This is a genomic window from Muricoccus roseus (assembly GCF_900141905.1).
GTDB lineage: Bacteria > Pseudomonadota > Alphaproteobacteria > Acetobacterales > Acetobacteraceae > Roseomonas > Roseomonas rosea.
On sequence record NZ_FQZF01000014.1, the window covers coordinates 56,736 to 113,664 of the forward strand.

The following is a 56,929-nucleotide window of genomic DNA, read 5'->3' on the forward strand; positions in this document are numbered from 1 at the left end:
ATCCGGACCTCCGCTGGGCCCGGCGGGACATCAAGAGCGTGAACCTGCTGCCCAACGTCCTGGCTCGCCAAGCGGCGCGGGAGGCCGGGGCAGGGGAGGCGATCCTCTTCGACCCGGCGACCCGCCAGGTCACGGAAGGCGCTGCCACCAGCTTCTGGGGCGTGGACGCGGAGGGCGTGATCCGCATCCCCGCGCTGAGCAACACCATCCTGCCCGGCTGCACCCGCGCGGCCCTTCTGGCCGAGATGGCGGAGCACGGCATCGCCTCCGAGGAGCGTCCGCTCTCCCTCGACGAGTTGCCCACCCTGCGGGAGGCCTTCATCACCTCCGCGGGCTCCTTCGTGAAGCCGGTGCTCTCCATCGACGGAAAGCCCGTCGCGGACGGTAAGCCCGGCCCTGTGACCCGCCGCCTGTTCGACATCTTCTTCCGCCATGTGAAGGGCGCCCCGCGCAACGCGGCGTGAGGCGCCCGCTTGCCATTGTCTGGGACTGGGACAACACCCTGGTCGATGGCTGGCCGGCCATCCGGGCCGGGCTGAACGCCGCCTTCCGCGATGCCGGCCTGCCCGAATGGAGCCTGGAGGAGGTGCGCGAGCGCGTCCGCCATTCCCTGCGGGACAGCTTCCCCATCCTCTTCGGGGATCGCTGGGAGCATGCGCGGGACATCTTCTACGCCGGCGTGCGCGCGACCCATCTGGAGGTCCTGCGCCCGATGCCGGACGCCGGCGCGCTGATCCGGGCGGCGGCGCGGGTGGCTCCCATGGCCGTCCTCTCCAACAAATCTGGCCCGCTGCTGCGGGCCGAGGCGGCGCATCTGGGCTGGGCACCCTTCTTCCGGGCGCTGGTCGGGGCAGGGGACAGCGTGGCCGACAAGCCTGATCCCCGTCCGATGCGCCTGGCCTGCGCGGCCTGCGGCGTGCCGGCTGGGGCCAATGTCTGGTATGTCGGGGACAATTCGCTCGACATGGACGCCGCCCGCCGGGCCGGCTGCGTGCCGGTGCTGCTGGGCGATGCGGCCCATGACGGCGGGCCGGCCGCCTCCCGTCCCACCCTGCATTTCCTGACCGCGGCGCAGATGACGGATGCGCTATCCGCCCTGGACAAGGCGGCTGCCGCTGGGTGAGTTTGTCGCCCCCGTGGGCGAGGGTGCGCGCCCCGGAACGGGGGGCGTCATCCGGGCGCCCCGCGAAGAACAACCGCCCCCGATCCGCCACGGCAAAGCCCGGGTGGAGAGCAAGAAGAAGGACATCAGCCAATGGCTGCCGACAAGTCCCAGAACGTGCAGGACGTGTTCCTGAATCATGTTCGCAAGAGCAAAACTCCCGTCACCGTCTTTCTGGTGAACGGCGTCAAGCTGCAGGGCATCATCACCTGGTTCGACAATTTCTCGGTCCTACTACGCCGTGACGGACACACCCAGCTCGTCTACAAGCATGCGATCAGCACCGTGATGCCGGGCGCACCGATCATGCTGTTCGATGCCGCCTCTGCCGGCGCGCAGCAGCCCACCCAGGCTGGCGCTCCCGTCCGGGAGACCACCATGACCCTCTCACCGCGCGAGCCAAGCCCTGTCGGACACCAAGACTGAGATCGGGGCCGGGGGCCCCACCCCCGCCGCGGTGATCCTGCCCTGGGAGAGACCCCAGGGCATTCCCGACGGACGAGGCGCCGCCCGCGCCGCCGAGGCACGGCTGGCGGAGGCGGTCGGGTTGGCGGCCTCCATCGGTGTCGCCGTCGTCCACACCGCCATCCACCCGCTGCGCACCCGCCGCCCCAGCACCCTCATGGGGGAGGGCCAGGTGGAAGCCGCCCGTGCCGCCATGGCCGAGCACGGCGTGCAGGTGGCCGTGGTGGATGCCGCGCTGACGCCCGTGCAGCAGCGCAACCTGGAGCGCGCCTGGGGCTGCAAGGTCATCGACCGGACCGGCCTGATCCTCGAGATCTTCGGCGAGCGCGCCCGCACGCGCGAGGGCTCCCTGCAGGTGGAGCTGGCGCATCTCTCCTACCAGCGCACCCGCCTCGTCCGGTCCTGGACCCATCTCGAGCGGCAGCGGGGCGGCTTCGGCTTCCTCGGCGGCCCCGGTGAGTCGCAGATCGAGATCGACCGTCGCCTGATCGACGAGCGGATCGTGAAGCTGAAGAAGGAGCTGGAACAGGTCCGGCGGACCCGCGGCCTGCATCGCAAGGCGCGGAGCAAGGTGCCGTACCCCGTCGTGGCCCTGGTCGGCTACACCAATGCCGGCAAGTCCACCCTCTTCAACGCCCTGACCGGCGCGGGCGTCTATGCCCAGGACCAGCTCTTCGCGACGCTGGATCCCACCATGCGCGCCATCCGCTTGCCGTCCGGCCGCACGGTCATCCTCTCGGACACGGTGGGCTTCATCTCGGAGCTGCCCACGCAGCTCGTCGAGGCCTTCCGCGCCACGCTGGAGGAGGTGGCCGCGGCCGACATCATCCTGCATGTGCGCGACGTCGCGCATCCGGACAGCGCGGCGCAGCGCGCCGATGTGCTGGGCGTGCTGGCCGAGATGGCCGAGGGCCCGGACGCGGCCCTGGACGAGGGCTGGGAGCAGCGTGTGGTCGAGGTGCTCAACAAGACCGACCTGCTGGAGGCGCCGCCGCCGGCGACCCCCGGCACCATCCCCGTCTCCGCCCTGAACGGGGAGGGGCTGGATGCGCTGCGCCAGCTGCTGGACGAGCGGCTGGCGGCCGGGCTGGTCACCGAGACCTTCATCCTCTCTCTCGAGGATGGCGCAGCCTTGGCCTGGCTCTACGAGCATGGCGAGGTGCTGGAACGCGCCGATACCGAACAGGCCATCCGCCTCGCCGTCCGGCTCTCCTCGGCCGACCTGGCCCGCTTCGCGCAGCGCGGCGCCGCGTGACCCGCTTCGACGCCGCGGCCCTCGCGGAGGTGGATTCCATCCTTCGCGCCGCCTCCGCCGCCGAAATCCTGCCGCGCTTCCGCCGGCTGGCGGCGACCGATATCCGCACCAAGTCCGGGCCGCTGGACATGGTGACCGATGCCGACGAAGGCGCGGAGCGACTCATCGCCGCCGCCCTGGCGGAACGCTTCCCCGGCTGCCTCGTGGTGGGGGAGGAGGGCTATGCGGCCGATCCGACTCTCGCCGATCGGCTCGGCACCGCGCCGCTGGCCTTCGTGGTGGACCCCGTGGACGGCACCGCGAACTTCGCCGCGGGCATGGCGATCTTCGGCTGCATGGCCGCCGCCTTCGTCCGCGGCGAGGTGGTGGCCGCCTGGATCCATGACCCCGTGGGGCAGGACAGCCTCATCTCGGCGGAGGGGCAGGGCGCCTGGATCGCCGGAGCCGACGGAGCGCGGGGCATCCCGCTCCGCGTCGCCGGCCCGGTGCCGGTCAACCGGATGGTCGGCTGTGTCTCCTACGGCTATCTGGTGGAGCCCCTGAAGAGCCATGTCGCGGCGCGGTTGCCGCGCCTGGCCAAGACTTGGCAGCTCGGCTGCGCGGCCCATGAATACCGGCTGCTGGCCGGCGGCCACACGCATCTCTCGCTCTACAATCGCCTGATGCCCTGGGACCATGCGCCGGGCTGGCTGATCCATCGCGAGGCCGGCGGCTACAGCGCCCATTTCGACGGAAGCTCGTACCGGGCCTCCACGGACCGGGCCGGCGGCCTGATCTGCGCCCCGGACCGCGCGAGCTGGGAAGCGGCCCGCGAGGCCCTGCTGGGCGACTAGGGCCGCTCGGTCCGCTTCACGGCCTGCCAGAGCGCCTCCATCTCCTCCAGCGAGGCATCGGAGGGGCCGCGGCCCTGGGCGGCCAGCGCGTCCTCCACGGCGCCGAAGCGCCGCTCGAACTTGGAATTCGCCCCGCGCAGGCAGGCTTCCGGGTCCAGGTCCAGCTTGCGCGCGAGGTTCGCGAGCACGAAGAGCATGTCGCCCAGCTCATCCGCGAGCCGGGCCGGATCGCCCCCCGGAAGCTCGGCCCGGAGTTCCGCCGTTTCCTCGTCCAGCTTCTCCAGCACGGAGCCTGCGTCCGGCCAGTCGAAGCCCACCCGCCCGGCGCGCCGGGTCAGCTTGGCGGCGCGGGTGAGGGCAGGGAGGTTCACCGCCACGCCGGACAGGGTGCCGGTCTCCGCCCGGGCTGCCCGCTCGGCCGCCTTCTGGGTCTCCCAAGCTTCTGTCTGGGCTGCCGCATCTCGCGCAGCATCCTCACCGAACACATGAGGGTGCCGCCGTATCATCTTGTCATTTACAGATTTCGCGACATCCCCAAAGGCGAAGTCGCCAGCCTCCTCAGCCATGCGCGCGTGGTAGACGACCTGCAGCAGCAGATCGCCCAACTCATCCTTCAAGGCAGGGCGGTCGCGCCGGCCGATGGCTTCGGCCACCTCGTAGCCTTCCTCGATCGTGTAGGGCGCGATCGAGGTGAAGTCCTGAACCTGGTCCCAGGGGCAGCCATCCGGCGCCCGCAGCCGGGCCATGATGTCGAGCAGGCGGGACAGCTCGGAGAGGGCCTCGGTATCGCTCACTTCCGTCCACCCTCAAGTCGCGTAATGTAGATTATGTAAAAATAGGAGCGCATGTCAGGCGGTCTCCAGCACCATGCCGTCGAAGGCTGGCTCCATCCCCATCGGCAGCGCGCCCCGCATCCAGGCCCAGTCCAGGTCCGGCCCCATATGAGTCAGCACGGTGCGCGCCGGACGCAGCCGGCCGGCCCAGTCGATCACCTTCTCCACATGGGCATGCACCGGATGCGGCTTCCGCTGGAAGCAACCCACCACCCAGTCCCGCACGCCCTCCAGTGCCTCGAACCCGGCTTCCGGCATCTCCACCACATCGGTCGAATAGCCGAAGCCGCCAATCCGGATCCCCAGCGTCTCCACCACCCGATGGTCCTGGGAGAACAGCCGCACCTCGAAGCCGGCGATCGTCACGGTCCCGCCCGGCTGTACCTCATGCGCCTCCAGCGCCGGCCGGAAGAAGCCCGGCGTGGCTGGCCGAAAGGCATAGTCGAAGCGCCGCTCCACATCCTCCAGGGTCGGAGCCGTGGCATAGAGCGGCAGCGCCCGCCCCATGATCCGGTTCATGATCCGGAGTTCGTCCAGCCCCATCACATGGTCCGCATGGGCATGGGTCAGCAGCACGGCATCGATCCGGCCAATGCCATGGGCCAGAAGCTGGGCCCGCAGATCCGGCCCGGCATCGACCAGAAGTGTCGTCCCGTCAGGTGCCTGGACCACGATGCTGGACCGGCTTCTCCGGTTGCGTGGCTCGGACGGGTCGCAGGCACCCCAGGCACCATGGTGATCCGCCCCACCAAGCAAGGGAACGCCGCCCGACCCCCCGCAACCAAGAACAGTGATCTTCAACAAGGACAGAGGCCTAGGCGCATCGGGTGAAAAGGCGCTCGAAGTTCCGCGTGGTGATTTCCACCGCCTTCGCCACCTCCCAGCCCCTCACTCGTGCCAGCATGGCAGCGGTATGGGCCACCAGCGCCGGTTCGTTTCGCTTCCCGCGCAGAGGGACGGGAGCGAGATAGGGGCTGTCGGTCTCCACCAGCAGCCGGTCTTCGGGCAGGTCGGCGGCGATGCTCCGCAGCTCCTCGCTTTTGGGGAAGGTCAGGATGCCGGAGAGAGACACATAGCCGCCATCCGCCACCACCCTCTCCGCCAGGGCGCGGGTGGAGGAAAAGCAGTGCAGCAGCGCCGGAAAAGCCCCCCCGGCCTCCCGCTCCTCCGAGAGGATGGAGGCGACGTCGTCATCCGCGTCCCGCGCATGGATGGCCAGCGGCAGGCCCGTGCGCTGGCAGGCGCGGATATGCCGCCGGAAGCCTTCCTGCTGCACCTCGCGGGGAGCCTTGTCGTAGAAATAATCCAGCCCCGACTCCCCGATCCCGATGATCCGGGGATGGTCGGCCAGGGCCACGAGCTCATCCACCGTCGGGAGAGGTCCCTCGCCCGCATTCTGCGGATGCACGCCGACCGTGCCCCAGACCTGCGGGAAGCGCTCGGCCAGCGCCTTCACCGTCGCGGCCTGCTCCACCCGAACGCCGATCGTGACCATCCGGCCCACCCCGGCCTCGGTCGCCCGGTGGATCACCGCCTCGATCTCGTCTTCCGAGTAGTAGTCGAGGTGGCAGTGGCTATCGACGAGCATCACGCCGCGTCCTCGATCTTTCGGAACAGCGGTGAGGGCGGCGGCAGGGCGGTGTCGTCGGCCAGCGGGGTGGCGAGGTCGGAAAGGGCGCGCGCCCCCTGCCCCACCCCGAGCTGATCCAGCATCGCCCCCATGGTGCCGGGCATGAAGGGCTGCAGCACGGTCGCCACGCCCCGCAGCGCCGTGTGCAGGCTGCGCAGCACCGCCGCCATCCGCTCCGGGTCCGTCTTCTTCAGGGACCAGGGCTTCTGCGCATCGATCCAGGAATTTCCCTGCCGCACCACCACCCAGACCCGCTCCAGCGCTTCGCCGAAGGCCTGGCGGGAGATGGCCTCGTCCACCTGCGCGGGCAGCGCCTCGACGGGCCCGAGCAGCTCCCGGTCCGCCTCGGTCGGCGCGGTGAGCGGCGGTAGCCGGCCCTCGCAATTCTTGCCAATCAGCGCGAGCACCCGGTTCGCCAGGTTCCCAAGGTCGTTCGCCAGCTCGCTGTTCAGCCGCCCGATCACGGCCCGGCGGGAGAAGTCGCCGTCATTGCCGAAGGGCACCTCCCGCAGCAGGTAGTAGCGCAGCGGGTCCAGCCCGAACTCCTCCGCGAGCTGGAGCGGATCCAGCCCGTTCCCGAGCGACTTGGACATCTTCTGCCCCTCGATCGTCAGCCAGCCATTGGCGAACACGCGCCTGGGCGGCTCGAGCCCGGCGGCCATCAGGAAGGCCGGCCAGTAGATGCAGTGGAAGCGCGTGATCTCCTTGCCGACCATGTGCACGTCGGCCGGCCAGAAGCCCCATTTCTCCGAGCCCGTATCCGGGTAGCCGAGCGCGGTGATGTAGTTCGTGAGCGCGTCCAGCCACACATACATGACATGGGCGTCGTCCCCCGGCACCGGCACGCCCCATTTGAAGGAGGTGCGGGAAATCGAGAGGTCCTGCAGCCCCGCCTTCACGAAGGCCGTCACCTCCCGCCGCGTGCTGGCCGGCGCCATGAAATCCGGATGCGCCTCGTAGAATTCGAGCAGCTTCCCGGTCCAGGCCGAGAGGCGGAAGAAGTAGGAGGGCTCGCGGGTCCACTCCACCGGCGCGCCGGAGGCGATGGCCACCTTCTTCCCGTCGCGCTCCTCGATCTCGTCCGGGCCGTAGAAGGCCTCGTCCCGCACGGCGTACCAGCCCTCGTAATGGCCGAGATAGATGTGGCCGGCGTCCTTCAGCCTCTCCCACAGCGCCTGGCAAGCGCGCTTGTGGCGCTCCTCCGTGGTGCGGATGAAGTCGTCGAAGGAGACGCCGATCTTCTCGGCCATGGAGCGGAAATCACCCGCCAGGCGGTCGGTGAAATCCTGCGGGGAAAGCCCGGCCGCGACCGCCGCCTGCTCCACCTTCTGCCCGTGCTCATCCGTGCCGGTGAGGAAGAAGACCTCGTTCCCGGCCAGCCGCTTCCAGCGTGCCAGAACGTCAGCCGCGATGGAGGTGTAGGCATGGCCGATATGGGGCTGGCCGTTCAGGTAGTAGATCGGCGTCGTCAGGAAGTACCGCTTCCCGCCGGCAACCCTGTTGGCCTCGCTCATCGTCCAGTCCCGCGCCCTTGTCCCGCCGGCGCGATCCGGCCCCCGCTAAACCGAGAGCCTGGAGAGACCGGTCAGCACCGCCTGCTTGCGGTCCAGGTTGAGCGTGTCGGTCTCGTCGGCCAGCCGGCCGAGCATGTCCCACAGCCCCGCCCACTCGGCAAGGCCGCGCCCCTCCATCCAGGGGGCCGCCCCCTGCCCTCGCCCGGCCTGCCTCAGGGCTCCCGCGATGGCGTCCCGCAGCAGCGCGAAGAAGGTGGCGAAGGCGCTCCCATCGCGCTTGGCGGCCAGCCGGTCGGCCAGGGCATGCAGCTCCCGCGGGTCCGGCCGGGGCAGGCGGGCGAGGAACCCCTCCACCTCGCGCGCCATGGCCAGGCCCTCGCCCTCGGCAAGCGTGAGGGCCCGGCCCGGGCTACCGGCGGCCATCCGCACCAGCGCGGCTCGGTCATCACCGGTCATGTCAGGCAGCCACCGGGCGAGGACGGAGCCCATCAGCCCTTCCTCGAGGGGGAAAAGGTCCAGCCGCCGCACCCGGCTGCGGATGGTGGGCAGCAGCCGGTCGGGCGCGGAGGCGGTCAGGACCAGCACGGCGCGCGGCGGGGGCTCCTCCAGCGTCTTGAGCAGGGCGTTCTGCGCCTGCTCGTTCATCGCCTCCAGCTCTTCGATCACCACCACGCGCCAGCCGCCCTCGGCCGGGGTCATGGCGAGGAAGCGGGTCAGCTCGCGCACATCCTCGACCCGGATGATGACCTTCTTGCCCTTCTCGCCGGTGCTCGGGACCAGGGCGCGCAGGTCGGCATGGGCGCCCGCCGCCACGCGGGCGAAGAGAGGATTGGAAGCGGGCACGAAGAGCGGTGACTCGCCGGGAGGAGTCGCCGCGGGCATCCCGGCCAGGACCCAGCGCGCATAGCGCCAGGCGAGCGTCGCCTTGCCCACCCCGAGCGGCCCGGTCAGCATCCAGCCATGATGCATCCGGCCGGAGAGTGCGGCGTCGCGCAGCGCGGCGGCGGCGTGGTCATGACCGAACAGGGCCGGATTGGCGCGGGGCTCCGGCGGAAGGCTCACAAGGGCGCCCCCAGCCTGTCCCGGAGTGTGCCCAGGGCGGCGGACAGCACCTCGCCGGCCGGGCGCACCGCGTCCAGCACGGCACAGCGCCCGGGCTCGCGTGCCGCGATGTCCAAGAAGGCCGCGCGCACACGGCCATGGAAATCGGCCCCCTGCATCTCGTAGCGGTTGGCATCCCCGCGTGAGAGCGCCCGGCCCATCCCGCGTTCCGTCGGCAGGTCCAGCACCAGGGTCAGGTCCGGCCGGAGCGCGCCGAGGGAAAGGTCACAGAGCTGCTCCCATACCTCGCGCGAAAGTCCCTGCCCCGCGCCCTGATAAGCCAGCGTGCTGTCCGCGAACCGGTCGCAGACCACCCAGATGCCGGCGGCCAGCGCCGGTTCCAGGCTGATCGCCACATGCTCCCGCCGCGCGGCGAAATGCAGCATGGCCTCGGCCACAGGGTCCCAGGGGCCCTGATGCAGTATCAGCGTGCGGACGGCCTCCGCCCCTGGCGCCCCGCCGGGTTCGCGCGTCCGCAGCACCGGCAGGCCTGCCCCGGCCAGCTCCGCCGCCAACGCGCGGGAGAGGGTGGTCTTCCCCGCCCCCTCCCCGCCCTCCAGCGTGATGAAGCGCCCGCGGCCGCGTGGCGCGTCAGGCGCCACCGACCATCCGCCCGATCACCGCGGGGATGCGCGGAATGAGGCCGAGCCGCGCCACATCGGCACCGGCCAGCAGCGGCACGGTCATCGGCGGCACGCCGGCGCCCGAGACCTCCAGCTTGCCCAGCTCCTGCCCCTTAGCGATGGGCGCGGGCACCGGGCTGTCATAGCGCAGCTTCACCTGCAGGTTGCGGCGCCACTGGCGCGGCAGGGTCAGCACCACGTCGCGCCCGCCCACCAGCGGCACCTTCAGCCGCTCCCCGAGATAGACCGGCGCCTCCTCGATCGTGTCGGAGGCGCGGAAGAGGGCGACGTTCTCGAACTCGCGGAAGCCCCATTCCATCAGCCGCTCGGTCTCCTCGCGGCGGGCGGACATGCTGGGCAGCCCGTTCACCACGAGGATCAGGCGCCGGTCCCCGCGCTTGGCGCTGCCGGTCAGGCCGTAGCCAGCCTCTTCCGTATGGCCGGTCTTCAACCCATCCGCGCCGGCCACACGACCCAGCAGCGGGTTGCGGTTCTCCTGGTTGATGTCGTGCCAGCGGAAGGTGCGCTCGCCATAAATCCTGTAGTGGTCCGGGTGGTCGTTGATGATGTGCCGCGCCAGCGTCGCCAGGTCGCGGCAGGTCATCCGGTGCTCGGGGTCGGGCCAGCCGGTGGCGTTGCGGAAGGTGCTGTTCTCCAGGCCAAGTCGGCGGCCGTAGTCGTTCATCAGCTCAGCGAACTGGGTCTCGCTGCCCGAGATGCCTTCGGCCAGGACGATGCAGGCATCGTTGCCGGACTGGATGATGACGCCACGGATCAGGTCCTCGACCTTGATGTTGTCGCCCAGCCCCACGAACATCTTGGAGCCGCCCATGCGCCAGGCGCGCTCGCTGACGGGCAGCTCCTGGTCCATGCGGAGCCGGCCCTGCTTCAGCAGGTCGAAGACGACATACATCGTCATCAGCTTCGACATGGAGGAGGGCGGCATCCGCTCGTCCGCGTTCTTCTCCAGTAGCACGGCGCCGGTGTCGGCATCGACGATCAGCGCCTGGCGCGCGATCGTGTCCACCGGCCCGAGCGGCGTGCTGGCCGGCGAGCCCGGCGGCGGCGCGGGCGCGCGCGAGCCGCGCTGCGCCCCGCGCGACTGCGCCTGTGCCTCACCCGCCACCAGCCCGCCCGAAAGCCCGATCGCGGCCATCGCCCCGATCATGTTCCGACGCTTCGGCATCCCCATGCCCCCCAGTTCCGTGACCGCGCCCGCCATTCAGCCATGGCGGGGCCGTCCTAATCCACGATGATCCGCGCTTCCGATACGCCCGCGCGCAGCGCGCCGTCGAGCGCCCTGTCCGCCTCGGCGGGCGTTCCGAAGGGTCCGAGCCGGACCCGCCACTCCTGCTGCCGCGCCGGGCCGAAGGCCTGCACACTGGCGCCGCCGAGCCGTGCGGCCTGCCGCTGGGCCGCTACGCGGTTCGTAAAGCTGCTGCCCTGCACGAACAGGCGCCCCGGCATGGCCGGCCCCTGCGAGACGCGTTCGGGTAGCAGCACGGGCGCCGCCGCGCGCTCCGGCCCGGCTGCCGCCGCCTGGACGACGGGACCGCGCCCCTCCCGAACCCGGTCCGCCTGCCGCGCCCCGGCGATGGGAGCCAGGGACTCCCGCTCGACGGTCCCGGTCGGCGCTGCCGCGATGATGGGGCGGCTGCCTTCCGGTGCCGGGAGGCCGCTGGCAAGGCTGCGGGACAGGTTGCCGTCCACGGCAAGCCGCACCTGGGCAGCACGGCCCGGCGCGACGCCCAGCAACTCCGCCGCCCGGCGGGAGAGTTCGACCACCCGGCCGGGATCCGCCGGGCCGCGGTCGTTCACACGCACGGCCAGCGAGCGCCCGTTTTCCAGGTTCGTCACGGTGACGATGGCGGGCAGCTGCAGGGTGCGGTGCGCGGCCATCAGCGCGGCGGGGTCATGCACCTCGCCATTCGGTGTCCGCCGGCCGGCGCGGGCATCCGCAGCCACGCTCGCCAGCCCTGTTTCCACCAGCCCGAAATCCTCGCGCGGATAGAACCAGAGATCACGGAGGCGGTAAGGCTCGCCCACGACGTAGCGCGGTTCCCCTGCCGGCACTGGCGGCTCCGGGGCCTTGCAGCCCGAGAGCAGCGCCAGGCTGAGCCCAAAAGCGAGCCCGGGCCCGAGAAGGGTGACAGGCCGCCTCACGCCACACGGTCGGAGAGCATGCCGACCGCCAGGGCGTAGAAATTGGAGGGGTTGTAGCGCCGGATGACATTGAAGTTCTGGTAGACCAGGAAGGCCTGAAGGCTGCCGGACGAGACGCCGGGGCAGATCACCGCGCCCGTCATGTCCAGCGCCGGCACCGGCGTGCCGTCAATGAAGGTGAAGCCCTGGCGTGCCCACTCACGCAGCGGGCGCACATTCTCCCGCGTCGCCTGATACGGGTCGAAACCGGAGGGGAGCACCACCTCCCGCCCCCAACGCTCATCCTCGCGCCAGCCGGAGCGGGCGAGGTAGTTCGCGATCGAGCCGAGCGCGTCCGTCCGGTTGTCCCAGATGTCCTTACGGCCGTCGCCATCGGCATCCACCGCCAGCCGTTCGAAGCTGCTGGGCATGAACTGCGGATGGCCCATGGCCCCCGCCCAGGAGCCGCGCATCCGCTCGGGCGTGACATGGCCGGCATCCAGGATCCGCAGCGCCGCCATCAGTTCGCCCCGGAAGAAGCTCGCGCGCCGGCCCTCCCAGGCGAGCGTCGCCAGGGCTTCGATCACGCCGAAGCCGCCGGTGTTCTGGCCGTAATTCGTCTCCATGCCCCAGATCGCCACCATGAAGCGGCCGGGCACGCGGAAGCGGCCCTCCAGCGACTGCAGCATGGCGCGGTTGTCCGCATAGGCGCGGCGGCCGTTGTCGATGCGGGTCTGGCTGACGATCCGGTCCCGGTACTGGTCCCAGGTCAGGGTGCTCTCGGCCTGGCGGCGGTCCAGCTCGATCACCCGGTCCACTGGCCGGATGCCGGACAGGGCGCGCTGCAGCGTGGCGTTCGAGACCCCCGCGCGGCGCGCATCCGCCCGTACGCCATCGAGGAAGGCCTCGAAGCTGCCCTGCTGCGCCAGCGCGGGCGTGGCCAGCAGCAGGGCGGGGAGGGAAAGGACGGACCGGCGGCTGAGGCGGCTCATGGGCGGAGAGGTGCCACTTCCCGGTCTCCGGGGCAACCGGGACGCTTTGCAACAAGCTGTTGCGCGCCCCGCCTGACTCCTCGCCTCATCCGGTCCGGCCGGGCGCGCTCCCCCCTCAGAACCGGAAGGAGGCGCTGAAGGAGCCGAAGGACTGCACGCCCTTCTGCCCGTAGAACTCCTCGCTCCGCAGCACATGGGTATAGGCGAAGCGCACCCCCCGCCACATCACGGCCGCCCCGACCTGCGCGTCGCCCACGACGATGCGCTTGTCCACGCGCGGCCCGTCCCGCCAGGTGTTGCCATCCAGGAAGATATCGCGCGCGGTGGCGCGCCCCTCCACGCCGGCGAAGACATACCAGCCGAAATCCTGGCGCGGCTGGAAGAAGCCCGAGCCGGCCAGGGCCGGGCGGATCCGCACCGGGCCCCAGTCGGCGTCCAGCCCATCCCCGATGCGGAAGATCGCGCCGGCGGAGGCATAGGTCTGCACATTGCCCACTGCGCCCGCTACCACGGGGATGGTCTCGGCCTGGAGGGATCCGATCTGCCCGGCCGGGATGCGCCAGCGGCGCTCCAGCAGCAGCGTCGCCGCCGGCTCGTCCTTCAGCTGCCGGTCCCAGCCCTCCGCGTTCTTGATGTTCAGGAGGTCATGGTAGTTGTTCTGCACGAACTCGCCGAGCGCCGAAGGGCCGACCACGCCGAGCTGGATCTCGGCCAGGGTCTGGCTCCGCTCCGTGGTGCGGGTCAGGCTCGCCGCGCCATAGAGATAGCCCGCATAGGGTCGGTCCCGCGGGTCCGGGTTTCGGCGGGACGTGTCCTGGGGCGTGTAGATGTTCTGGCCGAAGGACAGGCCCCAGCGGAGCTGCCCCGGCTCCACGGCATAGTCCAGCGCCCGGTCCATCCAGGCCAGCGGCCAGGGCAGGTTCTCGGAAGGCGAGCGCCAGGTCAGCAGCAGCCCGTTGGTGTAGTAGCGGTCCGACCCGCCGAAGAGGTCGTTCTCCACAGTCAGGCTCAGCGTGCCGCGCCAGTCCGGAGGCTCCTGCGCCATGGCCGGGGCGAAGGCCGGCGCGGCGGAAAGCAGCGCGGCGATGAGAAGGCGCGGTCTGCGCATCATGGTTCCCTTGGTCACGAAGCCGGTGTAACCCGGCCCCGCGCGCCTGTCGCGGCGCGATCGCCGGGGATGGGTGGCAGAGCGGTCGATTGCTCCGGTCTTGAAAACCGGCGTGGGCGCAAGCCCACCGTGGGTTCGAATCCCACCCCATCCGCCAGGGCGGCCTGTCCGGCCCGCCGCGGCACGGATGCCGCCGCGCGAAACGGAACGCAGCCCGGCCGGCGCCCCGGCGTTTGCTCACCATGTCGGCGCCGCAAGCCTCCGTCTCCGCCCCTGCCCGACCGGCTGCGCCGGACAAGCGCCCCTTCGACTATGACGAAGCGTTCCGCCGCCTCCGCGTGATGCTGGCGGACCGTCCGAAGGCCGCGATGTTCGAACTGCGCGACCGTGGCCATGGCACGCCCTTCGAGCAGCTCGTCGCCAGCCTTGTCTCCGCCCGCACGCGCGACGAGGTGACAACCCCGGTCTGCCTCCGCCTCTTCGCAGTGGCGCGCACCGTGGCAGAGATGGTCGCGCTGGACGAGCCGACCCTCGCCGGGCTCCTGCACGGGGCGACCTTCCCCGAACCCAAGGCGCGGGACATCCTCGCCCTCTCCCGTCGCATCCTGGATGAGCATGGCGGCGTGGTGCCGGAGACGATGGAGGGGCTGATGGCCTTCCGCGGGGTCGGCCCGAAGATCGCGGCCCTCACCTTGGGCGTCGCCTTCGGCCGCGCCGCCATCGCCGTGGACATCCATGTGCACCGCATCGCCAACCGCTGGGGCGTGATAGCGGCCGGCACGCCCGAGCGGAGCATGGCGGCGATGGAGGCCGTGCTGCCCCGGCGCTACTGGGTCGAGATCAACGAGCGCCTCGTGCCCTTTGGCAAGTTCGTCTGCACCGGGGAGCGCCCGCGTTGCTCCACCTGCCTCCTGCTCGACATGTGCCGGCAGGTCGGGGTGACGGCGGCGCGCTGAGGCATCATCCCAGGCGCAGCAGGGTGGCCAGCGTGTCCCGCACCGGCTTTGCGCGCGGATGCCGCTCGACCGCTTCCGTCACGCGCTCCGGCATGGCGCGGTAGAGGGCAAAGCTGGCGGCGATGAAGCCCGCCAGGTCCATCACCTGGATCGGCCCTTCGCCGCGGATGACGTTGCGGAACAGGTAGTGCCCGGGCAGGCCGAGCCGCCGCCCGATCTCGGGATAGACCGGAAACACCGGCATCCGCGACAGAGGCTCACCCAGCACGTCCGAGGCGTCGGTCAGTTCAGGCAGGTCGTGGCCGAGCTTGCGGAGCACGAGCCGCGCCATGTCCGCCACGACCACGCTGCGCGGATGGTTGATCGTGTACATGAAGGCGACGTGCCGCTGCCACAGCGGCAGCCGGTCGCCGATTTCGATCCCCATCCGGCGGAAATGCGCGACCATCGCGCCGGCTGCCTTGGCGTGGTCCTCGAAATAGCCGAGCCGAGAGAAGACCATGGCGTTGAAGAGCGCGGCCGTGCGGGCCTCGTCCAGCCTCAGCGTGAAGGCCGCCGCCGCCAGGGCGGAGTGGTATACGTCGAGCGGCGATCCAAGCCCGCCGCGTGAGTCGGACAGGTAGATGCAGTCGGGCTGGAAGCCGTTGAAAGCGATGGTGGGGATGAAGACCGTCTCCGGATGCGTCTCCCGCAGCTGCTTGTGCCGCAGCGGGCCGAGCCGCTCATTCACCTCCGGATGCGCGAAGACCCGGTCGAACCCGCGCAGCTCCGCCGCGATCGCATCTGCGCGCTCGGCCGTGGCCGGGTTCCCGGTGCCGTGGCGGACCACCTCCGCGCCGGGAAAATAGAGCGCCAGGGCGTCGGCGAAGGTGCCGGTCTGGCAGTTGCCGATGACGGCGAAGCGCATCCCGGTCAGCGCGCCCGTGCCGAAGGGAGGGAATGCTCGATCGCCTCCTCGTCGCAGACCACCCCGAGGGTCGCCTCCGTCTCCGCATCGATCGCGCCTGCCTGTACGGCCGCCGGGGCTCTCGCCCCGTGAGAAGCCTTCTGGGAAGCCCCCTGCCCCTCCTCGTCGCCCCGGCCCAGGAAATGCCGCCCGAACACCGCCATGACCGCCGCCACACCCTCCTCCGTCACGGCCCGCAGGTTCGGCGCGAAATAGGCGCCGCGCGCCTGTGGCCCCGTGATGATCTCGTAGGAGGGGAAGTAGGCGACATGCGGGAAGCGGTCCACCGCCTCCTGCGCCGCCACCCGCAGGACCGACTTGCTGTAGGTGGTCGCCGGAAGCACATGCGCCGCGCTCATGGTGGCGACGAGCGGCACGGGCGAGACGGTGAGGATGACGCGGGCCGACGGGTTGACGTCCCACAGCCGCTCGACGACGCCGAGGAGGTCGGCCCGCACCTCGTCGAGGGTGAAGTTGTGGAAGCGGTGCCGCATGCTCGATGGCGCCTCCGCCACCACGCCCGGCGCGAGCGGATAGGCCGTGCCATCCTCGCCCAGCCAGGTTTCGGTCAGGCCCAGGGTGAAGACGAAGGCCGTGCAATCCTCCAACACCCGCCGCACCGCCCCGAGATGCGTCGACCTCGCGGCGCGCACCGCCTCCTCGCTGGGATGGCCATTCATCGGGACGCGCGGGCGCAGCGCATCGACGAAGCGCCCATCCGCCCGGCGCCAGACATCGTCGGCCGGGCGGTGCAGCCCATAGGCCTCGTCGATCAGCAGCAGCATCTGCCGGGCCGTGTAAATGTTCCCGTAACGCGCGGAGAAGCCGCCGTCCTCGGCCGGGTCGCCCGCCTCGGTGCGCAGATGCCCGTAGCCCGAGGCCGCGAGATGCCGGGCGATGTGCTGGGCGAAGCAGCTTCCGGCGGTCGCCACCCGGTCCGCCGGGGTCAGGTTGAAAGGCGCCGCCACCACCGGGTCCACCACACCTCCGGGCGGGTCGGCCACGGCCCGCGACCAGAAGGCGTGATCGGGCCGGTCGGCATAGGGGTTGGGCATGGGCACTCCGGCAAGGCTCGCCCGATCCTAGGGCGGGCCGGGCGCCTTCGAGAACCCTGGCCCGCGCGACCCCGGCAGGGCTAGACTGGGCCGGTGAACGCGCTCACCCCGCCCCGCGCCCGGCTGCCCATCGAGGTGGTCTTCGATCTCGTATGCCCCTGGTGCTTCCTCGGCACGCGCCGCCTGCGCCGTGCCCTGCGTGCCCGGCCGGAGCTGGTGGCCGACCTGATGTGGCGCCCCTTCCTCCTCAACCCGGACCAGCCCGCCTCGGGCCGGGACGCCTTCGCGCGCCGTCCCGGCGGGGCGGACCGCGCCCGGCGCCTGCACACCACCCTGGCCGAGATGGGCCGGGCCGAAGGCGTGCCCTTCCGCTTCGACCTGATCCATCGCACCCCGCCATCCCTGGATGCCCACCGGCTGGTGCGTCTGGCCGCCCGGCGGGGCGTGGCGGAAGAGGTGGTGGACCGGCTGTTCCTCGCGCATTTCGCCGAGGGCGCGGATATCGCCGACCACGCGACCCTGGCCGGCATCGCCGCCGCGGCCGGGCTGGACCGTGCCGCGACGCGCCGCTTCCTCGCCGGGGACCAGGAAGCCGAGGCCGTGCAGGCCGAAAACCTCCGCGCCCACCGCCTGGGCATCAACGGCGTGCCCTGCTTCGTCCTGGCCGGTCGCCATGCCATTGCCGGCGCGCAGGAGCCCGAGGTGCTGCAGCGCCTGCTGGACGTCGCCCAGGCCGAGGCCGCGTGACGCGAGGGCGGATCGGGCGCCGCGGCGCCCTCCTCCTCCCGCCCGCACTCGCCGCGGGGTCCACCGCCGCGCAGCCGGCCGTCGTCGATCTCCTCCTCGTCCTCGCCATCGATGCCTCCGGCAGCATCGACGCGGATGAATTCCGCTTGCAGCGGGAAGGCTGCGCGGAAGCCCTCACCCATCCGGCCGTGCTCTCGGCTATCAGCGCCGGCCCGCGCGCTTCCATCGGCGTGGCCCTGGTGGAATGGGGCGCCCCGGGCGGGGCGGCCACGATGGTTGATTGGCACCGGGTCATCGCTGCCGCCTCCGCCGGGGTGCTCGCCCGCGCCGTGCTGGACGCCCCCCGCTCCCGCCAGAGCTGGAACGCCATTGGCGATGCCCTGGACCATTCGGCCGCCCTCATCGCCCAGGCCCCCTGGGCCGCGAGCGAGCGCGTGATCGACCTCTCGGGCGATGCGCCCGACATGCGAAGCCTGCACCCCGTCGAGGGCGCCCGCCGAGCCGCGGCCGCCCAGGGTATCGTCGTGAACGCCCTCGCGATCGAGGGCGGCCGCCCCGGCCTGACCCGGACCTACGAGGAAACCGTGATTGCCGGCAACGGCGCCTTCGTCATGACGGCGGAGCGCCGCGGCGACTTCGCCCGGGCACTCCGGGCGAAGCTCATCCGTGAAATCGCCCTGGCATCGCCGGGGACGCAGACCGGCTGATATCCCCCTTCTGGGGGTTCTGAGCGGCGCGGTTTCGCCGGTGAGGGCTCCGCCCCCAACCCGCCAAGGGCCTGAGGCCCTTGGAACCCCGCCTGGCTGCCGTGGATGCCCCGGACCAGTGGGGTCTCTGGATGGCGGGCGCATGTTCGGCCTTTCCAGTCGCCTGAGGTCATCGACCTCAGGCGCACCGTCATCCCCATGACTCCAAACTTGAAGAAAAGGATGATGGTGAGGGGTCCGGGGAGAGGAAGAATTCCTTCTTCCTCTCCCCGGGACAGACCGTCAGCGCGGAACAATCCCCCGAAGGCCCGCCTCAGCCCTCGAAGCGCAGCCGCAACTCCCGCCGTCCATCCGCCCGTGTGGTCTCGCGCATCGGCCCCGCCCGGAAGCGGAGGATCGCGACGGCGAGGGCCACCGGATCCTCCTCTGGTGCGGCGGCGCCGGCCGGCAGCATCCGCCCAGCCCAGGAGAGGCGGATCTCGAGCGCCAGCTCGTCCCAGCGCGCTTCCACCTCCAGCGAGGTTCCGGGATCGAGCAGATCGGGCGCCGCGTGGCCGAACTCCTCCAGCGCATCGGCGGCGCGCTCGACGAGCGCGGCCAGTGCGCCCCAGCGGCGGCCCTCTTCCGTGATGAAGGCCGACAGGGCGCCGGCCCCCTCCGCCGGCACCCAGCGGGTTGCCGCCCGTGGTGCGGTGCCGATCCGGAACAGCGCGTTGAGGATGAGCGCCGTGACCAGGGCGAGGACCAGCGAGGAGCCGATCACCCCGCCCAGCCATTCCGGCATTCGCGCGTAGAACTGCGGCACGAGGTCGTAGGAGAGGCCGAGGATGAGGGCGAGGCCGATGGTCGCCGTGCGCCGGGCGTCGAGCAGCCGCTGCGCCACGATACCCATGCCGGCCGAAACCACGAAGGCCGCGGAGAAGAGCAGGATCGCGCCGAGGACGCTGCGCGGAATGGCCAGCACCAGCCCCGCCGTGCCGGGCAGCAGGGCCAGGGCGCACCAGAACAGCCCGACGGCCACGGCCACCCGCCGCGCGAGGATCCGGGTGGCGACCGAAAGCCCGATGCTGGCCGAATAGGTGTTTAGCCCGGGAACGCCGAGCAGCCCGGCCAGCAGCGTGCCCACGCCATCCGCCAGCGTGCCGCGCCGGACGCTTTCCATGTCGGGCGCGGTCCAGCGCGGGTCGTTGGCCCGCTGGGCCGTGACGATGTCGCCCGAGGCGCGGGCGAGGCAGGCCAGCGCCCCCATGAGGAAGCCAGGCAGGAGCGTCCATTCCCCCGCTGCCGGCAGGACCAGCGGCCAGGTGATGGGCGCCCAGTCCGGGACGGCCGGCGCGGTGGCATGCCCGCCCGCTCCTTCGAGGAGGAAGGTCAGCGCCGTTCCCGCGACAAGACCGCAGAGCGCCGCGAGCGGCCGCAGCCGCGCCCCGCCCCAGACTGAGACGCCCAGCACGACCGCGAGGGCCAGAAGGCCGCCGGCCAGGGCGGCCGGGGAGTCGGGGCCGGCGCCACGGCCGATCCCGAGCATGAGCCGGAAGCCGAGCAGGCCCAGGATCACCCCGATGAGGAGCACCACCAGCCCCATCACCTCGGCCGGGACCCAGGCGCGGAGGCGGCGGATCTGGGTCGCCAGCAGGATCTCCATGGCCCCGGCGGCAATGGTCATGGCCGCCACCGCGCCGAGCCCGCCGACCCGCGCGGCGACGAGCGCCGGCGGCACATAGGCGGCGGTGAAGACGGCGGGGATGAGGAAGCCGGAGCCGATGCCGCGCCAGCCCCAGGCCTGGGCCAGCGTGGCCAGTCCCAGGGCGAGCATGCAGAGGTCGAGGTAGCGCGCCCGCGTCGCCTCGTCCGCGCCGGCCGCATCGGCGACGAGCAGCGGGAAGACCAGGGTGACGGACATGATGGCGGCATGCTGCAGCGCGGCCCCGAGAAGGGTGGGCCAGGGCGGCCGCGAATCCAGCGGCCATGACGCCGATGCCGCCCGTTCACCCATGCCGCCTCCCCCGGGACTCGGCGATCCGCCGGTCCTCGGGGGGACGCTAAGCCGCCTTCGCCTCGCTGGCGACGCGCAGCAGCGCCTGGAGGATCTCCCGCGCCACCTTCACCCGCTGCGCCAGCTCCATCTCCCGCACCACGGCCAGCTTGTGGTCCGGCCGCAGCTTCACCGCGCCCTTCTGGGAGACGACCCAGCCCGCCAGCCCGCCGGGATTCGCGAAGTTGTTGCGGCGGAAGGCCAGCACGATGCCCTTGGGTCCCGCATCCAGCTTCTCCACCCCGGCCTCGCGGCACATCCGCTTGATGGAGACGACCTGGAGGAGGTTCTCCACCTCCGGCGGGATGGGCCCGAAGCGGTCGGTCAGCTCCGCCGCCATCGCCTCCAGCTCCGCCTCGTTCGCCAGCCCGCCGATGCGGCGGTACAGGCCGAGGCGCACGGGAAGGTCGCGCACATAGTCCTCGGGGATGAGGACGGGCAGGCCGAGATTGATGTTGGGCGTCCAGTCCCGGTCCGGCGCCTCGCCCTTCGCTCCCTTGCCGCGCTGGCGGTTGCGGATGTCCTGCACCGCATCCTCCAGCATCTGCTGGTAGAGCTCGATCCCGACCTCCCGCACATGGCCGGACTGCTCGTCGCCCAGCAGGTTACCGGCGCCGCGGATATCGAGGTCGTGGGAGGCCAGGGTGAAGCCGGCGCCGAGATTGTCGAGCGTCTGCATCACCTCCAGCCGCTTCTGCGCCGCCGCCGAGAGACGGTGGGATTGCGGCCAGGTGAGATAGGCATAGCCGCGCTGCTTCCCGCGCCCGACCCGCCCGCGCAGCTGGTAGAGCTGGGCGAGGCCGAACATGTCGGCCCGGTGGATCAGCAGCGTGTTCACCGCCGGCATGTCCAGCCCGGACTCCACGATGTTGGTGGAGAGCAGGATGTCGTATTTCTGGTCGCCGAACTCGGTCATCACCCGCTCGAGCTCGGTGGGCGTCAGCCGCCCATGCGCCTGGGCGACGCGGATATCCGGCACGATTTCCGTCAGCCGCGTCGCGACCTTCGGCAGGTCCTCCAGCCGGGGCACCACGCAGAAGACCTGGCCGCCGCGGAAGCGCTCGCGCTGGATGGCCTCGCGGATCACCACGCTGTCCCAGGGCATGATGAAGGTGCGCACCGCCAGCCGGTCCACGGGCGGCGTCGCGATCACGCTCATCTCCCGCACGCCGGAGAGCGCGAGCTGCAGCGTGCGCGGGATGGGGGTGGCCGTCAGCGTCAGCACATGCACATCGGCCTTGAGCGACTTCAGCCGCTCCTTATGCGCCACGCCGAAATGCTGCTCCTCATCGACGATGACGAGGCCGAGATCGGCGAATTCCACCCCCTTGGCCAGCACGGCATGGGTGCCGACCACGATGTTCACCGTGCCGTCCTTCAGCCCCGCCTTCACCTCCGCCTGCTCCTTAGCCGTCGCCATGCGGGAGAGCTGGCCGACCTTGATGGGCAGCCCCTCGAAGCGCTTGGTGAAGGTGCGGTAGTGCTGGCGCGAGAGAAGAGTGGTGGGAACGACCACCGCCACCTGGGCACCGGTCATCGCCACCACGAAAGCGGCGCGGAGCGCCACCTCGGTCTTGCCGAAGCCCACATCGCCGCAGATCAGCCGGTCCATCGGCTTGCCGGCCGAGAGATCCTCCAGGATATCGGAAATGGCGCGCAGCTGGTCCTCCGTCTCGGCGAAGGGGAAACGGGCGCAGAACTCGTCCCAGGCGCCTTCGGGCGGGGTGGCCATTACCCCTTCCTTGGTCTGGCGCTCGGCGGCGGTGCGGATGAGCTGCGCCGCCATGTCCTGGATGCGGGACTTCGCCTTCGCCTTGCGGTTCTGCCAGGAAACGCCGCCGAGCTTGTCCAGCGCGACGCCCGCGGAATCGCTGCCGAAGCGGGTGAGGACCTCGATGTTCTCCACCGGCAGGTAGAGCTTGTCCCCGCCATCATAGATCAGGCGGAGGCAGTCATGCGGCGCGCCGCCCGCATCCAGCGTCTCCAGCCCGTCATAGCGGCCGATGCCGTGATCCGCATGGACGACGAGGTCACCCTCCTCGATCTCCGTCGCATCCGCGATGAACTGGTCCGCGCGCTTGCGGCGGCGCGGAGGGCGGGCGATGCGGTCGCCCAGCAGGTCCTGCTCGCCGGTGACGGAAATCCCGGGCTCGCCATCGGCGCCGGCCCCGCCGATGAAGCCGCGCTCCAGCCCCCAGACGGCCAGCCCGACCACCCCCGGCGGCAGCTTCCGCACGCCGGGCCAGTCGTCCACCGTCTGGGTCGGCACATTCGCCTCCCGCAGCAGGTTCGCCAGCCGGTCCCGTGAGCCGCGGGTCCAGCCCGCGAGAACCGCCCGCCGACCCTGCCCCGCCATGGCCTTCGCATGGTCGTGGAAGGCCTGGAAGACGTTGCCGCCGGCCTGGCGCACCTCGGTGAAAAGCCGCCCCTGGCGGCCGCCCGCCTCGACTCCCTCGGTGCCGTCCGGCTTGCCGAAGGGGTTGAAGCGCAGCACCGGCCCGCCGGAGAGCATCCGGTCCCAGCCCTTGCGGTCCAGGTAGAGGCGGCGCGGCGGCGCCGGGCGGTAGGGCACCTCCCCCTCGCGCGGCGGCAGCCGGCGGGCCTCGTAATGGTCCTCGATCATCTCCAGCCGGGCTTCCAGCGCATCCTCGGCCTGATGGTCCAGGCTGGTGGAAGCGGGGCCGAGATAGTCGATCAGCGTCTCCATCTTCTCGTGGAAGAGCCCGGCCCAGTGCTCCATTCCCGGGTGCCGCTGCCCCGCGGAGACGCTGACATAGAGCGGGTCGTCCCCCGCCGCCGGGCCGAAGAGGTCGCGGTATTCGGTGCGGAAGCGCGTGATCGAATCCGGGTCGAGGAAGACTTCGCCCATGGGCCGGAGCCACAGCTCCTCCATTCCCTCTCGGCTGCGCTGGGTGCCCGGGTCGAAGCGGCGGATGCTCTCGATCTCGTCGCCGAACAGGTCCAGCCGCACCGGGTCCGGCTCCCCGGCGGGATAGAGGTCGATGATGCCGCCGCGTACGGCGTATTCGCCCGGCTCCATCACCGTCCCCGCGCGGCCATAGCCATTGGCCTCGAGGAAGCCGATCAGCTTCTCGGGATCGGTCCGCCCGCCCTTGGCCAGGCGCAGGGTGGCCCCGGCGAAGACCGCGCGGGGCGGCACCTTCTGAACGAGGGCGTTGACGGTCGTCAGCACGATGCGCGGCCGCGCCGGCGGCTCCATCAGCCGGGTCAGGGTCGCGACGCGCTCGGCGGTGATCTCGGGGTTGGGCGAGACGCGGTCATAGGGAAGGCAGTCCCAGGCCGGGAAGGTCAGGACCTCCGCCTCCGGCGCGAGGAAGGCCAGGGCGTCGGCCATGCGCTGCATCCGGGCATCGTCCCGGCATACATGCAGCACCGCCCCCTGCTCTTCCGCCCGCCGGCGGGCCACCAGGAGCCCGTCATACCCCTCGGGGGCGCCGTAGACGTCCAGGGCCATTCAGTTCTTCCGCATCTCTTCGGGTATTCCCGCCCCGGGAAGCGCGCTCGCCTCCATCAGGCGAAGCATCATCGGGGATTGCAGCTCGGCCGGCACGGGGCGGCGGCCGGAGAGCCAGTCGGTCAGGTCCACATCCGGCAGCTCCAGCAGCTCCTCAACCTCGTCCAGCTCCTGCTCGGAGAAGGATTCGATCCGGTCCGAGACAAAGCCGCCGATCAGCAGGTCGGTCTCCTTCGTGCCGCGATGGCGTGCCCGGAAGAGCAAACGCCGCCGCCGCGGGGAGAGTTCGTTCAGTTCGTCATCCATCGCGCTTGCCCCGTTCGGCATTCGTTCGTGGCGTGCCATATACGCCCCGCTCCGAATCATGCCAGCCCAGCCAGACCACCTCTCCCCCCTTCTCGCCCCCATCGAGAGCCTCCCGGAGGCCGCGGGCAAGGCACGCCAGCTGGCCGATGCGGCGGGCCCGCGGGTGCTGGACCTGCTGCTGCACCTGCCGGAACGCTATGTGGACCGGAAGCGCATCACCCGACTGGCCGATGCCGCGGATGGGGACGTGGCGACCATTCCCCTCCTGGTGGAGGCGGTGACCGCGCCCCGCAGCCCCTCCCAGCCCTGGGTGGTGAAGGGGCTGAGCGAGCGGGCGATGATCGACCTCGTCTACTTCCTCCGGGCGAAATGGGTCGGGCCGTGGCTGCACCGGACCTTTCCGGAAGGCGCGGCCCGCACCGTCTCCGGCCGCGTCCGCCGCTATGGCCCGCGCTGGCAGATGGACGCCCCGGAGTTCGTCTCCCCGCCCGACATCATCCCGGACATCCAGCCGGTCTGGCCGCTGGTGAAGGGCCTGGGGCCGAAGGACGTGCAGAAGGCGATGAATGCCGCCCTGGCACGCCTGCCCGCGATGCCGGAATGGCAGGACCCCGCCCATCTGCGCCGTCGCCGCTGGCCCGGCTTCACGGAAGCCCTTCGCGCCCTTCAGGCGCCCGAGGCAGTGCCGGCCCCCGAGGCCACGGACCGGCTTGCCTATGACGAGCTGCTGGCCGGGCAGGTGGCCATCGGCCTGGTCCGCCGGGCGGTGCTGGAACGGCCGGGGCGTTCCCTCGCCGGCGATGGCGCGCTCCGCGCCCGCGCCCTGGCCGCCTTCGGACACGAGCCGACCGCGGCCCAGGCGCAGGCGGTCGCCGAGATCGACGCGGACCTCGCCGCCCCGCGCCGGATGCTCCGCCTGCTGCAGGGCGATGTCGGCAGCGGCAAGACGCTCGTCGCCCTGATGGCCATGCTCCGAGCGGTGGAGGCCGGGGCGCAGGCCGCCATCATGGCGCCGACCGAAATGCTTGCCCGCCAGCATCTCCGCACCTTTCAGCGCCTGGCCGGGGCAGCCGGGGTGGAATGCGCCCTGCTGGCCGGCAGCGTGAAGGGCAAGGAGCGCTCCCGGGTGCTGCGCCGCCTGGCCGATGGCTCGCTGCCCCTGGTGATCGGCACCCATGCCCTGTTCCAGGAGGGGGTGCAGTTCCGCGACCTGGCCCTGGTGGTGGTGGACGAGCAGCACCGCTTCGGCGTGGCGCAGCGGCTGATGCTGACCGAGAAGGGCACGGAAACCGACGTGCTGGTCATGACGGCGACCCCGATCCCCCGCACCCTGCTGCTGACCCAATGGGGCGAGATGGCCGTCTCGCGGCTCGAAGGGCGCCCGGCGGGCCGCAAGCCCATCGTCACCCGCATCGTCAGCCGGGACCGGCGGGACGAGGTGCTGGCCGCCTTGCGCCGCGCCTTCGCCTCGGGGAACCGGGCCTACTGGGTGGTCCGCGCCATTGAGGACGGCGAGGCCCATGACAACGTGGCTGCCGAGACCACCTTCGCCCAGTTGAAGGAAGTGTTCGGCGAGACCGTGCGCCTGGCCCATGGCGCCCAAAGCCTGGAGGTGCGCGAGGCGGCGCTGGGCGACTTCGCCGCGGGCCGGGCCCAGCTCCTCGTCGCGACCACGGTGGTGGAGGTGGGCGTGGACGTGCCCGAGGCCACCATCATGATCATCGAGCAGGCCGAGCGCTTCGGCCTTTCAGCCCTGCACCAGCTGCGCGGCCGCGTCGGGCGGGGCAGCGCCCAGTCCTACTGCCTCCTCCTGCCCTCCGCGGAGTTGCTGGAGGGCGAGAAGCGCCGGCTCTCGGTCATCCGGGACACGGAGGACGGCTTCCTCATCGCCGATGCGGATCTCGACCACCGCGGGGGCGGCGATGCGCTGGGCACCCGCCAGGCCGGGCAGATCGGGCGGCGGATCGCCGACCCACAGCGCCATGGCGGGCTGGTCCGGGTGGCGCATCAGGAGGCGGAGCTGCTGCTGGAGAAGGACCCGGGCCTTGCCGCGACGGAACGGGGCCGGGCCGCCCGGACCCTGCTGGCGCTTTTCGACCACGATCCTAGCCTGAAGCCCCTCGCCGCCGGCTGAGAGCGGCGGGCTAGCGTGCGGGGGCGGTGTTCTGCCGCGTGGTAAGGATGCAGGACGCATAATGGAGCAGCGCGGGCGCCAGGATGATGAGCACGAAAAGCGGGCCCTCATCCGCGATCCCATAGTAGCTGCGCCAGCGGATCTCCCGGCTCAGGCCGGGCGCGAAGCCGAAGATGACGAGGCGCGCGACCACCCCGAACAGGGCGGTCCCGAGGAAGAACCGCCAGAAGGTCAGCCCCACCAGGGTCAGCGCCGAGGCGGAGTAACGGCCCGGCTCGATGTTGAAGCGGGCCAGCCGGAAGGCGTAGGCGCCGCTCGCCGCGAAGACGAAGACACCGAAGAGGATGCCGAGGAGCAGCGCGGCCACGAGGCTGATGCCGCTGTGGAAGCCCGCCTCGAAGGCGATCTTGAAATAGAGGAAGGCGGCGAACGCCCAACCAGCCACGACGGCGACCATGGATTTTCCCGGGAAAGCCGCGCCCACCGATTCGGCGCCGCACCGTTCCATTCTCGACGCAGATCGGGACGCGGACAACGCCCCTCCCCTCCCCGCCCCCAGGGGGTCTTGCGCCCCTTCCCGCCCCGCCTTAACCCGGCGGGCGCGGGGGGCGCCCACCTCTTCGGTTGTGGCCCCTGCCTTGGGGGAAGTTCCGACCGTGGACGCGCCGCATATCGAGATCGACCGGCTGACCAAGCGCTTCGGCGCCTTCACCGCCGTGGATGACGTCACCTTCACCGTCAGGGCTGGCGAGGTGCTGGGCTTCCTGGGCCCGAATGGCGCCGGCAAGTCCACCACCATGAAGATGCTGGCGGGCTTCGTGACGCCCACCGCCGGCACCGCCCGCATCATGGGCGAGGACGTGGTGGAGCGCCCCGTGCAGGCGAAGCGCCATCTCGGCTTCCTCCCGGAAGGCGCGCCGACCTATCCCGAGATGACGGTCCAGGGCTTCCTCGCCTTCACCGCCCGCGCGCGGGGCTACCGCGGCAGCGAGGCGGCGGACCGCGTGCACGACGCCATGCGCATGACCCAGCTGGAGGAAGTGCGCCTCCAGCCCATCGAGACCCTCTCCAAGGGCTTCAAGCGGCGCGTCGGCCTGGCCCAGGCCCTGCTGCACGACCCGCCCGTGCTGGTGCTGGACGAACCGACCGACGGGCTGGACCCGAACCAGAAGCACGAGGTCCGCAACCTCATCGCGCGCATGGCGCCGAGCAAGGCCATGATCATCTCAACCCATATCCTCGAGGAGGTGGGCGCGGTCTGCACGCGGGCCATCGTCATCGCGCGCGGCCGCGTGGTGGCCGATGCGACGCCGGCCGAGCTGGCGCAGCGCGGCCCCGACCTCGACACGGTGTTCCGCGAGCTGACGCGGGAGGCCGCGTGATGGGAGGCGCCATGACCGTCGCCCGGCGCGAGCTGGCCTCCTATTTCGCCACCCCGGTGGCCTATGTGTTCATTGTCATCTTCCTCGTCATGTCGGGCGCGCTCACCTTCACCGTGGGCGGCTTCTTCGCCCGTGGCACGGCGGATCTGCAGCCCTTCTTTGCCTTCGTGCCGTGGCTCTTCCTCTTCCTCGTGCCCGCCATCACCATGCGCCTCTGGGCGGAGGAACGGCGCCTCGGCACGATCGAGCTGCTGCTGACCCTGCCCATCGCGCAATGGCAGGCGGTGCTGGGCAAGTTCCTGGCGGCCTGGGCCTTCTGCGCCATCGCGCTGGCCCTCACCTTCCCGCTCATCATCACGGTGAACGTGCTGGGCGATCCGGATAACGGCGTCATCGCGGCCGGCTATCTTGGCTGCCTGATGGTCGCCGGCGCCTATCTCGCCATCGGCGTCGCCATCTCGGCCCTGACGAAGAACCAGGTCATCGCCTTCGTCCTCGCCGTCGCGGTCTGCTTCCTCTTCGCCGCCGCCGGCTCGCCGGTCGTGATCGAGTTCCTCAGCCGCAACACGCCCGTTCTGGCGGAGATCGCGCGCGGCCTGTCCGTGACGGACCGGCTGGCGGCCTTCTCCCGCGGCGTGATCGCGCTGCGCGACGTCATCTTCTTCATCAGCTTCATCGGCGTCTGGCTCTTCGCCAACGCCATCGCCGTCGATCTGCGGAAGGCGGACTGATCCCGTGAGCGACACCTCTGCGAAGCCGCGCGGCCGCGGCCTCTGGCTCTCCCTCGGCGCCCTCGCCGCCGTGCTGGTCCTGGCGATCGGCGTGAACGTGCTGGCCGACCGGTTCCTGGCCCGCGCGCGGATCGACCTGACGGAACAGCGCCTCTACACCCTTTCCGAAGGCACGCGGCAGGAGCTCGCCGGCTTGCGCGACCCCGTCAGGCTGCGCCTCTTCTACTCGCGCCGCCTCGGCGCCGCCGTGCCGGTCTTCGGCGCCTATGCCGACCGCGTGCGCGAGATGCTGCGCGAATACGTCTCCCTCTCCGGCGGCAAGATCCGGCTGGAGATCCTGGACCCCGAGCCCTTCTCGGAGACGGAGGACCGCGCCCTGGCCTATGGCCTGCAGGCCGTGCCGCTCGATAATGCGGGGGAGCAGGTCTATTTCGGCCTCGTCGGCACCAACCTGCTGGATGACGAGCGGACCATCCCCTTCTTCCAGCCAGACCGCGAGCGCTTCCTCGAATACGACCTGACGCGGCTGGTCCACGAGCTGTCCAACCCGACGCGCCCCGTTCTCGGCGTGATCTCCTCCCTGCCCCTGAACGGCGACCCGCGCGCGATGATGATGCGGGTTCCGGGCGCCGGGCAGCCCTTCCAGGTCATGACGCAGCTTCGGCAGTTCTTCACCGTGCGGGACCTGGCGGCGGACAGCCAAGCCATTCCCTCCGAGGTGCAGGTGCTGATGGTGGCGCATGCGCAGAACCTGCCGGAGGCGACGCTCTACGCCATCGACCAGTTCGTCATGCGCGGCGGCAAGCTGCTGGCGCTGACCGACCCGCATAGCGAGAGCCAGGCCGCGCGCCCTGACCCCACGGGCCGCCCTGCCGCCTCCACCGCCTCGAACCTCGACCGCCTCTTTAACGCCTGGGGGATCGAGGCATCCTCGGAGCAGGTGGTGGTGGACCAGCGCGGCGCCTGGCGCGTCCGCGCCGGCCCGAACGACCGCGTCCAGGGCGTGGACTACCTCGCCTGGTTCAGCACGCAGGGCGACAGCCTGAACCGCACGGATGTGGCGAGTGCCGAGCTCTCCCAGGTGACCTTCGCCAGCGCCGGCGAGGTGCGCCGGCGCGAGGGCAGCACGATCGAGCTGACGCCGCTCCTCACCGCCTCGCCCCAATCCGCCCTGATCGATGCCGCGCGCGTCCGGCAGCAGCCCGATCCGGCACGTATCCTGGCGGAGTTCCGGGCGGACGGGCAACGCCATGTCCTGCTCGCCCGCGTGAGGGGCATGCTGGCCACCGCCTTTCCCGAGGGGCCGCCCGCCCTGCCCGAGGGCGTGCAGCGCGCCGAGGGGCTTCCGGCCCATATGGCGCAGACCAACGGCCCCGCGAACCTCGTCATCGGGAATGACGCGGACATCCTGGAGGACCGCTTCTGGGTCCGCGTGCAGGACTTCTTCGGCCAGCAGGTGGCGACCCCGACCAGCGACAACGGCGCGCTGGTGACCAATCTGGCCGACACGCTGGCGGGTGGCGACTCCCTCATCTCCCTGCGCTCGCGCGGCGAGAGCCTGCGCCCCTTCACGCTGGTGGACGCCATGCGGACCGAGGCCGAGGCCCGCTACCGACAGACCGAGCGCGGCCTGACCGAGCGCCTTCAGGCGACAGAGCGGCGCCTGCGTGAGCTGCGCCAGGGCCCGGGCGGGAACAACAGCCAGACCGTCATCACCCCGGAGCAGCGGGCCGAGATCGATGCCGCCCGCGCGGAGATCGTCCGCACGCGGCAGGAACTGCGGGGCGTGCAGCGCGAGCTGCGACAGGGGATCGAGGGGCTGGAGACCTGGCTGCGGATCCTCAACATCGCACTCGTCCCGGCGCTCATCACCCTGCTCGCCATCGGCCTGGCCGTCATGCGCGCGCGGCGCCGCGCCGCGGCCCGGGGTTGATGCCATGCCGCTGAACCGACGCCACCTGCTCGCCCTCGGCGGCACCGCCATCGTCGTCGCGGGCGCGGCCGTCCTGCTCACGCCGGGCGGAGAGGCGCCGCCGGAGCCCTCGGCCTCGCCGCTCGCCTTTCCTGCCCTGCCCGGTCGGCTGGAGGCCGCGCAGCGGATCGAGATCCGCCAGGGCCCCGCCAGCCTGACGCTGCAACGGAGCCCGAACAACATCTGGCTGCTCCCGGAGAAGGGCGGCTATCCCGCACGGGGAGACCGGGTGCGGGAACTTCTGGTCGGGCTGACCGAGCTGCGCCTGGCCGAGCGCCGCACCGCCGACCCCGAATCGCTCGCCCGGCTGGGCCTGGATGATCCGGGCCCGAATTCCACCGCCGTGCTGGTGCGCGTGCTGGACGGTGCGGGCGCGCCACTCGCCGCCCTCGTCGTCGGCCGGCGCCGGACCCGCACCCAGGGCGGCGTCCCGGAGAGCGCCTATGTCCGCCGGCCCGGCGAGAGCCAGTCCTACCTCGCCGAGGGGCGCATCCCCGTGGATGCCGATGCCCAGCTCTGGATCGAGCGCGAGATCGCGAACCTGCCGGAGGAACGCGTCCGCCGCGTGATCGCGGTGCGGGACGGCAGGACGGTGGAGCTGCTGCGCGAGGAAGGCCCGGATGGCCGCTTGCGCATCGTCCTGCCCGGCGACGCGCCGCCCGCAGACGAGGTCTCGCTGGACGAGGTCGGGCGCGCACTGGAAGGGCTGACCTTGCTTGATGTGCGGCCGGAAGCCCAGGCGCCGGGCCAGCCCGCGGGAGAGGGCCGCTTCATCCTGACCGACAACCTGATCGTCACCGCGCGCATGCGCCAGGACGGCGGCAATGTCTGGATGACCATCTCGGCCACGGGCGACGAGGAAGCGGCCCGGCTCAACGCGCGCTGGCGCGGCTGGGCCTATCAGGTCGGCACCTGGAAGCTCCCGGCCTTCGCGCCCAGCCTCGAGACCCTGCGGAAGCGCGAGGGGTGAGCGGACGGGAATATCCCGATCGCCCCTGGGTCGGCATCGGCTGCCTCGCCTTCCGGGGCGAGGACGTGCTGCTGGTCCGCCGCACCCGCCCGCCGCGCGCGGGCGAATGGACCGTCCCTGGCGGGGCACAGAGCCTTGGCGAAACCGCCGAGGACTGCGCCCGGCGCGAGCTGCGCGAGGAAACCGGGGTGGAGGTCGGGCCCCTCACCCTGGCCGCCTGCGTCGATATCGTCCTGCCGGGAGAGGAGGGCGGCATCCGCTTCCACTATACCATCGTGGAGTTCGCGGGCCGCTGGACCGCCGGCGAACCGAGGGCGGGCGACGACGCGAGCGAGGCGCGCTTCTTCTCCCCCGCCGAACTGGGCGGGCTCACCCTGTGGGACGAGACCCTGCGCGTAATTGCCGAGGCGCGGCGCCGATTGCTGCCGATGTTCTGAGCTGGCGGTCTGTCCCCGGGGAGAGGAAGAAGGAATTCTTCCTCTCCCCGGACCCCTCGCCATCATCTTTTTCTAGGAGTTTTGGAATCACGGGGCTGGCGGTGCGCCTGAGGTCGATGACCTCAGGCGACTGCAAAGGCAGGAAGGGCACCCTCAGCCAGAGACCCCTTCGATCATCGTATCCACGGCAGTCAAACGGGGTTCCAAGGGCCTCAGGCCCTTGGCGGGTGGAGGGCGGAGCCCTCCCTCCAGCCAAATCAGGCGTAGAGCCGCTCACCCTGCAGATTGGTGTAGAGCGGGGCGACGAACTCGCCATAGCCATTGAAGATCCGCGTGGGCACGCGCTCGTTCGAGCCGAGTAGGCGCTCGGAGGCCTGGCTCCAGCGAGGATGGGCGACCTCCGGGTTCACGTTGGCCCAGAAGCCGTATTCGCTGGATTGGAGCTTTTCCCAGTAGCCCACCGGACGCTGCGCCTGGAAGGTGACGCGCGTGATGGATTTCGGCGCCTTGAACCCATACTTCCAGGGCGTGATCGCGCGGATCGGCGCGCCGTTCTGGGGCGGCAGGGGCTTGCCGTACATGCCGGTGGCGATGAAGGCGAGTTCGTTCTGCGCCTCCTCCATCGTGAAGCCATCCGAATAGGGCCAGGGATACCAGGACTGGCGCAGGCCCGGCATGGTGTCGCGCTGGGCCGCCGTCTCGAAGACGATGTATTTCGCCTCCGGCTTGGGGGCGGCCAGCCGCACCAGCTCCGCCATCGGGAAGCCGGTCCAGGGCACGGTCATGGCCCAGGCTTCCACGCAGCGGAAGCGGTACACCCGCTCTTCCAGGTTCACCTGCTTCAGCAGGTCTTCCAGCCCGATCTCGCGCGGGTTCTCCACCAGCCCGTCGAGGCGGATGGACCAGGGGCTGACCTTCAGCCTCTGCGCGGCGGAGGCGATGCTCTTGGAGGTGCCGAACTCGTAGAAGTTGTTGTAGCTCGCCACGTCCCGCTCCGGCGTCGGCTCGCGGCCGGGCTGGAAGCGGGTGTTACGCATGGCGGGCGCGGCGGCCTGCGCATGCGCGGGAGACGCGAGCGCCCCCCCGGCGAGAAGCGCGCCGGCGCCCAGCGCGGCGCGCCGCCCCATCACCAGGGCTTCCGGTGTCGCGGCACTTTCGGGCAACTCCCAGCCACGGCGGATGCGGATGAGCATGCTGGCCTCCCAAGGCGGTTCCGTTGAACTCGGGTGTCCCGCGCCGGGTTCAAGGGCGGGGCGCTTCAGCGCCCCAGGCGCAGTTCCGCGCGCTGGACGATCCCACGGAACTTCGCCAGTTCCGCCGCGAGGAAGGTGCGCGTCTCCTCCGGCGTCGTCGCCGGGGACGGGTCCACCCCCGCCGCGGCCAGGCGGTCCCGCGTCGCCGGATCGGCCAGGGCCGCGCTCACCGCGGCGTTCAGGGCCAGCAGCACGGGTTGCGGCAGGCCCTTGGGCGCCAGCAGCACGTTCCAGGTCGTCACATCGAAGCCCCGCGCCACGGTCTCGTCCAGGGTGGGGATCTCCGGGAAGAGGGGATGGCGCGCCTTCGAGGTCACGGCCAGGCCGCGCGAGAGGCCGTCGCGCAGATGCGGCGCGGAGGAGGCGAGCACCTCGAAGGAATAGGCCACCTCGCCCTTGGCCAGCGCCTCCATCACGGCCGAGCCTCCACGATAGGGCACATGCTCCGCATCCATGCCGCCGACCGAGATCTTCAGGTACTCGCCCGTGAGATGTCCGACGCCGCCGACGCCGGAGGTGGCCCAGGACAGCGCCCCGGGCTGGGCGCGAACGGCCGCGACCAGCTCGGCGACCGAGCGGTGCGGCGAGCTAGCCGGCACCACCACCACCAGCGGCCCGCCGCCCAGCACCGCCACGGGGCTGAAATCCGCCACGGGGTCATAGGGCGTCTGGCTGGGCAGCGCGGCCGGGTTGGTGGCGTGGGAAGACGCCGTGCCGACGAGCAGCGTGTAGCCGTCCGCCGGGCGCTGGCGCACCCATTCGCTGCCCACGGCGCCGCCGGCCCCGGCCCGGTTCTCCACGATGATCCGGGCATTCGGGCCGAGCCGCGGCCCCATGCGCTCGGCCAGCACGCGCGCGGCGATATCCGTGGAACCCCCCGCGAGGAAGGGCACGACCAGGGTGATCGGCCGGTCCGGCATCCAGCTCTGGGTCTGGGCACGGGCCGAGATGGCGGGGGCGGCAAGGGTGGCGGCAAGCAGGGCGCGGCGGCGCATCGGGACATTTCTCCAGCACGGCTCCTCTGCCCGGTCGGCGGGGGCCTTGCGCCCAGTGTCGCAGCCGGAGGAACAGGTTGGAACCCTGCCTAGCGCGGCCGCGGCATTAGGGCGGCCGGCTGCTCGCCCGCGGGGGTCTCTACCCGAAGGACGCGGTACCGCTCAGCCTCGACGCCGTGGCGGCTCCGCGTGATCTCCCCGATCGGCGCAGCGCCAGGCCATAGTGAGGGGCCGTCCCCGCGCCGGAGGCTGCGCAGCATGATCCCCCCCTGCCCTTCCGGCGGTGAGGGCAAGGTGAAGAGGTCCCATCGGTCGCCAATGGCGACGACGGGGACTCCGGCGGGCAGATGCAGCGCCAACTCGGAGGCGAGGCCGTATTCTTCGGCGGCGATGAAAGCCGCGTTCGCCTGGAGCCGCGCTTCCTCCGCCGCCCTCGCCAGGTCCGGCCAGCCGCCCAGCCGTGCCAGGGTTAGGTCGGCCGAACGCGGTAAGGCGAGCGGCGCGAAACCGGCCTGGACCAACATCAGCGCCGTCAGCACGCCCCCGAGGACGGCTCCGACGCGCTGCCAGGGCAGGGCGGTGAGAGCCGCCGCCGCGATGCACGCCGCGGGGTAGATGACGACCGGCCAGTTTCCCTGGACCCGGCTCCCCGTCGCCTGCCAGAGGAACAGCGCCGCCGCCGGAAGCGTCAGCGCAGCCAGCAACCCGGCCGCCGCATCCCGCCGCCGCGCCCAGGCGTGCCCGGCGAGGGCAGCGCCGACGGTGCAGAGCACGAAGAGGATGGGCGAGGCCAGCCCAAGCTGCCCGGCCACCAGCTCACCGACGTAACGCAGCCCGAATTCCCGCCCCGCCCCCGCCCGTCCGCCCTGCTTGGCGAAGGAGGCCCAGCCATGAGTCGCGTTCCAGGCCACCACCGGCAGGAAGACCAAGGCGGCGAGCGCCCCGCCCGCATAGAGCCGCCAGTCCCGCCACCATCGGCGTGCGGTGGGTTCGGCCAGGAGCCACAGCACCAGCCCTGCCCCGAACAGCACCGCCGTGTACTTCGAGAGCAGCGCACAGCCCGCCAGCCCGCCCACGGCGCACCACCACCGGCCGTCCCCCGAGGCGTGCAGCCGCGCCACCGCCCATAAGGCAAGACACCAGAAGACGAAGAGCGGCGTGTCCGGCGTCATCAGCACCGCGCCGGCATTGGTGACCGGCATGGCGTTCAGCAGCAGGGCCGCCCAGCGTCCCGGTCGCAGCCGGGGCATCAGCGCATTCCCTGCCCCCGCAACCGCCAGCGAGGCGAGGGCCAGCCCGATCGGGCCGAGCAGGCGGATGCCGAAGGCGCCGTCCCCGGTCAGGGCCGTGCCTGCCGCGATCCAGACCGCCACCATGGGCGGATGGTCGAGATAGCCGGGCTGAAGGTCTCGCCCCCAGACCCAGTAATAGGCTTCGTCCGGGGATAGCGGCAGCAGCGCCGCCGCGCCCAGGCGCAGGGCGGTGACCGCCAGCAGGGCGGCCAGCCAGGGGTCGGTCAGCCAGCGCCTCACCGGCCGCGCCAGACCAGGGTGGACGAGACCGCATAGTTCCAGACGACCGTCAGCAGCGCGCCTGCGGCTCCCGCCAGCCCCCAGCCGGCCAGGCCCTCACGCAGCAGAAGCCCCGCCACACCGACATTCGCCGCCGCCCCGATGCCGCAGCCGATGTAGAAGATGACCAGCCCACGCGCGAGCCGGGCGCCGCGCAGCCGCAGGTCGCGATAGGTGATGCGGTTGTTCAGCAGGAAGTTGACGGTCATGGCGACGAAGGTGGCGGTCCACTGCGCCGCCTCGAAGCGGATGCCGGGGATCTGCACGGCCAGGAAGAGCGCGGCCAGGTGCACGACCACGCCGATGGCCCCCACGGCCGCGAAGGAAACGAAGCGCCAGGGCAGCCAGCCGCCCAGCGCCTTGTCCATCAGCAGGCCGAGGAATTCGAGCAGCACGGTCGCGTCGAGCTTCGACTCCCCTGCCTGGCGCGGGCGGAAGCGATAGGGGATTTCCGCCACCCGCAGTGGCCGGCCGGCCGAGAGCAGCAGGTCGAGCAGGATCTTGAAGCCGCGCGCCGAGAGCTTCGGCGCCAGGAATTCGAACAGCGCGCGCGGCATGAGGAAGAAGCCGCTCATCGGGTCGCCCACCGGGGTGGGCAGCAGCATCGCCGCGAGCCGCGTGCCGGCATCGCTCACCTTCGCCCGCGCGGCGGAAAAGCCGGTCCCGGCCTCGCCGCCTTCCGCATGGCGGCTGCCAATCGCGACCTCCGCCCCCTCCCGCACGGCCGCCAGCATGGCGGGCAGGATGGTCTCGTCGTGCTGCAGGTCGCCATCGATCACCGCCACATAGGCGGCGGAGGAGGACAGCACGCCTTCCGTCACGGCCGAGGCGAGGCCGCGCCGGCCGATGCGCCGCAGCCCGCGCACGCGCGGGTCCCGCGCCGCGATCTCCCGCACCCGTGCGGCGGTGCCGTCCGGGCTGTCGTCATCGACGAAGACCACCTCCCAGGCGATTCCCCGCAGGGCAGCCTCCAGCCGCGCCACCATGGGCGCGACATTTGCGGCCTCCTTGTAGCAGGGCACGACCACGGTGAGTTCCGCGGGCAGCTCGGCAGTCTGGGTCGGGGCGTGGGTCTGGGCCGGCACGGCGGCGGCTTAGCCCGCGCCGCGCCGGGCCGGAAGGGGTTCCCGGGCCGGGCTGCCTCGCGGCCCCGCCCCTTCCGGCCCGGGGCCGATGGGGTTAGCGGAGGCGTCGCAACCGGAGTGCCCCATGCCCGACCTCTCTTTCCTGCCGCCGGGCATGCCCTCGCTCGGTGCGCTCGGGCCCGTGGTGGCTATCGTCGCCTTCTCCGCGCTGTTCCGGGGCTTCACTGGCTTCGGCTTCGCCATCATCGCCGTGCCGCTGCTGAGCCTGGCCCTGCCGCCGCTGCTCGCGGTCGCCCTGGCGGCCGGGTTGCAGCTGCTGGGCGGGCTCATGGACCTGCCCCAGGCCTCCCGTGCCTGTCACTGGCCCTCGGTCCGCTGGCTGCTGGCCGGCGCCCTCCTGGCGTCGCCGCTCGGCACGCTGCTCCTGGCCTGGCTGCCGGCCGATGCGGCGCGGCTCGCCCTTGCCGCGGCCTGCGGGGCGGCGGTGCTGGCCCTGGCCTCGGGCTTCCGCTTCCACCGCATGCCGGGCCGGGGGGCGACGATGGGGGCCGGCGTTCTCTCGGGGCTGTTCAACGGGCTGGCCGCCATGCCGGGCCCGCCCGCCCTGGCCTACTACCTTGCCCTCCCCCTCACGCCGGCGCAGGTGCGCGCCTCCCTCATGGTCTTCTTCGCCTTCTCGGCCATGGCCTCCACCGCGAGCCTCGTCGCCATCGGGGCCTTCGCCTGGCGCGAGGTGGCGCTGGTCCTGGCAGGGCTGCCGCTGATGCTCGGCGGTTCTCGCCTCGGCGCCCTGCTCTTCCGGCGCGCGGGCGGGGCGCATCGGAACGTCTCCTTGGCCACGCTCGCGCTCGTCGCGCTTGTCACCGCGGCCCGGGGGATCTCCGGCCTTCTGGGCGGATAATCATTCCCAGCGGCGGGGAAGAATAGGTCGCTCCGTTCCGCAGCCGCGCGGCCCGGCGGGCGAGAGGTGGCGGTGCGCTCCGCTGGCTCGACAGCACTGGCGTATGGAGAAGCGCCGGATATTGTTTTGGTTTCAACACCAATATTTCGCGGGCGAAGAGCAACACAGCGGATGCCGCCTGCTCCCGGGACGCCTCTTCATCCCGAGTGTTCAAGACTCCGCGATCTATCCCAGGTTGTAGGGAATCGGTCTCTTCCACCGGGAGGTTAGTTGTTGACCGGCCTTTTTTAACAAAGTTAAGTTTCGAACACCGGAATCACCCCGGGGTTCAGAAGAAGTAGTCCAGGAAAGCGCAGGCGTGAGAAAGTCTCACTTCTGCCTTCGGAAGACTGTGACTTCCAGGCGGCAAGAACATCGGGAGCGTGTGCAAGATGCCAGACCTGATTACAATTGGCGCGTTATTTGGCGCTCAAAATCTGTCCGACGGGCAGAGCTACGACACGACTGTCGCTTCGGTGTATGTTGGCGGCACGGTCAACGTGACCAATGGCTCGACCCTGAACCTCGACCCGGTTGCAGCGGTGGGTGTGGCCACAACCGTCAACGTTTCTGAGGGCGGAACACTCAACTATGATCCTGTCGCCGGGATCACTGCTGCGAACACCTTCAACATCGGCTCGGGCGGTACTCTCAGCCTGGGCGAGGATGTGACGGCCAGCGCCCTGGACAACATCAACTTCACTTCGCCTTCCGATGGGCCGGGCGGAACTCTCGTCATTCCGGAAAGCGTCCTGAGCGCGAACGTCGTGAGCTCCATCGACGGCTTCGGCGTGAGCGACTCTCTCCAGATCGCCAACCCGAACGGTGCAATCGCTTCCGGCGACTACAACACCGAAACGGGCGAACTGGTGTTCTACGATGCCGAGGGCGAGCAGGTGTCCACCTTGCAGCTCGGGCTCGACGGCGATGTGAACGCCGATAACTTCTCCATCAGCGTCAACTCGGACGGATCGCTGAGCGTCGTCGCCTGCTACCTCCGCGGCACCCGCATCGCCACGGATCATGGCGAGGTCGCGATCGAGGACATCCGCATCGGTGACAGGGTGGCGACCGTCTCCGGCGCCTTCCGCACGGTGAAGTGGATCGGCCGCCGCGGCTATTCCAGCACCTATGCCGCGAAGAACCCCGAGGTTCAGCCCGTCCTCTTCACGCGCGGCTCCATCGCCGAGAACGTGCCGGTGCGCGATCTCTACGTCTCGCCTCAGCACGCCATGTTCATCGACGGCGTGCTGGTGGATGCGGAACTGCTGGTGAACGGCAAGTCCATCCGCCGGATCGAGACCGACGAGGCCGTGGAGTACTTCAACCTCGAGTTCGAGACGCATGACGTGATCCTCGCTGAGGGCGCGCCCTCGGAGAGCTTCCTCAACCGTGACTGCCGCGACATGTTCCAGAATGCGGCGGAGTATGAGGCGCTCTACCCCAACGAGGCGCCGTGCGAGCCCGTCTTCTATGCCCGGCGCGTGGCGGATGGCCATGCGCTGGCCGCTATCCGTGAACGCCTGGATGCGCGCGCCGGCCTCGTCGGCGCCGTGCCCGCGGCGTCCGGCGTGCTGGAAGGTGCGGTGGATCGGGCCGACTGGTCGCGCGTCGCGGGCTGGGCTCATGACCGGGCCAATCCCGGCCGGCCCGTTGAGCTCGAGGTGCTGGTGGACAACCGGGTCGTCGCCCGCGTCATGGCAAACCGGTACCGCGCCGACCTCCAGAAGGCCGGCTTCGGGGACGGGCGCTGCGGCTTTGACATCGAGCTGCCCGAGGCGCTCTCGCCCCGGTCGCACCACTCGATCGAGATCCGCCGCGCCGCCGACGCTCAGCCCCTGCGCGGCGCGCCGCTGTTGCTGGAAGCCGTGCCCGAGCTGGCGAACAGCGGCAGCCTGCTCAACGCGGTCTTCTCGGAAATCGGCGGTGCCGATCCGACGCAGCTCGACCGGATGCTGCGCCTGGTGATGGAAGGCCTGGACAGGGTGGTCCAGGCAAAGACGCGGGATGAAGGCCAGGGCCATGCCCGGCAGACCCGCTTCCATGCCCGGGGCGAGGCTGTCCGTCTCCCCGCCGCTGACAAGGCGGCCTGAGGCGAGGCTGATGGGCACGCTGCGCGGCCGTCTGGATCGTGCCACCTGGAACAGCCTGGACGGCTGGGCCTATGACGCGGAGACCCCCGGGTCTCCCGTCGAGCTCGAAGTGCTGGACAATGACCAGCCGATCGCCCGTTTCGTCGCGAACCGCTATCGCGCCGATCTGGAGAAGGTCGGGCTGGGCGGCTTTTGCAGCTTCTCGCTGCGCGTGCCGCTCGGCTGGTCCGGCATGACGGAGCGTGCCATCACCGTGCGGCGGGTCTCGGACGGAGCGATCCTTCCGGGCTCGCCCACCACCCCCGAGCTGCCGGGGGATGCCGCCACGCGGATGCAGCATTCCCTAGAGCAGCTCGTCCGCGCGGCAACCGCGGATGGCGTGTCACGCGATGCGGCGGAACATGACGCCCTGCTGCAACTCCTGGCTAACACCGCCGACCGCATGTTGCGGGCCCGGCTCGACCATGGCGAGCCCGCGGCGCTGGATGTCGATGGCTTCTACGAGAGGTGGCGGCCGCTTCTGGAGAACCGGACCCCTCCCGTGCGCCGACAGGCGGCGGACCGGCCTCCGGAGCTGAGCCGGCGGGCACTGGTGATCGACGACACCCTGCCCCGCCCGGGCCGCTCTGCCGCTGACACGGCATTGCTGGACCATATGCGGGCATTGCGGCGGCTCGGATACGAGGTCGTCCTCGCTCCGCAGGACATGCGAGGCGATCCGGTCGCCGAGGCTGCTCTGGAGGGGCTGGGCATCAAGCCTTGCCTCGGCCCCTATTACAGCTCCGTGGAGGAAGTGCTGCGCCGGAATGCCGGCATGCTGGACCTGGTCTGGATCCAGCGCCTGGGCAACTTCATGCAATATGGCGGCATGGCGCGGCACCACGCGCCGCGGGCGCGCCTGGTCTATGGCGCCGGCACCTTGCGCCATCTCCATCTCAGCCGACGCGCGGCCGTGGACGAGCTGGGCGAGATCATGCGCCATTCCCGCGCGGCCAAGGCGAGCGAACTGATCGCGGCGCGCCTCGCCGACAGCGTCGTCACCTACTCGGCCTACGATGCCGCGTTGCTGGCGAAGGATCTGCCGCGCGCGGACATCCAGGCCATCCCCTGGTCTATCGCGCCACGGCCGGTGGGCACGCCCTTCAGCGGCCGGCGCGATATCGCCTTCCTCGCCGATGACGCCTAGGATACCACCCTCGACGCGGTACTCTGGCTCATGGAGGGGATCATGCCCCGGCTCCGGGCTCGGAACCCGCAGATCCGCTGCCTCGTCCTGGCGGGCGAGGCCGCATCGCGTCTGCCGCGCGGGAATGCCGAAGGGCTGGTCTTCCTGGAGGCGGGGGCCGACCCGGTCGCCGCGCTGGAGAAGGTGCGGGTCACGGTTGCGCCTCTGCGTTATGGGTCCGGGCTGAAGGGCCGCGTGCTGCAGAGCCTGGCCGCCGGCATCCCCTGTGTCTGCAGCCCTGTCGCGGCGGAAGGGCTCCCCCTTCCCCCGGCGCTGGAGGCCTGCATCGGCAGCACTCCCCCACGCCTGGCCGAGCTGATGCTCCGGCTGCATGAGGATGAAGCGGAGAACGCGGCCTGCGCCGCCGCTGGTCTTTCCTTTATCGCCGGGCATTTCGACTCGAAGAGCATCGACGGCGCGCTCGCGCGCCTGCTTCACCTATCCGGAGCTGAGGCGCTCGCTGCGGAAGCCTGAGGTCCTGTTCGGGAAGGCCTGGTGCCGGTCGGCACCAACGGCCGGAAACACCGGGTCCGGACGCGGCCTTCCTCCCGAGCTGCCCTGAGCGCCCCGACCCGCGCCGGGGCGCGGTTCCGCGAGGCGGAGCCGAGCGGGGTTGCCGGCCTTGCCGCGGTCGGGACGGCGGTGACATACGTCAGCCATGGAACGATCCGGCGGAGCCGCGGGCCGCGCCGCCGTGCGGGGCCGCCCTCTGCTTGCCTTGGGGCACGGCATTGCCCTGACGATGGGAAGCTGACGCGATGAATGTGGCCGGGCTCAGTTTCCGCGACATCGAATACCTGGTCGCCGTGGCCGATCACCTGCATTTCGGCAAGGCCGCGACGGCCTGCGCCGTCAGCCAGCCCACGCTTTCCGCCCAGATCCGCAAGCTGGAGGACTATCTGGGCTTGCAGGTCTTCGAGCGCGCCAGCCGCAGCGTGATGGTGACGGAGCGGGGAGCCGAGATCCTCGCCCAGTGCCGCACGATTCTCACCGAAGGCCGGCGCCTGCTGGAAATGGCGCAGTCCCGCGGCGAGCCGCTGGGCGGGAGCTTCCGCCTGGGCGTCATCTCCACCCTCGCCCCCTATGTCGCGCCGATCATCCTCAGCCCGCTACGCCAGCGCTTTCCTAACCTCCGCCTGCAGCTGGTGGAGGGGCTGACCTACAGCCTCGTCCGCGCGCTCGAGGCCGGGGAACTGGATGCGCTCCTCGCCTCCTCGCCCATCCGCGACATCGAGCTTTCGGAACTGCCCATCTTCCACGAGAGCTTCGTCCTCGCGGTTCCTCGCGACCACCGGCTGGCGGTGGCCGAACGGGTGACGATGGAGGATGTTCCGCCTGCGGAGCTGATCCTGCTGAGCGAGGGGCACTGCCTGCGCGACCAGACCCTCTCACTGTTCCCGGCCTGCCAGCGCGCCTCCCAGGGTGGGGCCCAGGGCGGGACTCAGGGCGGGATGGGCGTCCAGGCGACCAGCCTGGAAACCCTGCGCCAGATGATCGGCGCGGGGATGGGCTGCTCCCTCCTGCCGCAGCTCGCCGTGCAGGTGGGCTCGCTGCTGGACGACATGGTCGCCTATCGCCTCATCCGCGCGCCCACCCTCCCCGGCCGCGACATCTCCCTCTTCCACCGCCCGAGCTTCGGCCGGATCCGCGAGGTGCGGCTGCTGCGGGACGTGCTGCGGGATGCGATCGCCGGGCTCGGCACGGTGAGGGTGCATGGGAGGCCGGAAACGCGGTCCCTGGCCGCGGCCTGACCTTCGGGCGGGTAATCTCCGCATGCCTGGGGGCCGTTCCGGCGCATGGCTCCGGCGGGAATGCGCCGCCACCCGCACCGGCGTGCCGAAACCCTTGCGGCCGCCGGAGCGATGGAAGCCCTGAATTGTCAGCCCGGCAGGTCATGTCAACCCGCACGCAGCCCAGCCCTGCCGAAGATGCCCTGGCCCTGGCCCCAGACCGGGCCCCAGACCGGGCCCCAGACCGGGCGCCAGACCGGGCGCCAGATCAGGTCGCAGCCGGCCGCTTCCGGCTCCTGGCGGATCGGCTGCGGATGGTACGGGACTGGGTGCGCGGCACGGAACCCGGCCTCGTCGCCCTCGCGGTCGTGATCGGCCTGGCCAGTGGCCTGCTCGCCTCTGCCATGAGCGGGGTGGCGCATGCCATGCAGGAGGCGCTGTTCGGTGCCGAGCAGGGGCACGGGCTGAGCGCGCATCAGGCCGGGGAACCCTGGCGCCTCCTGCTCCTGCCCGCTGTCGGGGGCCTGCTGCTCGGCCTGCTCAATCTCGCCCTGGCGCGCTGGCACCCGCGCGTCCCGGTGGACCCGATCGAGGCGAATGCGCTGCATGGCGGCCGGATGGCCCTGCAGGACGGGGCGGTGGTGGCGGGTCAGAACCTCCTCTCCAACGGCTTCGGGGCCTCGGTGGGGCTGGAGGCGGGCTATACCCAGGTGGCGGGCGGCGTCGCCTCGCGGCTAGGAATCCTCGCCGGCCTCCGGCGGGGAGATCTGCGGGTCTTGGTCGGGTGCGGCGCGGCCGGCGCCATCGCGGCCGCCTTCGACGCCCCGCTGACCGGCGCCTTCTATGCCTTCGAGCTGGTGATCGGCACCTATGCGATCGCCAGTCTTGCCCCGGTGGTGGCCAGCGCCGTCGCGGCCACCCTCGTCGCCCGGGCCCTGCATGGGCAGACCTATCTCGTCGAGCCCGGCGGGGTCGCCTCGCCGGGCTGGGAGGGGCATGCGCTGGCGGTGCTGGTCGGCATCCTCTGCGCCCTGGCGGCCATCGGGCTGATGCGCGGGGTCGGGTGGATCGAGGTGGCGATCAAGCGCGGCGTCCCCTGGGGCTTCCTGCGCCCGGCGACCGGCGGGCTGGTGGTCGGCGCCCTCGCGCTGCTCTCGCCAGGGGTGCTCTCGGCGGGTCACGGCGCCCTGCATCTCGCCTTCAGCACCGAGGGGCCGATGCGGGCCGCGCTGCTCCTGCTGCTGCTGAAGGCCGTTGCCTCCGCCGTGTCGCTCGGGGCCGGGTATCGTGGCGGCTTGTTCTTCGCCTCCCTCCTGCTTGGAGCATTGCTGGGCAAGGTGGCGGCGGGGCTGATGGTGCTGGCCGGGTTGCCCCTGGTCGATCCCCTCTTCCTGGCCGTGGTGGGGATGAGCGCCTTCGGCACCGCCGTCATCGGCGCCCCCTTGGCCATGACCTTCCTGGCGTTGGAGAGCACCGGCAATTTCGAGGTGGCCGGGGCGGTGCTCACGGCCGTGGCGGTGTCCGGCATCGTGGTGCGGCGGCTCTTCGGCTACTCCTTCGCCACCTGGCGCTTCCACCTGCGCGGCGAGGCGATCCGGTCCGCCCATGATGTCGGCTGGCTCCGGGAACTGACGGCAGGCCGCATGATGCGGCGCGACGTGCGCACGGTTCGCGCCGATACCCGGATGACCGCGTTCCGCCGCGACTTCCCCCTCGGCTCCACCGAGCGCGTGATCGCCCTGGACGAGGCCGGCCTCTATGCCGGGATGGTGCTGGTGGCCGAAGCCCAAGCGGCTGGGCCGGAGGTGGAGACGGTCGCCGCCCTGCTGCGCCTGCGGGACCACGCCCTGCTGCCGGCGATGAACGCCAAGGAGGCCATGGCCGCCTTCGACGCCGCCGAGGCGGAAGCCCTGCCCGTGATCGACAGCAAGGAGGGGCGGAAGGTGATCGGCCTCCTGACTGCCAGCCACGTCCTGCGCCGCTATGGCGAGGAGCTGGACAAGCGCCGGCGGGAGGAGGTCGGGCTCGCCTGACCCTGCTCGCGCAAGAGTTGATCGCGAGTCGCGCCGGCCGGTCCACTGACCCGCTGGCCTATCCCGGGCCGCGTCACCAGATCAGCACCCGCTGAACCGGGGGAGACAGGTATTGAGGGCTTGGGGGATCGCGCTGTTCTGCGCCACGCTGGGCTTTGCCTGCGCGGGAAGCCATGAGGCCGCCGCGCGCCAGAATCCGCGGGGAACCAGGAACGCCGAGCCCAGCCACTCCGCATCCTCCGGGCCCCGCGGCAAGGCCCATGATGTGCAGCGTGGGCATGCCTCGATCTACGCGTACAGCCTCACGGGGCGGCGCATGGCCGATGGCAACCGCTTCGACCCCCATGCAGATACGGTGGCCAGCCGCACCCTGCCGCTGGGGAGCCGGGCGCGGGTGACCAACCTCAGCACCGGCCGCAGCGTGCTGGTCCGGGTGACGGATCGCGGCCCGCATATCCGCCACCGGATCCTCGATGTGAGCCCCGGCGTTGCCAGCCGCCTCGGCATGGGGCGAACGGGAACGGCCATGGTCTCGGTGGAGCCGGTCGGGCTGGTGGAGGTGGCGGAAGCGTCGGGGCCGAAGGGCCCACGCTGACACCCGGCAAGCGCCGGCGCAGCTTCGCCGAGGCGGGGGATCTTAGCCCCCGCCATTCCTGATCCGGAGGCACCTCGGCGGTCCGGCCGGCCGGGAAAGTGGCGGCCAAGGGGACCGGAAAAGCGGTGCGGCTGGAAATCTGGTGCGCCCGCTGGGGCTCGAACCCAGGACCCCAAGATTAAAAGTCTCGTGCTCTACCGACTGAGCTACAGGCGCAACCAGAGGCCCGACCATTGGAAGGCCGGGCCCCTTTCGTCAAGGCAGGATCAGGCCGCGTCGGCCGGGCGCATCTTCACGATGCGGTCCGGGTTCTGGACCATGCCCGAGCCGCCTGCGCCGCGCTTGATCTTGTCCACATGCTCCATGCCGGAGGTCACGCGGCCCCAGATCGTGTACTGGCCGTCGAGGCTCGGATAGGGCCCGAACATGATGAAGAACTGGCTGTTCGCGCTGTTCGGGTTCTGGGTGCGGGCCATGCCGCAGGTGCCGCGCAGGAAGCGGGCACGGGCGGCCGGGGTGAACTCCGCGGGCAGGTCGGGAAGCTGGCTGCCGCCCGTACCAGTGCCGGTCGGATCGCCGCCCTGGGCCATGAAGCCCTCGATCACGCGATGGAAGGGCGTGTTGTCATAGAAGCCCTCCGTCGCCAGCGCCTTGATGCGCTCGCAATGCTTGGGCGCCAGATCGGGCAGCAGCTCGATCGTCACCGTGCCATCCTTCAGCTCCAGCAACAGCGTGTTCGCCGCCTTCGCGTCGTCGGCCGGGGCAACCGGCTGGGTCTCGTCGCTCATCTCAATGTCCAATACGTCTGCGGGGCCACACCCCGCGTGGTGTTCCGGTGGGTGTTCGGGCCGTGGCTCAGGCCGGTACGTCGGCGGCCACCCGCATGCGGATGAGGCGGTCGGGGTTTTGCACGACCCCGCTGCCGCTCACGCCTTTCTTGATCTTGTCCACATTCTCCATGCCGGACACGACGCGGCCCCAGATCGTGTAGTTGCCGTCCAGGAAGGGCGCGGGCGCGAAGCAGATGAAGAACTGGCTGTTCGCGGTGTTCGGCGCCTGGGTCTTGGCCATGCCGCAGGTGCCACGCAGGAAGCGGGCCCTCGTGGCCGGGGTGAACTCGTCCGGCAGGTCCGCGAAGCCCTTGTCGCGCGCGCCGCCCGTTCCCGTGCCGGTGGGGTCGCCGCCCTGGGCCATGAAGCCGTCCAGCACGCGGTGGAAGGGCGTGTTGTCGTAGAAGCCCTGGCGGGCCAGGGTCTTGATGCGCTCGACATGGCGGGGCGCCAGGTCCGGCCGCATCTCGATCACCACGCGCCCGTCCTTCAGGTCCATGAACAGCGTGTTCTCGCGATCACTCTGCGCGCGGGCAGGCGCCGCCAGGCTTCCCCCGGCCCCGGCCACAAGGCCAGCCGCCAGGATGTTCCGTCGCCGCATCGGCATTTCTCCTCCAACAGCGCCCGGGCTGGGTTCCTAGGCGTCAGCCACTCCGGCCCACGCGTCGCAGCGTGCGCTCGAGCGTCAATTGGGGCACGAAGCTCGAAATGTCGCCCCCCAGCCGCGCGATCTCCTTCACGAAGCGCGAGGAAATGAACTGGTTCGTCTCGCTGGCCATGAGGAAGACGGTTTCCACCTCGCTGTCGAGCCGGCGGTTCATCCCGGCCATCTGGACCTCGTAGTCGAAGTCGGAGACGGCACGCAGGCCGCGGACGATCATCCCGGCCCCCTGCTCGCGGGCGAGGGTCACGAGCAGGCCCTCGAACGCAACCACCCCGATGCTGGTGCCGGTGGCGCGGGCAATGGCATCCGTTTCCGCCCGCACCAGCTCCACCCGCTCCTCGATCGGGAAGATCGGGCCCTTGCCGGCATTCATCGCCACCCCGATCACCAGCCGGTCCAGCAGGCGCGCGGCCCGCTGGATCACGTCCAGATGCCCGTTGGTGACGGGGTCGAAGGTGCCGGGATAGACGCCGACCCGCTCAGGCATCGGCCACCCCGCCATCCATCGCGCCGGCTTCGGACGACGCGGCATCCGCCGTCGGGCCGTCATCCACCACGGGGAAGCAGGAGGTGACGGCCTCGCCCTTGTCCAGACGGAAGAGCGTCACGCCCGCCGCCGGGCGGCCCATGACCCGCACCTGGTCCGCCGGCATCCGGATGAGGCGGCCGTTATCGGTCACCAGCATCACGTCGTCGCCGGGGCGGACCGGGAAGGTCGCGACAACCGCATGCCCCTTGCCGCGGCCCAGCGGGATGCTCGTGATCCCCTGCCCGCCGCGCCCGGTGCGCCGGTATTCATAGGCGGAGCTGCGCTTGCCGAAGCCCGTATCGGTGACGATGAGGAGGATCTCCTCGGCCTCTGACAGCTCCTGCACCCGCTCGGTGGAGAGCGCGACCTCCTCGGTCGTCTCCTCGCCTTCCTCGGCGGAGGCGGTGGCCTCGGCGGTTTCCTCCGCCGCCGCCTCCCCGGTGATCTCGCCCTGGGCGCGGCGCCGCGCGGCGGACAGCTTCAGATAGGCCGCGCGCTCGTCCGGGCTGGCCGGCACGTTCCGCAGCACCGAGAGGGCGATCACCGCATCGCCCTTGCCGACGAGCCGGATGCCGCGCACGCCGGTGGAGTCACGCCCGGCGAAGACGCGAAGCACCCCCTCCTCCGCCGTGAAGCGGATGGCCCGGCCGAGCCGGGTGGCGAGGAGGATGTCGTCGCCCTCGCGGCAGGTCTGCACGCCCACCAGGCTGTCGCCCTCGTCCAGCTTCATCGCGATCAGGCCGGCGGCCCGCACGTTGCGGAAGTCCGACAGCTTGTTGCGCCGGACATTGCCGCCTTCCGTCGCGAAGACGAGGTGCAGGTTCTCCCACAGGCTCTCATCCTGCGGCAGCGGCAGCACGGCCGTGACCGTCTCTCCGTCCTGCAGCTGGAGGAGCTGGCGCAGGGAGCGGCCGCGTGCGGTGGGGCCGGCTTCCGGCAGGCGCCACACCTTCTCGCGGAAGGCGATGCCGCGGCTGGTGAAGAACAGCACGTGCTGATGCGTATGCGCGTTGAAGCTGCGGATGACGACATCGTCCTCGCGCGTGCCCGCCGCGCTGCGGCCCCGCCCGCCCCGGTTCTGGGCGCGGAACGTCTCCAGCGGCGTTCGCTTCACATAGCCGTCGCGGGTGATGGTCACGACCATCAGCCCCGGCTCGATCAGGCTTTCGTCGTCCTGGTCGGCCAGCCCGTCCACGATCTGGGTCATGCGCGGCACGGCGATCTGCGCGCGCACCTCGGCCAGCTCCTGGGCCATCAGCTCCAGGCGGCGCGGACGGGAGGAGAGGATGTCCAGCAGCTCGCGGATATTGGCCGCGATCTCGTCCAGCTCCTGGTTGATCTTCTCCCGCTCCAGCCCGGTCAGGCGGCGGAGCGTCAGCTCGAGGATGCCGCGCGCCTGGGCCTCGGTCAGGCGCACCGTATCGTCATGCACGATGTTGCCGGCGTCATCCACCAGGGCGAGCAGCACGCCGATATCGCCCGCGGGCCAGTCCTTGGCCATCAGCGCCTCGCGCGCGGCGGCGGCGTCCGGGCTCGCCCGGATGATCCGGATGACCTCGTCGATATTGGCAACCGCGATCGCGAGGCCGATGAGGATATGGCCGCGGTCCCGCGCCTTGTTCAGCCGGAAGCGGCTGCGGCGGGTGATGACCTCTTCGCGGAAGCGGATGAAGACCTGCAGCGCGTCGCGCAGGCCCATCTGGCGGGGCGTGCCGTCATCCAGCGCCAGGAAGTTCACGGCGAAGGAGGTCTGGAGGTTCGTGAAGCGGTAGAGCTGGTTCAGCACCACCTCCGCCGTCGCGTCCTTCTTCACCTCGATGACGATCCGCATGCCATCGCGGTCGCTCTCGTCGCGCAGGTCGGAAATGCCCTCCACCTGCTTGGCGCGGGCGAGGTCGGCGATCCGCTCGATCAGCGTCGCCTTGTTCACCTGATACGGCACCTCGGAGACGATGATGGCGTGGCGGCCGCCACGCATCTCCTCGATCTCGCAGCGGGCACGGACCGGAATGGAGCCGCGCCCGGTCTCGAAGGCCGAGCGGATGCCGGCGCGGCCGAGGATGAGGCCGCCGGTCGGGAAGTCCGGCCCCGGCATGATCGCCATCAGCTCCTCGAGCGTGACGTCGGGATTGGCGATCATCGCCAGCGTCGCGTCGATCACCTCGCCCGGGTTGTGGGTCGGGATGTTCGTCGCCATGCCGACGGCGATGCCGTTGGAACCGTTGACGAGCAGGTTCGGATAGGCGGCCGGAAGGACCCGCGGCTCCTCGGCGCTCTCGTCGTAATTCGGCTGGAAATCGACCGTGTCCTCGTCGATCCCGGCCAGCAGCGCGGCCGCGGACTTGGCCAGCCGCGCCTCGGTGTAGCGCATGGCCGCTGGCGGATCGCCGTCCATCGAGCCGTAATTGCCCTGGCCGTCGATCAGGGGCACGCGCATGGAGAAGGGCTGCGCCATGCGGACCATGGCGTCGTAGATCGCGCTGTCGCCGTGCGGGTGGTACTTACCCATCACGTCGCCGACGACGCGGGCCGACTTCTTGTAGGCCTTGTCCGCCGTGAACCCGTTCTCGTTCATCGAGAAGAGGATGCGGCGATGCACGGGCTTCAGCCCGTCCCGCGCATCCGGCAGGGCGCGCGCCACGATCACGCTCATAGCGTAGTCGAGGTAGGAGCGCCGCATCTCCTCCTCGAGGGTCACGGGCATCGTCTCGTCGAACGGCCGCTCGTCCTGAGGGCCGCCGCCTTCCGTCTCGCTCACTTATCGGTATCCAATTCGATCAAAACGGAATGTCGTCATCCAGGTCGGCCTTGGGCGCGTCCCAGCCGCCGCCACCGCCGCCGCTGCGCGGCTTGCTCGCGCCGGCCCCGCCGGAGGGGCGGCCGCCGAAGCCGCCGCTGGAGGAGGAACCCCCGCGCTCGGCCCGGTCGCCGCTGAAGCCGCCACCGCCGCTGTAGCCACCCTCCTCGCCGCCGCCGCCACCCTGGTTGCGGCCGCCGATCAGGGCGAGCTCCCCGCGGAACTGGCGCAGCACGATCTCGGTGGAGTAGCGCTCCTGGCCTTCCTGGGTGGTCCACTTCCGGGTCTCGAGCTGGCCCTCGAGATAAACCTGGTTGCCCTTCTTCAGGTAGCGCTCGGCGATCTCGCCCAGCTTCTCGTTGAAGATGGCCACCGAGTGCCACTCGGTGCGCTCCTGCTGGTTCCCCTCGCGGTCCTTGAACCGCTCGGAGGTGGCGACCCGCAGGTTCACCACCTTTCCGCCGTTCTGGAAGTTCCGCACCTCGGGGTCGCGCCCCAGCGTGCCGAGGATGATCACCTTGTTGACGCCGGCCATGCCACCCACATCCCTGTCCGGCCGGGGGAGCCTTGATTGGCTGCCCGGGCTGGTCATCTCACCATACCATATCTGGCGCCGCGTGCCGGGGCCGCGAATCGCCGCATCCCGCCCGGGAAACCCTGGCGGGTCGCGGAAGCTACCCCTCGGGGGCTGGCGAGGCCACCCCCCGAGGGGGAACGGTCGGGGCGCCCCCCGGCAACCCCTTCCCGTCGCCATTATATGGTGGCACAAGCCCCTGAACACAATGCGAACAAAAGGTCGGATTGCCCGTGCCTGACAGCCACTCCGATGCTCTGGCCGATACCGCCGCCAAGCGCCTGGCCAACCGCGGCGCTCTTGAGATCGGCAGCGGCGGCCATATCCGCATCCGCGGGGCGCGCCAGCACAACCTGAAGAATATCGACCTCGACATCCCCAAGGGCACGCTGACGGTCATCACCGGCCTTTCCGGCTCCGGCAAGTCCTCCCTCGCCTTCGACACGATCTATGCCGAGGGCCAGCGGCGCTATGTCGAGAGCCTGTCGGCCTATGCCCGGCAATTCCTGGAGCTGCAGCAGAAGCCGGATGTGGACAGCATCGAGGGCCTGTCCCCGGCCATCTCGATCGAGCAGAAGACCACCTCCCACAACCCGCGCTCCACCGTCGGCACGGTCACCGAGATCGCCGACTACATGCGGCTGCTCTGGGCGCGGGTGGGCATCCCCTACTCCCCCACCACGGGCCTGCCGATCGAGGCCCAGACCGTCTCCCAGATGGTGGACCGGACGATGGCGATGCCCGAGGGCACGCGCCTGCTGATCCTGGCCCCCATCGCCAAGGGCAAGAAGGGCGAGTGGAAGAAGGAGATCGCCGAGCTTCAGCGCCGCGGCTTCGAGCGGGTGAAGGTGAACGGTACGCTCCTCCGGATCGAGGAGGTGCCGGCCCTCGACAAGAAGAAGAAGCACGACATCGACGCGGTGGTGGACCGGGTGGTGGTGCGGGAAGGCGCGCAGCAACGCCTGGCCGACAGCTTCGAGACCGCCCTCGGCCTCTCGGACGGGGTCGTCTACCTCGAAGGCGCGGATAGCGGGGAGCGGACCGTCTTCTCCTCCCGCTTCGCCTGCCCGGAATCCGGCTTCACCATCGAGGAGATCGAGCCCCGGCTCTTCTCCTTCAACTCCCCCCAGGGCGCCTGCCCCGAATGCGACGGCCTCGGGGTCGAGACCTTCTTCGACGCCGCCCTGGTGGTGCCGGACGACGAGAAGCCCATCGCCGAGGGCGCCGTCGCGGCCTGGGCCGGCGGCGCCTCCTCCCCCTATTACGACCAGACGCTCGAAAGCCTGGCCAAGCACTACAAGGTCTCCACCCGGACCCCCTGGGCGGAACTGCCGAAGGCGGTGCGGGACGGCATCCTGCACGGCACCGGGGAGGTGGTGACCCTCCGCTATAAGGACGGGCTGCGCGCCTATGAGGTGAAGAAGCCCTTCGAGGGCGTCATCCCGAATCTCGAGCGGCGCCTGCGCGAGACGGACAACCCCTGGGTCCGGGAGGACCTGACCCGCTACCAGTCCCACCGCCCCTGCCATGTCTGCCAGGGCGCGCGGCTGAAGCCCGAGGCCCTGGCCGTGAAGGTGGCCGGGCTGAACATCGCCCAGGCCTCGGACCTCTCCATCCGCAAGGCGATGGAGTGGTTCGCCGGCGTATTCGACCAGCTCAGCCCGCAGCGCCAGGAGATCGCCCGGCGCATCCTGCGGGAGATCAACGACCGGCTCCGCTTCCTCGTGGATGTGGGGCTGGACTATCTCTCCCTCGCCCGCGGCAGCGCCAGCCTATCGGGCGGCGAGAGCCAGCGCATCCGGCTGGCTTCGCAGATCGGCTCCGGCCTCACCGGCGTGCTCTATGTGCTGGACGAGCCCTCAATCGGCCTGCACCAGCGGGACAATGAGCGGCTGCTGGGCACGCTGCGGCGCCTGCGGGACATCGGCAACACCGTCCTCGTCGTCGAGCATGACGAGGACGCCATCCGCGCGGCCGACTACCTCGTCGATATCGGCCCGGCGGCCGGCGCCGGGGGCGGGCGCATCATCGCCCATGGCACGCCGGAGGAGGTGGCCGCCAACCCGGACAGCATCACCGGCGCCTATATGTCCGGCCGCCGCTCCATCCCGGTGCCGGAGGCGCGGCGCCAGCCCGACCCCAAGCGCATGCTGAAGGTGGTCGGAGCCACGGGGAACAACCTGAAGTCGGTCACGGCCTCCCTGCCGCTGGGCACCTTCACCTGCGTCACCGGCGTCTCCGGCGGCGGCAAGTCCACGCTGGTGATCGAGACGCTCTACAAGGCCACCGCGCGCCGCCTGATGGGCGCGGGCACCGTCCCCGCCCCGCACGAACGGCTGGAGGGGCTGGAGCATCTCGACAAGATCATCGACATCGACCAGTCGCCGATCGGCCGTACCCCGCGCTCGAACCCGGCGACCTATACCGGCCTGTTCGCGCCGATCCGGGACTGGTTCGCGGAGCTGCCCGACTCACGGGCTCGCGGCTACAAGGCCGGCCGCTTCTCCTTCAACGTGAAGGGTGGCCGTTGCGAGGCCTGCCAGGGCGACGGCCTCATCAAGATCGAGATGCACTTCCTGCCCGACGTCTACGTCACCTGCGACACCTGCAAGGGCAAGCGCTACAACCGCGAGACGCTGGAGGTGAAATTCCGCGGCAAGTCCATCTCCGACGTGCTGGAGATGACGGTGGATGAGGGGCTGGAGTTCTTCTCCGCCGTGCCCTCCATCCGCGACAAGCTCCGCGTGCTGACGGAAGTCGGCCTGGGCTATATCCATCTCGGCCAGCAGGCGACGACGCTCTCGGGCGGCGAGGCGCAGCGCATCAAGCTCTCCAAGGAGCTCGCCCGCCGCGCCACCGGCCGCACCCTGTACATCCTGGACGAGCCGACCACCGGCCTGCACTTCGAGGATGTGCGGAAGCTGCTGGAGGTGCTGCATGCCCTGGTGAAGCAGGGCAACACGGTGGTGGTCATCGAGCACAATCTGGAGGTCATCAAGACTGCGGACTGGCTGCTCGACATGGGCCCGGAGGGCGGCGACGGCGGCGGCCGCATCGTGGCCGAGGGCACGCCGGAAGAGGTGGCGGCGAGCCCGGAGAGCCATACGGGCCGCTTCCTGGCGCCGCTCCTGGCCGGACGGCCCATCGCCGCACCGGCCAAGCGGAAGAAGCGCGCCTGAGAACCGGCGGCGCCGGCCTCAGGCCTGCGGCGCCGCGGCACGGAGCCGCATCCGCTCCTCCTCGGTGAAGTCGGCCCAGCTCAGCTCCCGATCCAGGGCGAAAACGGGGCCCCCCGGCGCCGTCACGCCCAGCGCCACGCCCGAATCCGGGTCCAGCCAGAAGGGCTCGGCCTTCTTGGGCATGGGCCACTGCGTGCCGCGCTTCGCCTCCAGCGGCAGCACGTTCCAGCCGTTCTGGTCCCCCTTCACCCGCACCGGGACGGGGATGAGCCGCTGGCCGGACAGGGCCTGCATGTTCCGCTTCGCCCGGCCGCCGGCCCGCAGGAGGACGATGGCGCCGACCAGCAGGAAGGCCATCAGCGCCGCGACGACGAGGAAGGTGATCGCCCGGTTCGTCAGATGCCGCATGCCGAGATCGGTCGAGAGCTTTCCGGGGCGCGAGGGATCCGCGAGGAGCTGCACGCTGTAGCTGCCGAGATGCGGATCGACGAAGATGTAGTCCGCCTGCTGCCGGAGGAGCTGCCCGTCCTTCGTCTGCGCGTTCGCGACGAGCACCATCTCGCAGGTCTGCAACATGCCGAACCGGCTGCGGCAGCGTCCGTTCTCCACGCGGCCGGAGGTGGGCACGGCGCCGTCGCGGATCTGGAAGTCGGATACCAGGTTCGGAACGATGGAGGCCGAGGCCCACCAGGCGAAGAAGCCGCAGAGGACCAGGAGCACAAGGGCGGCGAACCAGCCGCGCCACCGCGTGACTGGCGCGTTGATCGTCAGGGGCCTGTCCGGAAAGGCGGATTGGACGGCGGCGAAGCTCACATTGTCGCTCCCGGGTTGTGGGGTGCGGAACCTAGTTCCGGGATTCCGTTCCGTCCTGACGCGAAAGCGTGATTCCGGCGGCCGGCAGGCACCCTGCGGAATGCGAGCGGCGCCAGCCCGAGTCCAGCGCCGCTCGGCAGGTCAGAGCCGGCCGCGCAACCCCGCCCAGGCGACGGCCATGCGGTCCCCGGCCCCGCGCGGCGCGGGCGGCGCGTCCCACCGCCAGCCTGGCGAGGCGAGCCGGCGCAGGTCACGCCCCGCCAGCACCGCCGGCAGGGCGGCCGCGATCGATCGGCGGGGCAGGCCTGAGAGCGCCCGCCTCGCCTCTCCCAGCATGCCCAGGCCACGGCCCGCCAGGGCCCGAATTGCCCCCGCCGCCGCGGGGTCCGAGAGGGGCGTGTTCGCGGGGAGGATCTCTCCGGGCAGCGGGCGCCGCCCCGCGGCGAGCAGATGCGGAAGGCTCCGCAGCGTGCCAGCCAGCCCATAGGCCGCCCCGGCGCGGGCTAGAGCCTCCGCGAACCCGGCGCCCGCGTCCAGGATGCGCCCGGTTTCGGCGGCCAGTGCCCCGGCGGTGCCGAGCAGCCGCTCCTCCAGCGCCTGCCGGTCCTCCGGCGGCTCGTCGCCCTCGCGCGCCTCGATCATCGCGAGCAGCGCGGCAGGGTCCAGCCGGCCGGCCTCGATGGCGGCGGAGAGCGGGGCCGCCACCTCGTGCTGGCGCGCCGGGCGGCCGGCCACCGCCTCCTCCACCGTGTCCCGCCACCATTGCAGGCGGATGAGCACCATCATCGGCTCCCGCGCCACCTCGCGGGCGCGGGCCAACTCATGGTTGAAGGCGATGAGGGTGAAGATGGCCTGCCGCGCCTCGGCGGGCGCGAAAAGGGCGCAGAGGAAGCGGTCCGGATCGTGCCGCCGGGCCAGCGCGGCGAGGGGATGAAGCGCGTCTGCCTCGGGCATGCCGCCCCTTGGCCCGGCCACGCCGCGCTGGCAAGCGGCCAAGGGGGCCGGGCGCGGGCAAAGGGCGTGCATCGCGCCGGATTGAGGCCCCCTGCCCTTGGCCTGGACCCTGACAAGGGCGACATTGCGGCCCGAATCATCCCCCAAGGAGACGCCTCATGGCTTTCAGCCTTCCCCCCCTGCCCTATGACGCCGGTGCCCTCGCCGCCCGTGGCATGCAGCAGGAAACGCTGGAGCTGCACCACGGCAAGCATCACCAGGCCTATGTCACCGCGCTGAACGGCCTGGTGGAGAGCAAGGGCCTGCAGGGCAAGACGCTGGAGCAGATCGTCGCCGAGGCCGGCAAGGCCGGCGCCGATGGCACCCCCGTGCTGAACCAGGCCGGCCAGCACTGGAACCACCTGCTGTTTTGGCAGGTGATGTCGCCCCAGGGCGGTGACGACAAGATCCCGGGCGCTCTGGCCTCCAAGATCGAGAGCGACCTGGGCGGGCTGCAGAAGTTCAAGGATGACTTCAAGGCGGCGGGCGTCGGCCAGTTCGGCTCCGGCTGGGCCTGGCTGATCCAGGATGCCTCCGGCAAGCTGAAGATCACCAAGACCCCGAACGGCTCCAATCCCATCGCGACCGGCGAGGGCACGCCGCTCCTCGGCGTCGATGTGTGGGAGCACTCCTACTATCTCGACTTCCGCAACCGCCGCCCGGACTACCTGACCAACTTCCTGGATAAGCTGGTGAACTGGGAATACGTGGCGTCGCTGCTCGACAAGGGTATGACCTCTGGCCAGTCCGCCTGAGGGCCAAGGGGCCGCCGAGACGGTGGCCCCATCTGGCTGACCAGAAAACACGAAGGGCGCCGCGGGTCCTCCCCGCGGCGCCCTTCGCGCGTCCGGCGTGCCGGATCAGACCTTGGCCGGCGCCGCGTCGTTCGCCGGGGTCGGGCGGATCACGCTGGCAATGGTGCCGCGGACGACCGTGACGCGCACATTCGGCGCGATCTCGGCCTCGATCTCATCCGAGCCCTCCTTTACCTTGGTGATGGTGGCCACCATGCCGCCCGCCGTCACCACGCGGTCCCCGCGCTTCAGCTCGCCGAGCATCGCCCGATGTTCCTTCATCTTCTTCTGCTGCGGGCGGATGAGGATGAAATAGAACACGACGAAGATGAGGATCAGCGGCGCGAACTGCATCACCAGTCCGGCAGTGCCGCCGGCGGCGGCGTCCTGGGCGTAGGCCGTGGAGATGAACATGGGGCTGGGCTTCCGTCCGGGCGTTGAGGGTGCGAAGAGGGGCGGAAACTAGCCTCTGACCCCCTGGCGTCAAGCCGAGCCGGAAAGGCCGCCTCAGGAACACCCCATGGAAGAAGCCCTGCTCACCCGTATCGCGGAGGCGCTGGAGCGCCTGGCGCCCGCCCCGCATGCCGCGCCGAGGCTGGATGGCGCCGACGCCTTCGTCTGGCACCCCACCCCCCTGCCCCGCCTTTCCCCTGTCCGGCGTGTCGCGGCGGTGGATATCGGCCTGCTCCAGGGCGTGGAGCAGCAGAAGCGCCTGCTGCTGGAGA

General features: G+C 70.9%; 51 protein-coding genes, 2 tRNA genes and 1 pseudogene (2 of these 54 only partly in view). 25 read left to right on the top strand and 29 right to left on the bottom strand.

The window, feature by feature from the left end:
• The 5 genes from BUB97_RS13065 to BUB97_RS13085 form a co-directional block, all read left to right on the top strand.
• On the top strand, positions 1-464 hold the 3' portion of the coding sequence (locus BUB97_RS13065) for a D-amino-acid transaminase (protein WP_073135400.1). Its footprint begins 409 nt before the window's first position; only the last 464 of its 873 coding nucleotides appear in the window; its start codon lies off the left edge, out of view; the stop codon is at positions 462-464.
• Positions 461-1,123, top strand: a complete 663-nt coding sequence (locus BUB97_RS13070; RefSeq protein ID WP_073135402.1) for an HAD family hydrolase — start codon at positions 461-463, stop codon at positions 1,121-1,123. Before BUB97_RS13065 ends, BUB97_RS13070 begins: the two co-directional genes overlap by 4 nt.
• Positions 1,124-1,255: 132 nt before the next feature.
• A complete protein-coding gene (gene hfq, locus BUB97_RS13075) occupies positions 1,256-1,588 on the top strand; it encodes an RNA chaperone Hfq (RefSeq protein ID WP_073135404.1) in 333 nt (110 codons plus the stop codon).
• A gap of 1 nt (position 1,589) precedes the next feature.
• Positions 1,590-2,882, top strand: coding sequence for a GTPase HflX (gene hflX / locus BUB97_RS13080; protein ID WP_073135406.1), 1,293 nt, complete (start codon positions 1,590-1,592; stop codon positions 2,880-2,882).
• Complete coding sequence (locus tag BUB97_RS13085) at positions 2,879-3,715, top strand: inositol monophosphatase family protein (protein ID WP_073135409.1); 837 nt, start codon at positions 2,879-2,881, stop codon at positions 3,713-3,715. Before hflX ends, BUB97_RS13085 begins: the two co-directional genes overlap by 4 nt.
• Here the strand turns inward: BUB97_RS13085 and mazG are convergent.
• The 10 genes from mazG to BUB97_RS13135 form a co-directional block, all read right to left on the bottom strand.
• Positions 3,712-4,509 (bottom strand): nucleoside triphosphate pyrophosphohydrolase, encoded by a 798-nt coding sequence (gene mazG, locus BUB97_RS13090; protein ID WP_073135411.1) that lies wholly within the window; start codon positions 4,507-4,509, stop codon positions 3,712-3,714. The genes BUB97_RS13085 and mazG overlap by 4 nt on opposite strands.
• A gap of 54 nt (positions 4,510-4,563) precedes the next feature.
• Complete coding sequence (locus BUB97_RS13095; RefSeq protein WP_073135412.1) at positions 4,564-5,349, bottom strand: MBL fold metallo-hydrolase; 786 nt, start codon at positions 5,347-5,349, stop codon at positions 4,564-4,566.
• A gap of 13 nt (positions 5,350-5,362) precedes the next feature.
• Positions 5,363-6,136 carry a TatD family hydrolase gene (locus BUB97_RS13100; protein ID WP_073135414.1) on the bottom strand — a complete coding sequence of 258 codons (774 nt, stop codon included), beginning with the start codon at positions 6,134-6,136 and terminating at the stop codon, positions 5,363-5,365.
• Positions 6,136-7,692: a methionine--tRNA ligase gene (metG, locus tag BUB97_RS13105; RefSeq protein WP_073135416.1), complete on the bottom strand. Its 1,557-nt coding sequence runs from the start codon at positions 7,690-7,692 to the stop codon at positions 6,136-6,138. The genes BUB97_RS13100 and metG overlap by 1 nt, the downstream gene beginning before the upstream one ends.
• A gap of 45 nt (positions 7,693-7,737) precedes the next feature.
• Positions 7,738-8,754, bottom strand: coding sequence for a DNA polymerase III subunit delta' (locus BUB97_RS13110; protein ID WP_073135419.1), 1,017 nt, complete (start codon positions 8,752-8,754; stop codon positions 7,738-7,740).
• A complete protein-coding gene (gene tmk / locus BUB97_RS13115; RefSeq protein WP_073135421.1) occupies positions 8,751-9,395 on the bottom strand; it encodes a dTMP kinase in 645 nt (214 codons plus the stop codon). Before tmk ends, BUB97_RS13110 begins: the two co-directional genes overlap by 4 nt.
• Complete coding sequence (locus BUB97_RS13120) at positions 9,385-10,602, bottom strand: D-alanyl-D-alanine carboxypeptidase family protein (RefSeq protein ID WP_073135528.1); 1,218 nt, start codon at positions 10,600-10,602, stop codon at positions 9,385-9,387. Before BUB97_RS13120 ends, tmk begins: the two co-directional genes overlap by 11 nt.
• Positions 10,603-10,658: 56 nt before the next feature.
• The gene (locus BUB97_RS13125; protein ID WP_245818295.1) at positions 10,659-11,489 is read right to left on the bottom strand and encodes a septal ring lytic transglycosylase RlpA family protein; all 831 of its coding nucleotides are present in this window, start codon (positions 11,487-11,489) and stop codon (positions 10,659-10,661) included.
• 86 nt (positions 11,490-11,575) lie between these two features.
• Complete coding sequence (locus BUB97_RS13130) at positions 11,576-12,550, bottom strand: lytic murein transglycosylase (protein WP_073135423.1); 975 nt, start codon at positions 12,548-12,550, stop codon at positions 11,576-11,578.
• A 115-nt stretch (positions 12,551-12,665) separates the two neighbouring features.
• Positions 12,666-13,661, bottom strand: a complete 996-nt coding sequence (locus BUB97_RS13135) for a lipid A deacylase LpxR family protein (RefSeq protein WP_217659670.1) — start codon at positions 13,659-13,661, stop codon at positions 12,666-12,668.
• A gap of 64 nt (positions 13,662-13,725) precedes the next feature.
• Here BUB97_RS13135 and BUB97_RS13140 point away from each other — a divergent pair.
• Positions 13,726-13,815, top strand: a tRNA-Ser gene (locus BUB97_RS13140).
• A gap of 85 nt (positions 13,816-13,900) precedes the next feature.
• The gene (locus BUB97_RS13145) at positions 13,901-14,614 is read left to right on the top strand and encodes an endonuclease III domain-containing protein (protein ID WP_073135425.1); all 714 of its coding nucleotides are present in this window, start codon (positions 13,901-13,903) and stop codon (positions 14,612-14,614) included.
• A 4-nt stretch (positions 14,615-14,618) separates the two neighbouring features.
• Here the strand turns inward: BUB97_RS13145 and BUB97_RS13150 are convergent, their stop codons facing one another.
• Both BUB97_RS13150 and BUB97_RS13155 read right to left on the bottom strand, forming a co-directional pair.
• Positions 14,619-15,521: a WcbI family polysaccharide biosynthesis putative acetyltransferase gene (locus BUB97_RS13150; protein ID WP_073135427.1), complete on the bottom strand. Its 903-nt coding sequence runs from the start codon at positions 15,519-15,521 to the stop codon at positions 14,619-14,621.
• A gap of 5 nt (positions 15,522-15,526) precedes the next feature.
• Positions 15,527-16,615 (bottom strand): GSCFA domain-containing protein, encoded by a 1,089-nt coding sequence (locus BUB97_RS13155; RefSeq protein WP_073135429.1) that lies wholly within the window; start codon positions 16,613-16,615, stop codon positions 15,527-15,529.
• 93 nt (positions 16,616-16,708) lie between these two features.
• Between BUB97_RS13155 and BUB97_RS13160 the strand changes: the two genes are divergently transcribed.
• On the top strand, positions 16,709-17,362 hold the full coding sequence (locus tag BUB97_RS13160) for a DsbA family oxidoreductase (protein ID WP_175562624.1): 654 nt from the start codon (positions 16,709-16,711) through the stop codon (positions 17,360-17,362).
• Positions 17,359-18,069, top strand: coding sequence for a DUF1194 domain-containing protein (locus BUB97_RS13165; RefSeq protein WP_245818296.1), 711 nt, complete (start codon positions 17,359-17,361; stop codon positions 18,067-18,069). Before BUB97_RS13160 ends, BUB97_RS13165 begins: the two co-directional genes overlap by 4 nt.
• Positions 18,070-18,382: 313 nt before the next feature.
• Here BUB97_RS13165 and BUB97_RS13170 read toward each other — a convergent pair whose 3' ends face one another.
• From BUB97_RS13170 to BUB97_RS13180, 3 genes are read right to left on the bottom strand one after another with little or no spacing between them, the layout of a single operon-like run.
• Entirely contained in the window at positions 18,383-20,065 is a 1,683-nt protein-coding gene (locus BUB97_RS13170) for a uracil-xanthine permease family protein (protein WP_073135431.1), read from the bottom strand.
• Positions 20,066-20,111: 46 nt separating this feature from the next.
• On the bottom strand, positions 20,112-23,579 hold the full coding sequence (gene mfd, locus BUB97_RS13175) for a transcription-repair coupling factor (protein ID WP_073135433.1): 3,468 nt from the start codon (positions 23,577-23,579) through the stop codon (positions 20,112-20,114).
• Positions 23,580-23,885, bottom strand: coding sequence for an FAD assembly factor SdhE (locus tag BUB97_RS13180; protein ID WP_073135537.1), 306 nt, complete (start codon positions 23,883-23,885; stop codon positions 23,580-23,582). It lies immediately after the preceding gene.
• A gap of 58 nt (positions 23,886-23,943) precedes the next feature.
• Between BUB97_RS13180 and recG the strand changes: the two genes are divergently transcribed.
• Complete coding sequence (recG, locus tag BUB97_RS13185; protein WP_073135435.1) at positions 23,944-26,019, top strand: ATP-dependent DNA helicase RecG; 2,076 nt, start codon at positions 23,944-23,946, stop codon at positions 26,017-26,019.
• Positions 26,020-26,029: 10 nt separating this feature from the next.
• Here the strand turns inward: recG and BUB97_RS13190 are convergent, their stop codons facing one another.
• Positions 26,030-26,476: a hypothetical protein gene (locus tag BUB97_RS13190; RefSeq protein WP_073135436.1), complete on the bottom strand. Its 447-nt coding sequence runs from the start codon at positions 26,474-26,476 to the stop codon at positions 26,030-26,032.
• 199 nt (positions 26,477-26,675) lie between these two features.
• Here BUB97_RS13190 and BUB97_RS13195 point away from each other — a divergent pair, with 199 nt between their 5' ends.
• The 5 genes from BUB97_RS13195 to BUB97_RS13215 are packed head-to-tail and all read left to right on the top strand — an operon-like array spanning position 26,676 to position 31,511.
• Positions 26,676-27,401 carry an ABC transporter ATP-binding protein gene (locus BUB97_RS13195; RefSeq protein ID WP_073135438.1) on the top strand — a complete coding sequence of 242 codons (726 nt, stop codon included), beginning with the start codon at positions 26,676-26,678 and terminating at the stop codon, positions 27,399-27,401.
• 11 nt (positions 27,402-27,412) lie between these two features.
• Positions 27,413-28,132 (top strand): ABC transporter permease subunit, encoded by a 720-nt coding sequence (locus BUB97_RS13200; protein ID WP_408906134.1) that lies wholly within the window; start codon positions 27,413-27,415, stop codon positions 28,130-28,132.
• Positions 28,133-28,136: 4 nt separating this feature from the next.
• Complete coding sequence (locus BUB97_RS13205) at positions 28,137-30,065, top strand: Gldg family protein (protein WP_073135443.1); 1,929 nt, start codon at positions 28,137-28,139, stop codon at positions 30,063-30,065.
• Positions 30,066-30,069: 4 nt separating this feature from the next.
• Complete coding sequence (locus BUB97_RS13210; RefSeq protein WP_245818297.1) at positions 30,070-31,074, top strand: DUF4340 domain-containing protein; 1,005 nt, start codon at positions 30,070-30,072, stop codon at positions 31,072-31,074.
• A complete protein-coding gene (locus BUB97_RS13215; protein WP_073135445.1) occupies positions 31,071-31,511 on the top strand; it encodes an NUDIX hydrolase in 441 nt (146 codons plus the stop codon). Before BUB97_RS13210 ends, BUB97_RS13215 begins: the two co-directional genes overlap by 4 nt.
• A 257-nt stretch (positions 31,512-31,768) precedes the next feature.
• On the opposite strand, the gene msrP is transcribed toward BUB97_RS13215, so the two are convergent.
• From msrP to BUB97_RS13235, 4 genes are all read right to left on the bottom strand, one after another.
• The gene (gene msrP / locus BUB97_RS13220) at positions 31,769-32,704 is read right to left on the bottom strand and encodes a protein-methionine-sulfoxide reductase catalytic subunit MsrP (RefSeq protein WP_073135447.1); all 936 of its coding nucleotides are present in this window, start codon (positions 32,702-32,704) and stop codon (positions 31,769-31,771) included.
• A 65-nt stretch (positions 32,705-32,769) separates the two neighbouring features.
• A complete protein-coding gene (locus tag BUB97_RS13225) occupies positions 32,770-33,759 on the bottom strand; it encodes a Bug family tripartite tricarboxylate transporter substrate binding protein (RefSeq protein ID WP_073135449.1) in 990 nt (329 codons plus the stop codon).
• An 89-nt stretch (positions 33,760-33,848) separates the two neighbouring features.
• A complete protein-coding gene (locus BUB97_RS13230) occupies positions 33,849-35,291 on the bottom strand; it encodes a glycosyltransferase family 39 protein (protein ID WP_086062166.1) in 1,443 nt (480 codons plus the stop codon).
• Entirely contained in the window at positions 35,288-36,415 is a 1,128-nt protein-coding gene (locus tag BUB97_RS13235) for a glycosyltransferase (RefSeq protein ID WP_277614031.1), read from the bottom strand. Before BUB97_RS13235 ends, BUB97_RS13230 begins: the two co-directional genes overlap by 4 nt.
• A gap of 124 nt (positions 36,416-36,539) precedes the next feature.
• Here BUB97_RS13235 and BUB97_RS13240 point away from each other — a divergent pair, with 124 nt between their 5' ends.
• The 7 genes and pseudogenes from BUB97_RS13240 (at position 36,540) to BUB97_RS13270 (ending at position 45,031) form a co-directional block, all read left to right on the top strand.
• Complete coding sequence (locus BUB97_RS13240) at positions 36,540-37,316, top strand: TSUP family transporter (protein ID WP_073135453.1); 777 nt, start codon at positions 36,540-36,542, stop codon at positions 37,314-37,316.
• A 431-nt stretch (positions 37,317-37,747) separates the two neighbouring features.
• Positions 37,748-39,448 carry a Hint domain-containing protein gene (locus BUB97_RS13245; RefSeq protein ID WP_086062168.1) on the top strand — a complete coding sequence of 567 codons (1,701 nt, stop codon included), beginning with the start codon at positions 37,748-37,750 and terminating at the stop codon, positions 39,446-39,448.
• A gap of 10 nt (positions 39,449-39,458) precedes the next feature.
• Positions 39,459-40,634 carry a glycosyltransferase family protein gene (locus BUB97_RS13250; RefSeq protein WP_073135457.1) on the top strand — a complete coding sequence of 392 codons (1,176 nt, stop codon included), beginning with the start codon at positions 39,459-39,461 and terminating at the stop codon, positions 40,632-40,634.
• 24 nt (positions 40,635-40,658) lie between these two features.
• Positions 40,659-41,147 (top strand): annotated as a pseudogene (locus BUB97_RS13255) (glycosyltransferase family 4 protein); the annotation flags it as partial.
• Positions 41,148-41,437: 290 nt separating this feature from the next.
• Complete coding sequence (locus BUB97_RS13260; RefSeq protein WP_456306335.1) at positions 41,438-42,424, top strand: LysR substrate-binding domain-containing protein; 987 nt, start codon at positions 41,438-41,440, stop codon at positions 42,422-42,424.
• Positions 42,425-42,717: 293 nt separating this feature from the next.
• Positions 42,718-44,436, top strand: coding sequence for a chloride channel protein (locus tag BUB97_RS13265; protein ID WP_073135463.1), 1,719 nt, complete (start codon positions 42,718-42,720; stop codon positions 44,434-44,436).
• 112 nt (positions 44,437-44,548) lie between these two features.
• A complete protein-coding gene (locus BUB97_RS13270) occupies positions 44,549-45,031 on the top strand; it encodes a septal ring lytic transglycosylase RlpA family protein (RefSeq protein WP_175562626.1) in 483 nt (160 codons plus the stop codon).
• Positions 45,032-45,171: 140 nt separating this feature from the next.
• Here BUB97_RS13270 and BUB97_RS13275 read toward each other — a convergent pair.
• The 6 genes from BUB97_RS13275 to ssb form a co-directional block, all read right to left on the bottom strand.
• Positions 45,172-45,247, bottom strand: a tRNA-Lys gene (locus tag BUB97_RS13275).
• 50 nt (positions 45,248-45,297) lie between these two features.
• Positions 45,298-45,819 (bottom strand): peptidylprolyl isomerase, encoded by a 522-nt coding sequence (locus BUB97_RS13280; protein WP_073135467.1) that lies wholly within the window; start codon positions 45,817-45,819, stop codon positions 45,298-45,300.
• Between the two features lie 67 nt (positions 45,820-45,886).
• Positions 45,887-46,360, bottom strand: coding sequence for a peptidylprolyl isomerase (locus BUB97_RS13285; protein ID WP_456306337.1), 474 nt, complete (start codon positions 46,358-46,360; stop codon positions 45,887-45,889).
• A 145-nt stretch (positions 46,361-46,505) separates the two neighbouring features.
• Positions 46,506-47,012, bottom strand: coding sequence for a pantetheine-phosphate adenylyltransferase (gene coaD / locus BUB97_RS13290; protein WP_086062176.1), 507 nt, complete (start codon positions 47,010-47,012; stop codon positions 46,506-46,508).
• Complete coding sequence (gene gyrA / locus BUB97_RS13295) at positions 47,005-49,758, bottom strand: DNA gyrase subunit A (protein WP_086062177.1); 2,754 nt, start codon at positions 49,756-49,758, stop codon at positions 47,005-47,007. The genes coaD and gyrA overlap by 8 nt, the downstream gene beginning before the upstream one ends.
• A 73-nt stretch (positions 49,759-49,831) precedes the next feature.
• Positions 49,832-50,386: a single-stranded DNA-binding protein gene (gene ssb, locus BUB97_RS13300; RefSeq protein WP_073135475.1), complete on the bottom strand. Its 555-nt coding sequence runs from the start codon at positions 50,384-50,386 to the stop codon at positions 49,832-49,834.
• Positions 50,387-50,730: 344 nt separating this feature from the next.
• Here ssb and uvrA point away from each other — a divergent pair, with 344 nt between their 5' ends.
• Positions 50,731-53,604 (top strand): excinuclease ABC subunit UvrA, encoded by a 2,874-nt coding sequence (uvrA, locus tag BUB97_RS13305; protein ID WP_073135544.1) that lies wholly within the window; start codon positions 50,731-50,733, stop codon positions 53,602-53,604.
• An 18-nt stretch (positions 53,605-53,622) separates the two neighbouring features.
• On the opposite strand, the gene BUB97_RS13310 is transcribed toward uvrA, so the two are convergent.
• Both BUB97_RS13310 and BUB97_RS13315 read right to left on the bottom strand, forming a co-directional pair.
• Positions 53,623-54,417: a hypothetical protein gene (locus BUB97_RS13310; protein ID WP_073135477.1), complete on the bottom strand. Its 795-nt coding sequence runs from the start codon at positions 54,415-54,417 to the stop codon at positions 53,623-53,625.
• Positions 54,418-54,558: 141 nt separating this feature from the next.
• Positions 54,559-55,371: a phytoene/squalene synthase family protein gene (locus tag BUB97_RS13315; protein WP_073135479.1), complete on the bottom strand. Its 813-nt coding sequence runs from the start codon at positions 55,369-55,371 to the stop codon at positions 54,559-54,561.
• 158 nt (positions 55,372-55,529) lie between these two features.
• Between BUB97_RS13315 and BUB97_RS13320 the strand changes: the two genes are divergently transcribed.
• Positions 55,530-56,165: a superoxide dismutase gene (locus BUB97_RS13320; protein ID WP_073135481.1), complete on the top strand. Its 636-nt coding sequence runs from the start codon at positions 55,530-55,532 to the stop codon at positions 56,163-56,165.
• A 105-nt stretch (positions 56,166-56,270) separates the two neighbouring features.
• Here BUB97_RS13320 and yajC read toward each other — a convergent pair whose 3' ends face one another.
• Positions 56,271-56,618: a preprotein translocase subunit YajC gene (gene yajC, locus BUB97_RS13325; RefSeq protein WP_073135483.1), complete on the bottom strand. Its 348-nt coding sequence runs from the start codon at positions 56,616-56,618 to the stop codon at positions 56,271-56,273.
• Between the two features lie 106 nt (positions 56,619-56,724).
• Between yajC and BUB97_RS13330 the strand changes: the two genes are divergently transcribed.
• Positions 56,725-56,929 carry the start of an ATP-binding protein gene (locus BUB97_RS13330; protein WP_073135485.1) on the top strand. Its footprint extends 647 nt past the window's final position, so 205 of the gene's 852 nt are visible here — the first part of the coding sequence; it begins with the start codon at positions 56,725-56,727; the stop codon falls past the right edge of the window.

Excerpts from the sequence above, each read along its gene's own strand:
- BUB97_RS13130 (WP_073135423.1), bottom strand. The coding sequence starts at position 12,550 with ATGAGCCGCCTCAGCCGCCGGTCCGTCCTTTCCCTCCCCGCCCTGCTG.
- coaD (WP_086062176.1), bottom strand. The coding sequence starts at position 47,012 with ATGCCTGAGCGGGTCGGCGTCTATCCCGGCACCTTCGACCCCGTCACC.
- BUB97_RS13250 (WP_073135457.1), top strand. The coding sequence starts at position 39,459 with ATGGGCACGCTGCGCGGCCGTCTGGATCGTGCCACCTGGAACAGCCTG.
- BUB97_RS13170 (WP_073135431.1), bottom strand. The coding sequence starts at position 20,065 with ATGGGTGAACGGGCGGCATCGGCGTCATGGCCGCTGGATTCGCGGCCG.
- BUB97_RS13120 (WP_073135528.1), bottom strand. The coding sequence starts at position 10,602 with ATGCCGAAGCGTCGGAACATGATCGGGGCGATGGCCGCGATCGGGCTT.
- BUB97_RS13145 (WP_073135425.1), top strand. The coding sequence starts at position 13,901 with ATGTCGGCGCCGCAAGCCTCCGTCTCCGCCCCTGCCCGACCGGCTGCG.
- BUB97_RS13240 (WP_073135453.1), top strand. The coding sequence starts at position 36,540 with ATGCCCGACCTCTCTTTCCTGCCGCCGGGCATGCCCTCGCTCGGTGCG.
- BUB97_RS13315 (WP_073135479.1), bottom strand. The coding sequence starts at position 55,371 with ATGCCCGAGGCAGACGCGCTTCATCCCCTCGCCGCGCTGGCCCGGCGG.
- hfq (WP_073135404.1), top strand. The coding sequence starts at position 1,256 with ATGGCTGCCGACAAGTCCCAGAACGTGCAGGACGTGTTCCTGAATCAT.
- yajC (WP_073135483.1), bottom strand. The coding sequence starts at position 56,618 with ATGTTCATCTCCACGGCCTACGCCCAGGACGCCGCCGCCGGCGGCACT.
- BUB97_RS13320 (WP_073135481.1), top strand. The coding sequence starts at position 55,530 with ATGGCTTTCAGCCTTCCCCCCCTGCCCTATGACGCCGGTGCCCTCGCC.
- BUB97_RS13135 (WP_217659670.1), bottom strand. The coding sequence starts at position 13,661 with ATGATGCGCAGACCGCGCCTTCTCATCGCCGCGCTGCTTTCCGCCGCG.
- msrP (WP_073135447.1), bottom strand. The coding sequence starts at position 32,704 with ATGCTCATCCGCATCCGCCGTGGCTGGGAGTTGCCCGAAAGTGCCGCG.
- BUB97_RS13265 (WP_073135463.1), top strand. The coding sequence starts at position 42,718 with ATGGTACGGGACTGGGTGCGCGGCACGGAACCCGGCCTCGTCGCCCTC.
- ssb (WP_073135475.1), bottom strand. The coding sequence starts at position 50,386 with ATGGCCGGCGTCAACAAGGTGATCATCCTCGGCACGCTGGGGCGCGAC.
- recG (WP_073135435.1), top strand. The coding sequence starts at position 23,944 with ATGCCAGCCCAGCCAGACCACCTCTCCCCCCTTCTCGCCCCCATCGAG.
- BUB97_RS13190 (WP_073135436.1), bottom strand. The coding sequence starts at position 26,476 with ATGGTCGCCGTCGTGGCTGGTTGGGCGTTCGCCGCCTTCCTCTATTTC.
- BUB97_RS13180 (WP_073135537.1), bottom strand. The coding sequence starts at position 23,885 with ATGGATGACGAACTGAACGAACTCTCCCCGCGGCGGCGGCGTTTGCTC.
- metG (WP_073135416.1), bottom strand. The coding sequence starts at position 7,692 with ATGAGCGAGGCCAACAGGGTTGCCGGCGGGAAGCGGTACTTCCTGACG.
- BUB97_RS13280 (WP_073135467.1), bottom strand. The coding sequence starts at position 45,819 with ATGAGCGACGAGACCCAGCCGGTTGCCCCGGCCGACGACGCGAAGGCG.
- BUB97_RS13155 (WP_073135429.1), bottom strand. The coding sequence starts at position 16,615 with ATGCCCAACCCCTATGCCGACCGGCCCGATCACGCCTTCTGGTCGCGG.
- gyrA (WP_086062177.1), bottom strand. The coding sequence starts at position 49,758 with ATGCCCGTGACCCTCGAGGAGGAGATGCGGCGCTCCTACCTCGACTAC.
- BUB97_RS13150 (WP_073135427.1), bottom strand. The coding sequence starts at position 15,521 with ATGCGCTTCGCCGTCATCGGCAACTGCCAGACCGGCACCTTCGCCGAC.
- mfd (WP_073135433.1), bottom strand. The coding sequence starts at position 23,579 with ATGGCCCTGGACGTCTACGGCGCCCCCGAGGGGTATGACGGGCTCCTG.
- BUB97_RS13245 (WP_086062168.1), top strand. The coding sequence starts at position 37,748 with ATGCCAGACCTGATTACAATTGGCGCGTTATTTGGCGCTCAAAATCTG.
- BUB97_RS13285 (WP_456306337.1), bottom strand. The coding sequence starts at position 46,360 with ATGGACCTGAAGGACGGGCGCGTGGTGATCGAGATGCGGCCGGACCTG.
- BUB97_RS13200 (WP_408906134.1), top strand. The coding sequence starts at position 27,413 with ATGACCGTCGCCCGGCGCGAGCTGGCCTCCTATTTCGCCACCCCGGTG.
- BUB97_RS13225 (WP_073135449.1), bottom strand. The coding sequence starts at position 33,759 with ATGCGCCGCCGCGCCCTGCTTGCCGCCACCCTTGCCGCCCCCGCCATC.
- BUB97_RS13210 (WP_245818297.1), top strand. The coding sequence starts at position 30,070 with ATGCCGCTGAACCGACGCCACCTGCTCGCCCTCGGCGGCACCGCCATC.
- BUB97_RS13100 (WP_073135414.1), bottom strand. The coding sequence starts at position 6,136 with ATGCTCGTCGATAGCCACTGCCACCTCGACTACTACTCGGAAGACGAG.